Consider the following 56827-nt stretch of genomic DNA (forward strand, 5'->3'; position numbering starts at 1 on the left):
GAAGCCGAAGACTCGCTCCGCGGCGGCGTTCCAGTATCGCACCGTGCCCTTGGGATCGCAGATCAGGATCGCGTCGGGCGAGCCGCCCAGGACGCGGGAGGGCAGATCGTCAGGGAGCGCCGGCATCCAGCTCCCAGTGGGCAGCGGCGCCTTATCCGGAGCGGTTCGTCGGCGCCGGTCCGCGGTGCCGTCGGAGTAGAGGCTAGCGGCGCCGCCTTCGTTTTCCCAGCGCTCGATCGCGATCCGGAGGGGCAGTAGTGCGTCGTGGGCGCCGAGCCCGGAACCAAGCTGAGTATCCACGATGGAAGCCTACTCTTGACTCGAAAGTGTTGTCAATATTATTATGATGTTAATCATGATATCTACCGTCAGTTTCCCTCGAAAGGCAACTCTTTGGGCTGCCGCCACCGACTCTCCGGTGCCTGCAAACCGGGAAGAGCTGGCGCGCTGGTACGGGCTCATGCACCTCGCCCGGTTGCTCGACGACAAGGCCCCGAACTACCTCAAACAGAGCCTCGGCTGGTCGTATCACGCGCCCTGTGCCGGGCACGACGGCATCCAGATCGCCCTCGGAGTCACCTTCCGCCCCGGCCACGACTATCTCTTTCCGTACTACCGCGACCTCGCGACCTGTCTTGCCGCCGGGCTCTCCGCGGAGGAGATCCTGCTCAACGGGATGTCCAAGCGCGACGACGTCGCATCGGGCGGCCGACACATGTCGAACCACTTCGCGAAGCCGGCGATCCACGTCCAGAACGTCTCGTCTGCCGTTGCAAACCACGCGCAGCATGCTGCAGGCCTGGCCCGGGCGGTGAAGACTTACGGAGCGGACGCGGTGGTCTACTGTTCCCTGGGTGAGTCGTCCACTTCGGAAGGCTATTTCTACGAGGCCGTCAATGGTGCCTCGCGCGAGAAGCTTCCGGTCATCTTCGTGGTGCAAGACAACGGCTACGGTATCTCCGTGCCGAAGAGCGACCAGACCGCAAACCGCTTCGCGTCGGACAACTTCTCGGGCTTTCGCAACCTGGAGATCCTGCACTGCGACGGCACGGACCTATTCGACTCGCTGCGCGCCTTGCGCGCGGCGGTGAAGTTCGTGGCCTCGGGAGCCGGCTGCGTGATCGTGCACGCCGAGTGCGTGCGTATCCACTCGCACTCGAACTCCGACCGGCACGAGCTCTATCGCTCCACCGAGGAGCTCGCCGCGGCGGCGGCGCGCGACCCGCTCCCGCGCTTGCGTTCTGTTCTGGAGGCGAGTGGCGACTTCACCGCGCCGGAGCTCGACGCGATCGAAGCGGCGAACCGGAGGATCTACGAAGAGGCCGCGGAACGCGCCCGCCGGGCGCCCGATCCAGACCCGGAGTCGATCTTCGAGCATGTCCTGCCCGAGCCCTGGGTGCCTGCAGGTACCGGGCTCGCGGACTCGGTCATGACGCCCGACAACGTCGGCGGCCGGCCCGCGCCCGAGATGACGATGCTCCAGGCAATCAACGGGACCCTCAAAGAGCTTTTCCGCGAGAACCCCGATACCTTTCTCTGGGGTCAGGACGTCGCCTACAAGGACAAGGGCGGGATCTTCAACGTAACCAAGGGCATGCAGGCGGAGTTCGGAGCGCGCCGGGTGTTCAACGGCCCGATTGCCGAGGACTTCATCCTCGGCACCGCGGACGGGTTCTCGCGTTGGAGTGACAGGATACGTATTGTGGTCGAGGGCGCGGAGTTCGCCGACTACTTCTGGCCCGCGGCCGAGCAGATGGTCGAGATGTCGCACGAGTACTGGCGCACCAACGGCCAGTTCGTCCCCAATGTCACCGTGCGCCTCGCCTCGGGGGGCTACATCGGCGGCGGCCTCTATCATTCGCAGAACCTCGAGGGCTGGCTCACCACGCTTCCCGGCATCCGCATCGTCGTACCGGCGTTCGCGGACGACGCGGCCGGGTTGTTGCGCACCGCCGTGCGCTCGCCAGGCATTACGGTCTACCTGGAGCCGAAGTTCCTCTACAACTCGGCGGCGGCGCGAGCGCGGGTGCCTTCGGGATTCGCCGTGCCTTTCGGCAAGGCACGTCGCCGACGCGAAGGCTCGGACCTCACCATCCTCGCTTACGGCACCGCAGTCCATCTGGCGCTCGAGGCCGCCCGAACTCTGGCTGGGGAGGGTAAGAGCATCGAAGTGCTCGACCTGCGCTCGCTCGTACCGCTCGACTGGGAGGCCATCGCGGTCTCGGTGAGCAAGACCTCGCGGGCGCTCATCGTGCACGAGGACAAGGTGCACGGAGGCTTTGGCGGCGAGCTCGCGGCGCGAATCGTCTCGGAGCTTTTCCCGGCTCTCGACGCTCCGGTCGACCGCGTCGGCTCTACCTTCACGCCGGTGGGTTTCCATCGCGTGCTCGAACGCGCCATCCTGCCCGACGTCGCGCGGGTCCTGAACGCGGCCCGCAAGACCTTGGCGTACTGATCGAAGGAACATTGTGGCTGCGCAACCCGACGAAGCCGGGAGTCCACGGCACGAAGGCTGCGGTCGCACCCAACGCCAGATCATTGTTCGAGCAGAGGCGTACGCATAAGATGGTCGAGGGGACTCAGATTGAGCGAGGAGATCCGACGACGAGGTATCGCCCCTGAGGCTCTCCGAGCCGGCGCCTGGGGCGTCGCGGTCACGGGGCTGGTGGGTGCAGCCATCGTCGGCGGCTCGCGCAACCTCGCCCACTTCGACGCCGCGCTCGTCGCCTACACCTTCTCGATTCTCTTCGCCACTTTCGGGCTCACCTATCGCTACGCGATGTGGCTCGAGCGCCCGCCCACCGCGCTCTACTGGAGGCGTGGGTGGCAGGTCGTCTTTCGCCGCGGCTCGGGCGGACGCCGCCTGCGGAACCTCGGGCGCGGTCTCGGGCAGGCATTCTCCGACATCGCTCTCAACCGCTTCATCTGGGCGCGCGGCTGGCTCCGCGGCCTGACCCACATGCTGATTCTCTGGGGTTGCCTGCTCGCGGTCGCGATTACTTTTCCGCTGGTCTTCGGCTGGCTCATGTTCGAGTCGGTGCCTGGGAGTCCAGAGGTCTACCGCGTCTTCGCCTTCGGCTTTCCGACGTTTTCCTTTCCGAGCGGGTCGCTCATCGGCTTCCTCATGTTTCACGGGCTGGTCTGGGCATCCTTTCTGGTGATCGCGGGAGTCATGCTAGCCATGCGCCGCCGCATGCGCGAAGAAGGGGCTGCGGCCCTGCAGAGCTTCCACGAGGACTTCCTCCCGCTCTTCCTGCTCTTCGCGGTGAGCCTGACCGGCCTCATGCTCACCGCGAGTTACACCTGGATGCGGGGATACGCCTACGATTTTCTCGCCATCCTGCACGCCGTGACGGTGATCTTCACCTTCCTCTGGCTGCCGTTCGGCAAGTTCTTTCATGTCTTTCAGCGCCCGGCGCAGCTCGCGGTGCGTTTCTACAAGCAGGTCGGCCGCGACGAAGAGGCGGCGGTTTGCCGCCGCTGCGGTCACGGCTTCACCTCGAAGATGCACGCCGAAGACCTGATCGATGTCGAACGCCGTCTCGGTTTCGACTATGCGATCGCCGGTGCCGCCGGGCACTATCAGTGGATCTGCCCCCCCTGCCGGCGGGCGCTCCTCGCTGGCGCGCAGGGCGCCGCCTGGCGCGGCGTGCGCGGCGGTACGCTGGTCGCCCCGGGTTCGGCGCCGGCCTATGTCAATCCTGGTCTCGGCGAGGGGCCGCTCGGCCGCGACGACGCGGAGAACTTCCATGGCTAGATTGACTGCGCTCGATCCGCCGGCCGACGATCCCTTCGGCCCGCATGCGGCTTACTCGGCGGGCCCCCGGCTCGACACTGGCGTCGTACCCGATCGGATCGTCGACACCCATTGCTGCTTCTGCGGCCAGCAATGCGGCATCCGCCTGAAGGTCAAGGACGAGCAGGTCATCGGCTTCGAGCCGCGCTACGACTTCCCGTTCAATCGCGGAATGCTCTGCCCGAAAGGGATCAAGCGCTACCTGCAGGGCGCCCATCCCGATCGCCTGCTTGCGGCGCACGAGCGCGACGAGAGCTCCCCTGGAGGTTTCCGCCCGATCGCCTACGAACGCGCGATCGAACGGACGGCGGGCGAGATCCGGCGGATTCAGGAGAGTTACGGGCGCGATGCCATGGCGGTCCTTTCCGGCGCCTCGCTCACCACCGAGAAGGCCTACCTCGTGGGCAAGTTCGCCCACATGGCGCTCGGCACCTCGAACATCGACTACAACGGGCGTCTCTGCATGGTGTCGGCGGGCGCCGGGAACTCCAAGGCGTTCGGCGTCGACCGCGCCGCGAACCCCTGGTCGGACATTCTCGGCGCCGAGCTGATCTGGATCTCGGGAGCGAATGTCGCCGAATGTGCACCGATCACCACGGACTATGTCTGGCAGGCGCGCGAGCGCGGCGCGCGAGTCATCGTTGTCGATCCGCGCCTGACGCCGATCGCCCGCACCTGCGATCTTTTCCTGCCCATCAAGCCCGGGCGCGACGCCGCTCTCTTCAACGGCATCCTGCACCTGATGATCGAGCACGGTTGGGTCGACCGCGATTTCGTCGCCAGCCAGACCGTCGGTTTCGACGATCTGGCCCGGACCGTCGCCGAGTGGACACCGGCGCGGACGGCCGCGGTCACCGGCATCACCGAATCGGCGATCCGCCAGGCCGCGGAGTGGTGGGGAACGGCGCAGAGCAGCTTCCTGATGCATGCGCGCGGCATCGAGCATTCGAGCCACGGCGTGCAGAACGTTCTCGGTGCGATCAACATGGTGCTGGCCTCGGGGCGGATCGGGCGGGAATTCTGTGGCTACGCCACGATCACCGGCCAGGGCAACGGCCAGGGTGGCCGCGAGCACGGGCAGAAGTGCGATCAGCTCCCAGGGGGCCGCAAGCTCGCCGACCCGGAGGCGCGCGACTACATCGCCGGCGTCTGGGGGATGCCGGTCGAAGAGATGCCGCAGCCCGGCGTCGACGCCTACGAAATTTTCCGCCGGATCGAGCGCGGCGAGATCAAAGGCCTCCTCTCGCTCTGCTTCAATCCGGTGGTGTCGCTCCCGGACAGCGACTACGTCCGCAGGATGTTGGCGAAGCTCGACTTCTACGTGGCGATCGAATTCTTCCTGAGCGAGAGTGCTCGCCACGCCGACATCGTCCTGCCCGGGTCGCTGCAGGAGGAGGACGAGGGCACGGTGACGACCGCCGAGGGGCGGGTGATCAAGATCAACAAGGCGATCGCCTGCCCGGGCGAGGCGCGCGAAGACTGGCGAATCATCCAGGATCTGGCGCGCGCCATCGGTCGTGAGCGCGGTTTCACGTTCGCCGGGCCGCGCGCCATGTTCGAGGAGCTCCGGGTCGCGTCGAAGGGCGGCATCGCCGACTATTCCGGGATCACCTGGGAGAAAATCGAGCGCCAACAAGGCGTGTTCTGGCCTTGCCCGAGCGAGAATCACGCCGGCACGCCGCGCCTCTTCGAGCCGGGCTCGTGGAACGTCGTCGCGCAAGGCAAGGGCCCGTTCTATTTCCCCGACGGCAAAGCCCGTTTCAACACCGCGACCTATTCGCCCCCGACGGAAGATATCGACGACGAGTTCCCGATCATTCTCACCAGCGGCCGCCTCGTCAGCCAGTTCCTGTCGGGCACCCAGACGCGCAGGATCGGTCCGTTGCTCGACATGGATCCCGAGCCGTTCATCGAGCTCCATCCGCGCCTCGCCGAGAAGCTCTCGATCGGCGACGGGATGTGGGCGACGGCCGAGACGCGGCGCGGCCGCCTGACGCTCAAGGCACGAGTGGTCGCGACCATCCGGCCCGACACCATCTTCGTCCCCTATCATTGGCCCGGCAAGCGCAGCGTCAACCGCCTCACGATCTCCGCCCAGGATCCGATCTCGAAGATTCCCGAGTTCAAGGCCTGCGCGGCGCGTCTCCGTGCAGCGACGGCCGAAGAAGTGCGCGAGGCCCGCGCTTGAGCCTCGCGGGCACCCTTCCCGTCCGCGGAGCTTCCCGCTGATGCCGGTACCCGCGCAGTACAACTTCTACATCGACCCGGCCCGCTGCATCGGCTGCAACGCCTGCGTCCAGGCCTGCTCGGAGTGCGATACGCACAAGGGGCAGTCGATGATCCAGCTCGACTTCATCGACCGCTCGCTCTCGCCGCAGACGGTGCCGGTGATTTGCATGCACTGCGACCAGCCGACCTGCGCCGAAGTCTGCCCGGCCGACGCCATCAAACGCACCGAGGACGGGGTCGTGCAGACGGCTCGCAAGGCGCGGTGCATTGCGTGCAACAACTGCGTGCTCGCCTGCCCGTTCGGCGTGCCGAAGATGCACGACGAGGCCAACCTGATGATGAAGTGCGACATGTGTTACGACCGGACTTCGCAGGGCTTGAAGCCGATGTGCGCCTCGGTCTGCCCGAGCCAGGCGCTGTTCTTCGGCACCCGCGAGGAGTTCGAACGCCTGCGCCCCAACTCTCAGCCGGTCGACACATTTCGCTTCGGCGCCCAGCAGGTCACGACCAAGGTGAAGATGGTCGTGCCGAAGTCCTTCGCCGGGAACCTGCTGCAGATCACGGCACCTCTCGAGCGCGGCGCTCCGAGCGCCGCGCCGGTCGATCCCTTGCTCGCGAACTACTTCGAGGAGACTTCGCTTTGAGCCGTCGTGACCCGGACGAGCTCACGATTGCGCCGGACGGCCGGCCGATGGAGGAGCAGCCGAAGTGGCGCCGGGACTTTCCCGTCGATGTTCCCCAGGATCAGTACGTCGCGCGGCGCGAGTTCACCAAGTTCCTCGCTCTCACCAGCTTCGCCTTCGTCGCCGGTCAGGCCTGGATTCTCGCCAAGAGCTATCTCGGCAAGCGGGTCGGCCCGCGCGAGCTCGCCGTTGCCCGTCTCTCGGAGTTGCCAGTTGGCGCGACCCTGGAGTTCGACTTTCCGGGCCCGGGCGAGCCGAAGCTCCTGGTCCGCTTGAGCGAGCGCGAGCTCGTGGCGTTCGACCAACGCTGCACCCATCTCTCCTGTCCGGTCATCCCGCAAGTGGAGCAGGGTCGCTTCCACTGCCCCTGCCACTCCGGCAACTTCGACCTCGTCACCGGCCGGCCGATCTCCGGCCCGCCGCGCCGGCCGCTGCCCAAAGTGGAGCTCGAAATCCGCGGCGATCAGGTCTTCGCCGTCGGTATCACGGAGCGCACAGCGTGAACGGCCGGCGACGATTTACGCGGGCCGAGAAAGTCCCGATCCTCTCGGGCATCGTCGCGATCGTGGTGCTGATCGTCGTGCTGCAGCTCTGGCTCCTTACCGCGACGATGAACGCGTATCTCGGCGGAGATCGTGGCGCTGCACTTCCCGCCGCCGTGGCCAGCTCGGTCTGTTTCGTGCTCATCCTCGGCCTGCTGCGCTACGTCTACCGGCTCGATCGCTGATCGGCGAAGCGGCGAACGAATGACCGGGGCTGGAGTCGAGACGCTGCGCGGTCGGTTCAGCCAGGTGATCGCGACGCTCTTTCCGGGTTACTTCGCCCTGGTGATGGCGACGGGCATCGTCTCGATCGCCAGTCAGCTCCTCGGCTTTCCGGTACCGGCGCGGCTGCTCCTGGCGGCGAATCTCGTCTTCTACGCGATCCTTCTCGCACTGACTTGCGTGCGGGCCGTCCGCTTTCCCCGGCGCCTGCTCGCTGATCTCGCCGATCACTCTCGGGGCCCGGGATATTTCACCCTGGTGGCGGCGACGAACGTTCTCGGCAGCCAGTGTCTGCGTGTCGCCGGCTGGCGAGGCGCCGCAGAGGTGTGCTTCGCCGCCGGGCTTGGCCTGTGGGTGCTAGTGATGTACTCCTTCTTCCTCGCCGTCGTCGTGCGCGAAAACAAGCCGACGCTGGGTCAGGGAATCAACGGCGCCTGGTTGCTGGCGACGGTGTCGACGCAGTCGGTCGCGGTCCTCGGGGCGAGCCTGGTGGATCCGTTCGGCTGGTCCGCGCCGATCGTGCTCTTCGGCGCCCTGGTTCTGTTTCTGATCGGTTGCATGCTCTACCTGTCGATCATTACCCTCATCTTCTATCGCTTCACTTTTCTCGAGCTCGAGACCGCGACCCTCACCCCGCCCTATTGGATCAGCATGGGAGCGGTGGCGATCACCGCGCTCGCCGGCGCCACCTTGCTGCTCGCCGCCGATCGCTCTCCGCTGCTCTCCGAGCTTGCGCCGTTCCTGCGCGGCTTCACGCTCTTCTTCTGGGCGGCGGGCAGCTGGTGGATCCCGCTGCTGTTGCTGCTCGGCGCCTGGCGCCACCTCTGGCGCCGGCACGCGCTCACCTATGACCCGCAGTATTGGGCGATGGTCTTCCCACTCGGGATGTACGCCGCCGCCACCTGGCAGCTCGCCGCCGCGCTTCCCATGCCACCGCTCGCCGCGCTGGCTCGCGCCACGCTGCCGGTCGCGTTGTTCGCCTGGGCCGCCACCGCACTGGGCATGGTCCACTCCTGGTGGCGGTGGAGCCGCGAGTACCGAAGCGGGCGGCCACAGGGAAACGAGGCGGCTTGATTCTGTTTGACCCTCCCCATCAGGCCGGCAGCCTGCCAACCAGCTCTCTAGAACCGAGCGGCCCGGGCTCGGCGATTAGTGAGCGAGCGGCGTCGACCTGGTCCCAGGTGTTCCACAGCAGGATCCCGCGCACCCTGCGCTCGCGCAAGTAGTAGACCACTCCCTTGCGAAAGGGCTCGCGCCAGTCCGCTACCATCTCCCCGCGGGGGTCCATCTGCCCGACAGCTTCGTAGCCGAGCTCGAACAGGTCCGAGTAGAAGAACGGCAGGTGCGAGTAGGACGCGGGATCGCCCGCCATGGCGCGGCCCGCCGCGTGGCCCATGGTGACCGCATTGTCCTCGTGCTCGACGCGCATGCGGCCGAGCGACGGCGCGTCGAAGCGAGCGACGTCGCCGGCGGCGAAGACGTCGGGATGAGAGGTTCGCAGGCCCGCGTCCACGATGATTCCGTCATCGACTTCGAGGCCGGACTGCGTGGCCAGATCCGTGTTGGGCACGATGCCGATGCCGGCCACGACCGCGTCCACGGTGACCTTGCGCCCACTCTTGGTCTCGAGCACCTGTTGCGAGCCGCTCCGGCTCAGGCCGGTCACCCTCTCGCCCCGCAGGGCTTCTACGCCGTGTTCCGCGTAGTAGCCGACCAGGAACCGAGCCAGGTCGGCAGGGAAAAGCCGCGCACCGATCCCGTCTTCAGGGAAGAGCAGCGTCACTTTGCTCCCTTGCATGGCGAGGGCGGCTGCGACCTCGGAGCCGATGAAGCCGCCGCCGATCACCGCGAAGCTCTTACCCTGCTCGGCCATGGCGTGAAGGCGGCGGAAGTCGGCGAGAGTGCGGAAGTAGATCGTCTCCTCGCCGCCGAACGGCAGGTGTCGTGGCGTGCCGCCGGTCGCGATGAGGAGCTTCTCGAAGGTGTACTCCGCGCCGTCATTGTCGGTCACCTTCTTGCCGTGCAAGTCGAGAGCCGTTGCACGCCGGCCGAGGAGGAGGTCCACTCCATGCTCGGCGGTGTTCCTCCACACGCTCTCCAGCGGATCCCCCTTCCAGAGCCCCTTGGAGAGCGGTGGCCGGGCGTACGGCGGGTCGGTCTCTTCGCCGATGAGCCCGATGGGGCGGACGGCGTCGAGCTCGCGAATGCCGCGCACCGCGGCATCCGCCGCCATGCCGCCGCCGAGGATGAGGTACGGATAGTGTGCCATCTTCATGCTCCTTTCATCGCCTGCCGCTTACCGGCTCCGGGCGACTGCTCGCCTGACGTCGTCGTCTGTTCCTCTTTCGTTTCGCGGGAGTGCGCCAGGCTGTCCAGAGCGAGGGCGGAATGCGCGTAGGCGGCTCCGGCACGCATCTCCGCAGCCACCCAGATCGCCTCCATGATCTCCTCGGGTGCGGCGCCGTGACGTTCGGCAGCACGGGTATGGGCGCGAATGCAGTACGGGCACTGCGTAACGTGCGCGACAGCGACCGCGATCAGCTGCTTCGCTTTCACCGGCAGCGCCCCGTCTGCGAAAACGCTCTGGCTGAAGGCCCGGAAGGTATCGGCAGGCCCGGGGGCCAGTCGGCGGCGTTTCTCGGCGAGGTCGAGGGTCGAGCGAGGGTACATCTCGTGGGGTTCCGGCATGGGCTGCTCCCTTCAGGATCCTCCCGTCACCGCGGCGTTTGACGCGGCCGCGGCACGACTGCATGATGGGAGACGGCGGAATCCACCGCAATGGTCGGTTCGTACCGTGCCGGTACCCAATTGGCTCATGCGTGCCTGTTGGGGCGGCCTCCGGGAGGACGCCACGCCTGTTCCGCGCAGAGGAGCGACAATGCTGGAAGCGGAGATATTCACCTTGCTCGAGCAGACGGCCGATGCCGCGTATTCGGTCACCGAGGAGGGCGAAATCTGCTCCTGGAACAACGCCGCCGAAGAGCTCTTTGGCTATCCCGCCGGGGAGGTTCTGGGCCGCAACATCCACGAGGTGCTCGAGGCTCGCGACGCCCTGGGCACCCAAGTGCTCGCGGGCGACGGTGAGGCTGCGGTCCGCCGATGGAACCGGACGTCCCCGGGGATCCCCAACTTCGATCTCGAGGTCCGCACGCGGTCCGACCGGCGGATCTGGGTGAACGTCTCGACGATCGTGCTCGACCCTCCGCGCTCGGGGCGCCGCCTCTTCCTGCGGCTGGCACGTGATATCTCCCAGCGCCGTCGCGACGCGGAGCTCCTTCAGCGGGTGCTGGGAGCCGCCCGCCAGCTCGTGGCGGTCGCCGGCGACTCGTCCAGCCATGCGCAGATCGAGCCGCTCTCCGACCAGGAGATTCGGATCCTGAAGCTGTTCGCCGAGGGCCGCGACTCCACCGGCATCGCCCGCATGCTGAAGATTTCCGCGCATACGCTGCGCAACCACCTCCACCACATCAACCGCAAGCTCCGCACCCATAGCCGCCTCGAGGCGGTAACCCACGCGCAGCGGCGCGGGCTGATCGACTAGCTGCGGCGCCGGCCCAGCTCACAGCTGCACCGCGCTCGCCACGCTCGGTTGCCCGGGCGGCGCATCGATAAGAACTCCGTCAAGTATCGGAGAGGCCTCGCGGGTCGGGAGGGCGGGTTTCTTGCCGAGCCTCCTGAGGCTCTCCGCTACGCGCTCCGGGCGGCCCCAGTCACTCCACTCGATGTTGGCGAGTGACAGGACCAGGGCAGCTTCTGGACAGCGCTGCACTAGATCCCGCGAGAAGTCGGCATGCGGCATCCGGTGATAGGCCCGGCTGATGGCGCGATCGATCTCTGCCTTGGAGGGCTCTCCGAGCGAAGCGCCGAGCTCGCGGCAGAGAGCATAGAGCGGAAGCATCATTTCGGGCAGGAGTTGCTGGCCCAGCCGCCACAGAGTGTCGACGCGGGCGGCAAAGATCATGGTGTTCCACAGCCCCCCGCGGGCGAGGAACCGCTCGGCTCGCTCGCGGTCAGGCTTCTCCTCGAAACCAGCCACCGGCCGAAGTGGGAGCGAGTGCTGCTGAGTGGCGGGCAGGATCCAGCCGAAGTCGGTCTCGGGCCAGAGCGGCCTGGCGCCCAGCATTACCAATCTCCCTGGCTGCTCGGCCGCTTCGCGGCATGCGGCTTCGGCCAGGGCGATGAAGTCCGCCTTGGGATGGATGAAGTGATCCGACGGCATGACGACGACCGTCGCCGAGGGGTCGCGGGCAGCGACGAGCGCGGTTGGCAGGAAGATGCCCGGCGCCGTACCGCGATCGGCTGGCTGTTCGATGACCGCCCCTGGCGCTGGCTCCTCGATGCCGTCGAGGAATTGGAGATGCCCTCGGCCCACGATGGTGGTCACTTGGTCCGGCGGAGCCATGGCCCGCGCGCGGTCCCACGTATGGCCGAGCATGGAACGGCGGCCGGAGAACGCGCAGTACTGCTTCGGGCGTTCCTCACCCAGCCAGCTGCGGATGAAAGACTGCATTCGCCGCCCTTCGCCGCCCGCGAGCACGATCGGCCAGACGCTGGAACTGCTTCTCATCCTGGTCTCCTTATTCGGGCCGCCGTCGACCGCTTGGGCCCGAATCGATCCTGGTCGGACTTTGCCCCTGTGGCAATGATCTGTTTGTCCCGAGAACAAGGACGGGCGTCATGCGCGACGCACTTCGGACAATCGCGCCGGCGCACGAAGCCGGCGCTGGCGATGGGCGTGCTGCGAGTGACCGTTGGCTCCTCACACGGTACGAACGAGCCATTGCGGTTCGTGCCGAGCGCGCTCAACATGCTCTCGGAGCGCGAGCAGAGAGTGTGGCCAAGCTGCTCGTTCCGTCTTACAGGCCAGCGACTCAGTCGCAAGGAGCACCTCATGAAATCGCCCACGGTTGCAGTCGTTCTCGCGATCATTCTCGCCTTCGCAGTGGTGGGAGTGTGCGCCTTCGCAACAGCCGACACGCGGGTCGCGCCGAAGAGCGCCGTCGTTGCCGCTGGCTTCGCGGCGATTCTCGGCCTGAGGTCTTCGGTCGGCGACACCGTCGAGGGGAGGGTCGCGGTCACCCATCGTCGCGCGAAACGGGGAGCACCTCCGGCGCCGGCGGACCTGCAGCGCTATCGAAGCGTCTTGGCGATCCAGGTCTCCGTCGACGATCTCCTGGACCGGAGCAGGCGAGCCATGCAGGAAAGGACGTATCTGTGATCGCGCTGAAGCGCGCCTACGAACCGGTCACGCGCGACGATGGAGTCCGCTTCCTGGTCGAACGTCTGTGGCCCCGCGGCGTCACGAAGGAGAAGCTGAGGGTGGGTGCTTGGCTGAAGGAAGTCGCACCTACGACGGAGCTCCGGAAGTGGTTCAGCCATGATCCGGACAAGTGGTCCCGATTCCGCGCCCGCTACTTTCGCGAGCTCGACGCAGCGCCCGAGGCGTGGCGGCCACTTCTCTCCGCGGCAAGGCGCGGGACGGTGACTCTGGTCTACAGCTCTCATGACGAGCGACACAACAACGCCGTGGCGCTGAGGGACTACCTCGAGAACCGCCACGGTTCGTCGGCGAAGACGCCGCCCATGGCCACAGCTCGTACGCGGCGGATCCCGGAATGACGATGCCGTCCGGTGCGCGGGAGGGGCTGATCCCTTTCCTGAATGAAAGCAAAGCTGGCGTGCGCGACCGGAGCGATGCGTGAAGCCGACCCAACGACTGCAAGAGGTCGGGCAAAGCCTGTGGCTCGACAACATCGCTCGCGGGCTGCTGACAGATGGCACCTTGCGGCGGTACATTGCCGAGCTGTCGGTGACCGGCCTCACGTCGAACCCCACGATTTTCGATCATGCCATCAGAGATGGCGGCGCCTACGACAGCGGCATCCGCCGGAAAGCAGCTGAAGGCACGACGGGCCAGGGTTTGTTCTTCGATCTCGCCCTCGAGGACTTGACCCAGGCCGCCGAGCTCTTCCGCCCCGCTTACGACCGCACCGGGGGCGTCGATGGGTGGGTGTCGTTGGAGGTGTCGCCGCTGCTGGCCAACGATACGGCGGGGACGATCGCGGCGGCAGCGCAGCTTCACACGCGAGCCAATTGCTCCAACCTCTTCATCAAGATCCCGGGCACGCCGGAGGGTATTCCCGCGATCGAGGCGTCGATCCTCGCCGGAGTGCCGATCAATGTGACGCTCTTGTTTTCCACCGACCAGTACCTCGCGGCGGCCGAGGCCTACGTGCGAGGGCTCGAGCGGAGGCTTGCGGCCGGCCTGAATCCGCGGGTCGATTCCGTCGCGTCACTGTTCGTCAGCCGCTGGGATGTGGCGGTCAAGGACCTGGCACCCCGGGAGCTGCGCAATCGTCTGGGTATCGCCGTGGCTCGGCGCACGTACAAGGCCTACCGCGATCTTCTGGCGTCGGCCCGGTGGCGGCGATTGGCGGCCGCGGGCGCCCGAACGCAACGCCTGCTTTGGGCCAGCACGGGAACCAAGGATCCTGGTGCGCCGGATACGATGTACATTGAGGCGCTGGCCGCGCCGGAGACCATCAACACGATCCCGGACAGGACGTTGCTCGCCTTTGCCGACCACGGGCATCTGAGTGGGGAGATGCCGGCCGATGGTGGCGATGCCGAAGAGACACTCGCCTCCTTCCGGCGGATCGGGGTGGACGATACGGCCCTCGCGACCCGGCTCCAGCGCGAAGGCATTGTGTCCTTCGACCGATCGTGGCAGGAGTTGCTGGCCCGCATTGAGTCGAAAATCGCCGCGATCGAGCAGGTCGATCACTCCAGTCCGGGGCGACCATGAACGGTGGTGGAAAAAGGGCGAGGATCTCCTCGTCGCAGCGTGAGCCGGGCCTTCGCGGCTACGACCGACCGCTCTACCTGCTGCCGTTCGACCACCGGCATTCCTACTTGACCGGGATGTTCAACGCCACGCCTCCGCTGACAGCGGACGAATGTGCTGCGGTCATCGACAGCAAGCGGGTGATCTACGACGGGTTCCAGCAGGCGCTCGGCCGTGAGCTGCCGCTTGCTTCCGCCGGCATCCTGGCCGACGAGGAATTCGGCGCCGGCATCCTGCGCGACGCGGCCAGGAACGGATACGTGACTGCGTTGGCTATCGAGAAGAGCGGCTCGGACGAGTTCGAGTTCGAGTACGGCACAGAGTTCGCCGAGCACATCGAGGCGTTCGAGCCTACCTTCGCGAAGGTGCTGGTGCGCTACAACCCGGAAGGCGACGAGGCGCTCAATCAGCGGCAAACTGCCCGGCTGAGACAGATTTCCGACTACTGTCGGAGGTCGAGCCAGCTCTTCATGTTCGAGCTCCTGGTGCCAGCGACGGAGGCGCAAGACGTCGCGACCTACGATCTGCGGACGCGGCCGGGATTGATGCTTCAGGCCATCCGCAGGTTGCAGGATGCGGGTGTCGAGCCGGATGTCTGGAAGATCGAAGGGCTCGACCGCCGCGAGGACTGCGAGCGCGTCGTCGCCACCGTGCGGCGCGACGGTCGGCGCGGAGTGGGCTGCATCGTATTGGGACGCAGTGCCGATGAGAAGAAGGTAGCGGTCTGGCTCGAGACCGCCGGGTCCGTTCCGGGGTACATCGGTTTCGCGGTCGGACGGACTACCTTCTGGGAACCGGTGGCAGACTACCTGGCGCACGACACGACGCGGCCGGAGGCGGTCTTCCGCATCGCGCAACGCTACCGCGCTTGGGCGGCGATCTTCGAGCGGGCGCGGTCGGTGGCCGACTGAATCTATGCCGCGAGAAACTGCAGCAGCCTCCGCCTATCCCACTCTCGAAGGATTGCTGACTGCCGTGCGGAGCTGTCGGGCGTGCGAAGTGGATCTTCCGCTGGGCCCGCGCCCGGTGCTGAGCGCCAGCGCAACCGCACGCATCCTCGTCGTGGGCCAAGCCCCCGGTGTGCGGGTGCACTTGACGGGCATTCCGTGGGACGACGCGAGCGGGGCGCGGTTACGCGGGTGGATGGGTGTGGACGAGGACGCCTTTCATGACGAATCGAGAATCGCGATCATTCCCATCGGCTTTTGCTATCCCGGGCGCGGGAGAGGTGGTGATTTACCACCGCGCCGTGAATGCGCCGCGCTCTGGCTCGACCAGCTGCTCGCCCGCCTGCCCCGGATCGAGCTGACTCTGCTCGTCGGGCAGCATGCTCAACGCCGCTTCCTCGGTCCCCGCCGCAAACCGTCGTTGGCCGAGACGGTCAAGGCCTGGCGGGAGTACGCGCCGCAATATCTGCCGCTGCCCCACCCCTCGCCGCGCAATCAACCGTGGTTCCGGCAGCACCCCTGGTTCGAGCGGCAGCTCGTCCCGGTGTTACGCGCGCAGATCAACGCATTTTCTGCTCGCTGACGTCCGGACCGGCGAGGCATGGCAGTTGGAACCGGCAGTTCACTTCGCCGGGTCCAGGGCTCGAAGTGTAAATCTCCGCAGCAGAGTGAGAAAAGAAATGGTGGACCAAATCACTCTGAGTTCGAACACCCCAGGAAGTTCGAACACCCTGATTTTCTGGCTCCGGGAAGTCGCGGCATTGAGGCAGGCGGCGTGAGTTCGATGCCGTTGAAGGGCCTGTCTCCGGGTTCCGTACGCCGTCTCCGGAGGAGCCCGGCAGGGCGCCTCGCCGGGACCGGCGTCCCTCTCTGGTCTCCGCTGCAAGGCAGCGGAGCGGAGGGGCAGTATGCCTGGAAAGACCGCTTGGAAGTCCGCGACCCCGCAGCTCTCGTTGGTCCTCCCTGGCGCCCCGGCGTCACAGTTTCATTCTCCAGATGTTGAGACCAGGCCCCGCAAATCCAGGCGCGCCGGCAGCCTGATCCGGCAGTCGCTCTACCTCGACCAGGAGGATGCCTACGCCGCCGGCGAAGTCGGTTTCCTGGCCCGGGCCCTGGTGCAGGCGACCCTTCCGCACAGCGACCCGAAGGCCAACGAGTTCGTCCGGCGGAACGGACACTTCACCCTGTCCATCCTTGCCCCGAAGGACGTCGGGCTGCCGTACGGCCGCTATCCGCGCCTGGTCCTCGCCTACCTCACGACCGAGGCGGTGCGCCGCAAGAGCCCCGACGTCGAGCTCGGCGGCCACTTCTCGCGCTTCTGCGCTGCCCTCGGGATCCCGCCGACCACGGGACCGCGTGGGTCGTTGCCGCAGCTCCGCGACCAGCTCCAGCGTCTCTTCGCCTCGACCTTCCAGTGCATCTTCCACGACGAGAGCCAGGGGAGACACGCTGGCGATGGCTTCCTGATCGCCGAGAAGCGGGAACTCTGGTGGGACCCGCGGCTGAGGAAGGGCGAGGCTGCGTGGGGGTCCCACGTCGTTCTCTCGGACCGGTTCTATCGGGAGGCGACTGAAGCGCCGGTCCCGCTCGACTTGCGGGTCCTTCGCGCCCTCCGGTCGCCGTTCGAGATCGACATCTACGTCTGGTTGACCTGGCGCTTCTTTCGTCTGCGGAAGCCGGTCACCATCCCGTGGGCCTCTCTGGCGCTCCAGTTCGGCTGCGGCTACGCCAATCCCCGGCACTTCAAGAAGCGGTTCCTCGGCTACCTTCGGAGCGTCATCGACTACTACCCCGGCGTCAGGCTCGAGAGCTTGGCCACCGGCTTGCTGCTCAAGCCCTCGCCGACGCACATCGGGCAGCGGCCTGCAAAGGGCTGAGCGGAGCATGGTGGTCAGCACGGAAGTTAACCGTGGGTTAACAGTCGTGCGTCATGAGCGCCGTAGCTCGAAGGAACGGAACCGGCCGGATGGCGACGGACTCTTCGCCGTCGCACCGGCCCAGAGCATCCAGGCGAACGTCGCTGCCGACCTCGTGCGGCAAGGGATCCTCCAAGCGCGTCGGCGCGGGATCGTTTCCGCGAAGGATGAAGCTCGACTTCTTGCCGAGCTTGGCAGCTGGGGTAGGACGGTAGCCGCGCGATGACCGCCCGCCAGTAAGCCGCGCCGCTGGCCTTCGAGCAGGCGCTCGAATAGCGGCTCAAGTCCTCGTTGGCCACCGGCGTTGAATTCGCTCGGCGACGCCAATTGCTCGTCTTCAATCGCTTCCTCGCTCGCCTCGCCCACGTCGATGGCGACGCCGTCGCACTCGAGGGAGACTCGTCCTCGAAACCTCGTTGAGGATCTCGAGGTAGCTGCGTCGCATCTCGTAGCTCATCGATCATCCTTCAGTTGGATCGTCAAGGCGGATCGTCGACTCGTATCTCCTTCGTCTCGAGAACCTGGGCCGCCTCCCCATTTGGGTTGGACCGACCCTCCGCGCGGGTGGTGCATGTCCGCGAATTCCGGCCTACCTTTTCAACCCAGAAGGGTGGTCGTTTCGTGGTCTTCCACCAAGTCCTGCCTCGGCTGCCCTTTTCTGGGCAGGCTCCCATCGAGAAGTGGATATGAACAATGACCTTGGTTTGGCGTCCGGCCGATTGCTTCCGGGGCGCAGTCTCGTCGACTTGGATTTTCTCAGGAAGGGGAGGGTCTTTATGTTCTCTTTGCTCAAGGGGCGCTCGGTGGCCCTTATCGCGGTTGCGTTCTTCGTTTCCATACTCTACTCGTCGGCGGCTCACGCGAGCGATAGGTTCTTTCCCGCTCGCGATAATGGGGTACCAGGAAGCTACGGCGTTACGCTCCTCCGGCCAGTCGCGAGCTCAACGCCCGAGCTTCTCGTAGGCACGGTCGGCGGGAGGCTGGGGTACATCTATCGCTTCGTGTTGAACGGGTTCGAGGCTGAACTGACCGAATATCAAGCGGAACGTCTGGCCCGGCACCCATTGGTCAAGAGCGTCGTTCAAGAGACGTATCTCCGCGACCAGGTAAGCTATACCCTGCCTCATTGCTACGAGGACTTCGATACGAATACACGTACATTGCCGCCACTCCCCGGCCCGGGCAATCCCGTTCCTCAGCAGACGTTGGATTGTGCGGATCCCGCGCCTGGGGGAGACTGCATCGACAATTGGGGGGTAGATCGCGTCGACCAATACGGGCTGCCGCGCGATGAGGAGTTCAGCTATCGTCAGGCGTCTGGAAACGTCAGAGTATTCGTCGTCGACAGGGGAGTCGCTCGGGACAACCGAGAGTTCGACGATGCCTCGGGGACCTCTCGCGTCTCCCCCGGCATCGACACCAACTGTGCGACCTTCCCGAACAACTGCAATCCAGGGGATGCGCCATGCGAGAACCAGTTTGATGTCGGAAAAGGCCATGGCACGCACGTGGCCGGGATTCTCGGAGGAAGGACCTTCGGATTGGCAAGGGATGTCGAGATCGTTCCCATCAAGGCGCTCTGCCCGGGCTACACCACCACGCACTTTAAGCGCGCGCTCGATTGGATCCTGGGTGAACACTTGGCTTCAGCGGCAGAGACCGCGATAGTGAACCTCAGCGGCCTTAATGTCGCTTGCTACGCTGACCTGGGCTGCAGCTCTGGGGCTCAGCTTCGAGAGGCTGTCATCAACGTGGCGAGCCGGAACAATTTATTGCTTGTACAGTCGGCAGGTAATCAGTCATTCACACCCTTGCCCGACCCGCCCGGAGGCTTCAATGGGCTGGTTAGTGCATGTGACTACACCTTTGGCGACGAGGATCGCTACACAGTTCCCTCTGAAGCTGCGGCAATTGCCCGCATACTCGTCGCGGCAGGAAGCGACGAGATTGACGGTCTCTGGCGAAGTGAATCGGGCGATTACGGCGATCCGATCGGCTCGAACGTCGGCGAGTGTGTCGACGTCTTCTCTCCAGCCGCCCATATCGTCTCGGCCTTCTTCCCTCTGGATCCAGGCTCCTCTGACCCCGATGAAATCGTCTGTCAGCTCTCGGGGACGTCGATGGCTGCGCCCCACGTTTCTGGAGTCGCGGCGATGATTCTTCAGAACAGTCCCACTATGAATTCTGCGGCGTTGAAGGCGATGATTCTCAACTGGACGGAGCGGGACGCGTTACAGTCGAATCCAACGGATCCCAACTACATCGGAACCGGATCTCCAAATCGCCTCCTGCACTGGGATCCGAGTGCGATCTCCCGGGACGGTTTCGAAACCGGAGACATGCGTCTCTGGTCGGTTTCGCCCTAGCACCGTCATGAAAGACAGCCTCGACCTCGAGCGCCTCCTGGTTCCACTGGCAATCGCCGCCACTTTCAGCGTGGCGGCGTCGTTTTCGCTCCCCGCTGTCGCCTTCGCCGCTTCTTTCCGAGGTCTGGGGGTATTGCCAGGAGGGGAATACCCTTACAGCAAGGCCTTGGATATTTCGGCGGACGGCTCCGTCGTCGTCGGAGAGAGTCTGTCAGCCAATGGCCTCGAGGCCTTCCGCTGGAGCGCCTCGACGGGAATGGTGGGCTTGGGCAATCTCGGCGGCGTGGAATCCTTCAGTAGCGCTCTTGGCGTTTCGGCGGACGGCCTGGTGGTGGTCGGCGGAAGCTCATCGCCGCAGTCGGGCTCTCGGAGCGAGGCCTTTCGTTGGACAGCAGCCACCGGGATGGTTGGCCTTGGCGCTCTGCCGGGTGGAGAGGAATACTCGAGTGCTGCCTCCGGGGTCTCGGGCGACGGGTCGGTCGCGACGGGAAGCAGCACTTCCGACCTGTCCCCGACCTGGGGCGAAGCCTTCCGCTGGACCGAGGTGACGGGGCTCGTGGGGCTGGGCGTGCTACCTGGAAGCGAGATTCCAACCACCGTTCCGGAACGGATTTCGGCCGATGGGACGGTCGTAGTCGGCTGGGCCTTTACCGAGAACGGTCGCGAGGCGTTCCGGTGGTCGGAGGCTGATGGGCTGGTCGGCCTGGGCGACCTGCCGGCTGGCAATTTCGACAGTTGGGCAAGGGGAGTCTCGGCGGAGGGGTCGGTGATCGTGGGCTCCGCACTCAACCCGGGTCCGACGTCTTTTCTCTGGGCGGCAGCGACGGGCTTGGTGGACCTGGGAAGGCCGCCTGGGGGGAATAGCAGCTCGGCTTGGGGTGTGTCCGCCGACGGCTTGGTAGTCGTGGGTGATGCGGGTGTGGCTGGCGAACGTGTTCCGGCCATCTGGGACGAGAGCCACGGTATGCGAAACCTCGTAGATGTTCTCGTCGATCTTGGTCTGGCCTCGGACATGGCGGGCTGGGACCTGGAACTGGCGAAAGCGGTCTCGGCCGACGGACTGACGGTCGTCGGCTGGGGGTACAACGCCTCCGGAGGGCAGGAGGCCTGGATCGCGAACCTCGGGCAGCCGAGCCTGGTCGAGATCCCGACCGTGTCGAGAGCGGCGCTCATTGTCTTCGGTGCGCTTCTAGCGACTGTCGCGCTCGTTACACTCCGCTTGCGCTGAAGTCGCGCAGTGGAGGCATTGCGGCTCCCTTGCGAAGAATCGTCGAAGTCCGCGTTGTCGGCCTTGCCGGGTGTGGCCTAGGCGGACGCCCCGAAATCTCGAACGGCACGGGGACCGGATGAGTTGGCGCGAGAGCTACGCGCGCAGCCAGTAGGTTTTCGAACACCGCCCATCTCGTTGAAGCGGCGAGGGTTACCGCTTGGTGTGGCTTGAGGCGTGTCGTTTGGTACAAAGCGTAAGTGCTTAGCGCAGAGTGATTTGAGAATGGTGGACCAAATCACTCTGAGTTCGAACACCCCAGGAAGTTCGAACACCCTGATTTTCTGGCTCCGGGAGGTCGCGGCAATGAGGCAGGCGGCATGACGCCGATGGCGTCGAAAGGCCTGTCTCCGGGTTCCGCACGCTCACCTCAGAAGCGCCCTGAATGGCGCCCTGTGGGGACCGGCGTCCCTCGCTGGGTTCCGCTGCAAGGCAGCGGAGCGGAGGGGCCCTATGTCTTGGAAGACCGCTTGGAAGTCCGCGACCCCGCATCTCTCGTTGGTCCTCCCTGGCGCCCCGGCGTCACAGTTTCATTCTCCAGATGTTGAGATCGGGTCCCGCAAGTCCAGGCGCTCGGGCAGCCTGATCCGGCAGGCGCTCTACCTCGACCAGGAGGACGCCTACGCTGCCGGTGAGGTCGGTTTCCTGGCCCGGGCCCTGGTGCAGGCGACCCTTCCGCACAGCGACCCGAAGGCCAACGAGTTCGTCCGGCGGAACGGACACTTCACCCTGTCCATCCTCGCGCCCAAGGAAGTCGGACTGCCGTACGGCCGGTATCCGCGCCTGGTCCTCGCCTACCTCACGACCGAGGCGGTGCGCCGCAAGAGTCCGGACATCGAGCTCGGTAGCCACTTCTCGCACTTCTGTGCCTCCCTCGGGATCCCGCCGACCACGGGACCGCGGGGGTCCTTGCCGCAGCTCCGCGACCAACTCCAGCGTCTCTTCGCCTCGACCTTTCAGTGCATCTTCGACGACGAGAGCCAGGGGAGACACGCTGGCGACGGCTTCTTGATCGCCGAGAAGCGAGAGCTCTGGTGGGACCCGCGGCCGAGGAAGGCCGCCGCGGCCTGGGGGTCTCACGTTGTTCTGTCGGATCGGTTCTTCCGGGAGGCGACCGAAGCGCCGGTCCCGCTTGACTTGCGGGTCCTGCGCGCTCTGCGGTCGCCGTTCGAGATCGACATCTATGTCTGGCTGACCTGGCGCTTCTTCCGCCTGAGGAAGCCGGTCACCATCCCTTGGGCCTCGCTGGCGCTCCAGTTCGGCTGCGGCTACGCCAACCTCCGGCACTTCAAGAAGCGGTTCCTCGGGTACCTACAGAGCGTCATCGACTACTACCCGGAGGTGAGGCTGGAGAGTATGGCGACAGGGCTCGTGCTGAAACCTTCGCCGAGTCACGTCGACAGCCGGCCGGCGCGGCGCTGACCGCCGCGGCGCCTGCAAGATGAGTGGGCGTCTGCTGTCACAGATTCACTCGCGCGCGGCCGGCAGCCCGTACTCTTTGATCTTGCGATAGAGCGTGGCCGCGCCGATGCCGAGCTGCTGCGCGGTGCGGGTGCGGTTGCCGTCATTGGCCCGCAGAACCGCCGCGACGAATTCGCGCTCCATCTCCTGCAGGGTCCGCACGCTGCCCGCGGCGGGCACCCCCGGGAGCGCCAGGCCGACCTCCTCCGGCAGGTCGTCGACGTCGATCCGGTGGCTGCGCGCGAGGACGACCGCCCGCTCGACGGCATTCTCGAGCTCGCGGACGTTGCCGGGCCAGTCGTAGCGCACCAGCTGCTGCGCCGCCGCGGGAGTGAACCCGCTCACCTTGCGGCCGAGGCGCGTGCCGGCGTCGACGAGGAAGGTGCGGGCGAGCGGCAGAATGTCGTCGCGGCGCTCGCGCAGCGGCGGCACGCGGATCTCGATCACCCGCAGCCGGTAGTAGAGGTCCTGCCGGAAGCGGGCGGCGTGCACCTCGGCGGCGAGATCGCGATTCGTCGCCGCGACGACCCGCGCGTCGACCTTGCGGTTCTTGTTCTCGCCGACCCGCCGCACCTCGTGCTCCTGGAGCGCGCGCAGGAGTTTCACCTGCATCGCCGGCGGCACCTCGCCGATCTCGTCGAGGAAGAGCGTCCCGCCCTGCGCCGCTTCGAACAGCCCCGGCCGATCCTGGGCGGCACCGGTGAAGGCGCCGCGCGCGTGGCCGAACAGCTCGCTCTCGAGCAGGCTCTCCGGTACGGCGCCGCAGTTGATGGCGACGAACGGTCCGGCGGTACGGGTCGAGGAGTCGTGGATCAGGCGCGCCACCCGCTCCTTGCCGACGCCGCTCTCGCCCGTGACGATGACCGTCGAATCGACCTGGCCGACGCGGCGGGCGAGGTCGACGACTCGACGCATCGCTTCGCTCGCGATCACCATTCCGTCCGGTTCGACCTGTTTCGCCGTACGAGCGCCGAGCTCCTGGCGGCGGGTGCGGAGCTTGCGTTCGACCTTGCGTAGCTCGCTCGTGAGCCGCCCGGCCGTCTCCGTGAGGCAGTCCTCCGCGTAGTAGGGGAGCTCGGCGGCGATCTCGTCGCCCCACTCTTCGCGCGGCCGGGCGAGGACCCGGCAGACGGCGTCCCCCTTGCCGCGGCAGCGGGTCTCGAGCGCGAAAACCTCGCGACCCCAGACGCGGGATAGGTAGCCGCTGGCAAAGCCCGTGAGCGTCCAGCAGACCGGGTGATCGGCTTGGCCGACGTGAACGAGGTGCTGCTCGGCCTCGTAGGAGTCGAGCCAGATCGAGTCGCCGAGTGGCTTCGGTCCTGGCGCGGGGTCGCCCTCTGGCGCCACCGCCACGACCAGACCCTGCAGGGTATGGAGCCGGCCCCCGGCATGCCGCCACTCGTCCTCGTCGTCCCAGGGGAAGGCGGTCCGCAGCGTTTCGGCCGTCCGCCACCCGTGGGCGAAACCGAAACGGGTGAGCACCGCGTGCGCGGCGGCAGCGCCCAGAGTGTCGATGAGGAGCTTGCGCAGCAGGCCGAGCGCGACGGCGTCGAGCAACAGGGCGCGCTCGCCGGCGAAGTGAAGAGGGCCGCCGTCCGGTTCGAAAGTGAGCAGTTCTCTGAGGTCGAGATCACGCGCGCGCATGGGAGGCCTCCCTTTCACTTCGAGAGAGCACTCTATCCACTTGAGATCACGAAAGATGGACGCGGCGCCGACCCCGGCGGAGACGAAGCCGCCGGTCTCGCCTATCATCGCGCGATGGACGCCTGCTCCGCTCTCCCCGGGTTCCCGTCGTGACCAGCGCCCGCGCCGACCGCCTCGTCGTGCCGGTCGATCCCGCTCGCGACCACGTGCTGGGCGGCGTCGACGCCCAGATCACTCTGGTCGAGTACGGCAGCTACGCATGCGAGCACTGCCACGCGGCGCACGAGGTGGTGACGCGCGTGCGCGAGCGGCTGGGCCAGAGGCTGCGCTATGTCTACCGCCACCTGCCGCTCACCGAGCGCCAGCTGGCGACGCGCGCCGCCGAAACGGCCGAGTACGCCGCCGCCACCGCGGTGAACTTCTGGGCCGCGCACGACGCGCTCATGAGCGGTCCGCCCCTCGCCTCGGAGCGCGAGCTCGCGCGCATCGCCGGCGGGCTCGGCGTTCCCCCCGCGGCCGAGCGCGACGCCGGCGCTGTGGCCGCGGCGGACGCCCGCGTGCGCGAAGACGCCCGGAGCGGAATTGACAGCGGCGCCCGCGCCACGCCGACCTTCTTCATCGACGGCCGCCGCTACGAGGGGGCCTGGGACGAGAGCGCTCTGACCGAGGCGCTACTGCGCCCGGTCGGGCACCGGATCCAGGTCGCGTCGCTCGATTTCGCCCGCTGGGCGCCGTCGACCGGCGTGCTGCTGCTGCTCGCCATGCTGGTCGCCCTGGCGCTGAGCAATTCGGCGGCCGGTCCAGGCTTCCTCGGGCGCTGGGAGACGCCGCTCGGCATCCTGCTCGGCGGGCGCTCGTTCGCCCTCTCCGTGCTGGATTGGGTCAACCACGGTCTGCTCACCGTTTTCTTCCTCGTGGTGGGGCTCGAGATCAAGCGCGAGCTGACGGTGGGCCGGCTCGCGTCGCGCCGCGCCGCGGTGCTGCCGATCGCCGCCGCGCTCGGCGGCATGACGCTGCCGGCGCTCATCTACCTCGCGCTCGTCCCGAGCGGACCGCTCGCGGTGGGCTGGGGCCTGACGATCGCCACGGACACCGCGTTCGCGGTCGCGCTGATCGCGGTTCTGGGCGCCCGCGTCTCGCTGGACCTGCGGGTCTTTCTCACCGCCGCAGTCATCGTGGACGATCTGGTCGCGATCGCGCTGGTGGCGCTCCTCTACACGGAGACGATCGCGCTCGGCTATCTGGCGGCGGCGGCCGTCGTCACCGGCCTTCTGGTGAAGCTCAACCGGTGGAGTGTCTACCGCGCGCTGCCGTACGCGGCGCTCGGTGTCGTGCTCTGGTTTTGCCTGCACGAAGCCGGCGTGCACGCGACACTCGCGGGCGTGATCCTGGCCTTGGTGACGCCGACGCGGCCGCCGGCCAACCTCTCGGCGCTGATGGCCCAGGCCCAGGCCGCCATCCAGGCGGAGTCGCCAGCCGGAGGAGGGAGAGCGCGGCGCAGCCCTTCCGAGCACCTGCTCCGCGAGATGGACGCGATCCACGATCGCATCGAGTCGCCCGCCAGCAAGCTCCTGCGCTCGATCGAGCCCTGGTCCAGCTACGCCGTGCTGCCGCTCTTCGCGCTCGCCAACGCGGGCTTCGTCTGGTCCTCTGGCATCCTCGACGGCCACGGGCGGATGGTGCTCGCGATCGTGTTGGGGCTCGCGGTCGGAAAACCGGTCGGGATCTTCGCCGGCGCGTGGCTTGCCGTCCGCTCCGGGATCGCCACCAAGCCCGCGACCTACGGCTGGCGCCAGCTCGCCGGAGCGGGAGCCCTGGCGGGGATCGGCTTCACGATGTCGCTCTTCATCGCCGGCCAGGCCTTTCCGGACCCGGCCGACTTCGCCGCGGCGAAGGTCGCGATCTACCTCGCCTCGCTGATCTCGGGCGCGGCGGGGCTGACGATCCTCTGGCGGCGCGGAGGAACGCCCTCATCGGAGACGGAACGGCAATGAACGACCCCGAAGCCGCAGCGCCCATTCGATCGGCGAGACGCGCGGCTTCATGAAGGCCATCCTCGACGGCCCCACCGACCGCATCCTCGGATTCACCATGCTCGGTCACGGTGCCGGCGAGGTGATCGCGGTCGTCCAGACCGCGATGTTGGCCGGGCTGCCCTACACGGCGCTCCGCGACGCCATCCTGACCCATCCGACGATGGCGGAAGGGCTCAACGTCCTCTTCGCGACCGCGCCGGCGGAGCTCGCGTGAATCCGCGCTCCGGCCGGCGTCCTGCTCTCTACTAGCTCAGGCCGATCTGCTGGAGGAACCCCACCAGGTCGTACATGAGGTTTTCCTCGACGATCTGACCGTCATTCCACCTGGCGACCGTGTAGAAGTCCACCTCGAACGACTTGCCGGTCGGTGGGATCTCCTTGCCGCCGACGAACATCGGCCCCTTCATCGTGCCGCGGAAGCGGGCGATCGAACAGGTCCAGTCGCCGGATGCGAAGAACACGCGATACGGCCGGTTGTCGAGCTTCTGATCGGGGAACGTCTTCCAGAACCGGATCGACTCGGCCGTATGGTCCTCGATCCCCACCGTCGGATCGGGTTGTCCCGGCCAGCGCACGATCACGTCGGGTTTGTGGCGTGCACGGAAGATCTCCACGTCCTGAGCGTTCCAAGCGTCGTCCAGCGTCTGCATGAGCTCCATGTTGCGCGCTTCCACGGCCGTCGGCATGTAATCCTCCTGTAAGTGTGGCAGATCGCCTTCTTGCTGACGTCGAAGGAATGCCTCCGCCCGCCAAGGATCAGCGTAGACCGCCTCGTAGCACCGGTCAATCGTCTGGTCGCCGCCGGTCACGGACGAAGGAGGTCAGCCTTGCCGGCTGCGACTCTCATTATGATTGTCTAGTCTATCGAATTGAGTTGATCAGGCGGTGCCAAGAGACGCAGACCGCTGATTTGGTTGACTAGTCAACTATGGCACGGTCCGTGCTCTATCTCCTGGCAACCCCGGCAGCGAATGAAAGACCGGGCTCAACGAAAAGGAGAGACGAACATGACGACCCAGACCTGGCAGATCGACAGCGCCCACTCGGGCATCCACTTCGCCGTCCGGCATCTGGTGATCGCCAAGGTGCGTGGGCAGTTCAGCCGCTGGACCGGCGCGCTCACCGTCCCGGAGGGCGACTTCTCGCAGGCCACCGTCGAGGTGACGATCGACGCCACCTCGATCGAGACCGGCGTCGCCGACCGCGACGCGCACTTGAAGTCGGCCGACTTCTTCGATGTCGAGAAGTTTCCGGAGCTCACCTTCCGCAGTCGTCGAATCGAGCCCAAGGGGAGCGACCGCTTCGCCCTGGTCGGCGACCTGACGATCCGCGGCGTCTCCCGCGAAGTGGCGCTCGATGTCGAGAGCGCCGGTCAGACGAAAGACCCGTGGGGCAACGTCCGCGTCGGCTTCGAGGGCAAGACCGCCGTCGACCGCAAGGAGTTCGGTCTGACCTGGAACCAGGTGCTCGAGGCCGGCGGCGTCATGGTCGGCGACAAGGTCGAGATCGAGATCGAGGTCGAGGCGGTGCGCCAGGACGCGACCGTCGCGGCCTGAGAAGGCCCGAACCGGTTCGCTTCACGACAACGAAATCCGTCGACAAGGGAGAACGGCAATGAACAGCAAACTCGAGAAGTACGGATCGCTCGTCGCCCGCTTCGCGGTCGCCGCGATCTTCGTTTACGGCGGCTGGGGCAAGCTCAACGGGCTCGACGGCACCGCCGCCTACATCGCGTCGAAGGGTCTTCCAGCGGCGGAGCTGGGCGCGCTCTTCGCCGCCCTGCTCGAGCTCGTGGGCGGCCTCGCGATCGCTCTGGGCATCGGCACGCGCTGGGCCGCGCTCGCGCTGGCGATCTTCCTGGTGCCGGCCACCTGGCTCTTCCACAACCCGATCGGTCTGGACGCCGCCGCGGCGCAGATGCAGATGATCCACGTCTACAAGAACCTGGCGATCGCCGGCGGCCTGCTCGCCTTCACCGCCTTCGGCGCGGGACCCCTCGCGCTCGAGGCGAGGACGCGGCGCCCCTGGCAGCCAGGGCAGCTCGGTTTCCGGTCGATCTCACGGTCGGGCGTACAGTCCTGAAGGTGATGCCGGACTCAGGGGAGAACGCAATGGCACCGGAAGCCGAGACCGCGACCACCGGGGGCACTACCGGCGTCCGGCATGCCGCAGCCGCCCGCCGTTTCGAGTGGGCCGAGGAGGGCGAAACGGCGACCCTCACCTACTCCCTCGGCGGCGGCTCGGTCGTCTTCCTCCACACCGGGACCCCGTTGAGGATCCGAGGCCGCGGTATTGCCGCGAAGCTGGTGGCGAGCGGCCTTGCCTTCGCACGCGAGCACGGGCTGACCGTCGTGCCCCTCTGTCCGTACGTTGCGAGCTACATTCGCCGTCACCCCGAAACACTCGAGTTGGTGCGGCCGGACTGGCGAGAACGGCTCGCCGGGCCCGACCCGAACGAGAGGAGGTCCGTGTGAAGCGAATCCAGACATATCCCGCAGCGGGAATCACTGTCACCTTCGATCCCAACGTCTGCGAGCACTCGGGTGTCTGTTTGAAAGCTCTTCCGGCGGTCTTCGATGTCCGCCGTCGCCGCTGGGTCGCCGCCGATGCAGCGAGCCCCGCCGAGGTCGCCGCGGCCATCGACCGCTGCCCGTCGGGAGCGCTGCGCTACGTGCTCGAGCCGGCAACGGAGTCGAAGCCGGCTGTCGAGCTGCCTGAGCCATCGGACAACGACCCGAACGGCTGATTGCTGATCTCAACCGCAGGTACGACCCAGGAAGGGGCAAAGATGAGTGTGACGACTCGCGACATCTTCGGTGCTGCGCCGGCCATCGAGCCGGCGACACCCGGCAGCTACGGCGAGGCGCCGAGCGGCTTCCGCCTGCCGGCGGAAACGTCGGTCGGGGCGGTCACTCTCCAGGTCGCCGACCTCGAGCGATCGCTCGACTTCTACCGCGAAACCCTGGGCCTCGCCCTGCTCGAGCACGATGGCGGTGTGGCCAGGCTCGGAGCGGGCGCTCGTCCGCTCGTCGAGCTGCGCGAACGCCACGGCGCCCGGCCCGCGGGACGCGGCCGGCTGGGACTGTTCCACTTCGCGATCTTGTTGCCGGACCGGCCGGCGCTCGGTCGTTTCGTCCAGCATCTCGCCGACCTCGGCGTCCATGCTGGCGCGGGCGACCACCTGGTCAGCGAAGCGTTCTACCTCTCCGATCCGGACGGGCTCGGCATCGAGGTCTACGCCGACCGTCCGCGCGAGAGCTGGCGCCGCAATGGGCGCGAGCTCCTGATGGCGACCGATCCGGTCGACGTTGCCGGGGTCGTGGCTGCGGGCGGGTACGCCACCTGGACCGGAATGCCGGAAGGCACGACGATGGGGCACGTCCACCTCCACGTCGGCGATTTGGAGCGTGCTTCGCGCTTCTACTCGGAGGCGCTTGGGCTCGACCGTACCGTCTGGAGCTACCCCGGCGCCCTCTTTCTCGCGGCGGGGGGCTACCACCATCACCTCGGTACCAACCTCTGGGCTGGATCGGCGGCTCGGCCGCCAGAAGCCGATCAGGCGCAGCTCCTCGAATGGAGGCTCGAGCTGCCGGACGCCGGATCCCTCCGGAGCGTCGCCGCCAGTCTTGCCTCCGCGGGATTCCCGGCGGAGGTCGCGCCCGAAGGAACCGCGGCCCGAACCTGGGACCCGTGGGGGACGCCCCTCACCCTCGTCGTTCGAAAGGATCAGAGATCATGAAGACCTACCGCATCGGCTACTTCGTCGGGAGTCTCTCGAGCACGTCGATCAACCGCCGGCTGGCGGTGGCGCTCGCGCGGCTCGCGCCGCCCGAGCTCGAGCTCGTGGAGATTCCGATCCGCGACCTGCCGCTCTACAGCCCCGACTACGACGCCGACTACCCTCCGGTCGCCCGCGACTTCAAGGCGGCGATCTCGGCGGTCGACGGCGTGCTGTTCGTGACGCCCGAGTACAACCGGTCGATTCCGGGAGCGCTCAAGAACGCTATCGACTGGGCGAGCCGGCCCTATGGGCAGAACGCGTTCACTCGCAAGCCGAGCGCGGTGATCGGCGCCTCGCCGGGCCGTCTCGGGACGGCCGTCGGCCAGCAGCACCTGCGCAGCATCCTCGGATTCTGCAATTCGCCCCAGATGAACTCGCCCGAGGCGTACGTCCAATTCACCCCCGAGCTGATCACGGCCGCCGGCGAGGTCACCGACGAGGCGATGGAGGAGTTCCTGCGGCGCTTCCTCGGCGAGCTGCGCGACTTCGTCATCCGCGTGCTCACCGTGTTGCCGCGAGCAAGCTGACGGAACGGTCCGTTTCGAGAGGAGGAGTCATGAGCCAGCCCCGCACCCGCATCGAGATCTGGTCCGACATCGCCTGCCCCTGGTGCTACATCGGCGAGCGGCGGTTCTTCCGCGCTCTCGACGCGCGGGCGGACCGCGAGGCCTTTGAGGTCGTCTTCCGGCCGTTCGAGCTCGACCCGGAAGCCCCGGTTCCGGGTGAGCCGCTTCGGGATCGCCTCGCAAGCCGCTACGGCGCCCGCTCGGAAGCCATGATGCGGCAAGCGGGAGGCGCCGCCGCCGGGGAGGCCATCGCGGCCGACTGGGAGCGTGCTCTCACGGCCCGCACCCGGACCGCGCATCGCCTGCTGGTTCTCGCCGCTCGAGAGCACGGCGAGAAGACGCAGCGCCGGCTCGCCGAGCTGTTGTTCGCCGCGCAGTTCGAGCACGGCGGCGACGTTTCCTCCGTCGACGAGCTGACGCGACTCGCTGTTGCGGCCGGGATGGACGAGGCACGCGTTCGCAACCTGCTCGCATCGAACGAGGGGGAGGCGGAGGTCGAGGCCAAGATCGAGCGCGCGGGAAGGCTCGGCATCCATTCGGTGCCGACCTTCGTTCTCGGCGACCGATACGCGGTCGCGGGGGCGCAGTCGACCGCGACCTTCGCCGAGCTGCTCGACGAACTGGTTCGCGAGGCCGCCGCGGCGACAGCGGCTGGGGTCGGAGCGGAGGAGGGAGCCGACTGTGCCAGTGGGGCTTGTATCGCTACCCGGCGAACCGCTGAGATCAGGTGAGTGCAAGACTGTCGATCTCGCGCTCGAAGGCGGAGACCGTACGCGAGCCGGGTGCGACTTTTTCAGTCACGCAACAGAGAGGGAGGGGACCCATGAAGCTCGAGAACCAAGTCATCATCGTCACCGGCGGGGCCAGCGGCATCGGCCTCGAGGCGAGCCAGGCGCTCGCCCGCGAAGGCGCGCGACTCGTCGTCGCCGACTTCAATCTCGACGGCGCGGAGCGGGTCGCGTCCGGGCTCCGCTCGACGGGAGCGCAGGCCTTCGCCTTCCGCGTCGACGTTTCCAAGGCCGCGGAGGTCGAGGCGATGGTCGACTTCGCGGTCGAGAAGTTCGGCACCCTCAACGGGATCTTCAACAACGCCGGGATCGGCCTGGTCAAGCCGTTTCTCGAGATGGATCCGGCGACCTACCTCAAGGTGATCGAGGTCGACCAGCACAGCGTCTATTACGGGATGTACTTCGCGGCGCGGAAGATGGTCGCCCTCGGGGCGAAGGGGACGTTCGTCAACACGGCGTCGATCTACGGCACCACGGCGTCGGTCGGGAGCTTCAACTACAACGCGGCCAAGGCCGCGGTGATCATGATGACGAAATCGGCCGCGCTCGAGCTGGCCCCGCTCGGCATCCGGGTCGTCGCGGTGGCGCCCGGATTCATCGACACCCCGATCCTCGGTAGGGATCCGGAACTGAAAGAGGCGCTGGCGCGCCAGCATCTCCACGGCGAGCTGATCCCGCCGGAGAAGATCGCGAGCGTGGTGGCCTTCCTGTTCACCGACGCCGCCTCGGCGATCAACGGCAGCACGATTCCCGTCGAGGACGGCTTTCAGATATTCAAGAACAGCTGATGAAGCCCCATCTCGAGCTCGGCGTCGACACGTTCGGCGACGTGACCTACGGCGCCGACGGGAAGCTCCTGACGCAACCGCAGGTCCTGAGGAACCTGGTGGCCGAGGGCGTGCTCGCCGACGAGCTCGGGCTCGACTTCTTCGGCGTCGGTGAGCACCACCGCGAGGACTTCGCGGTGTCGGCGCCGGAGGTGGTGCTGGCGGCGATCGCCGGGAAGACGAGTCGAATCCGGCTCGGCTCGGCGGTCACGGTGTTGAGCTCCGACGATCCGGTGCGTGTCTACGAGCGTTTCGCGACGCTCGACGCCATCTCGAACGGCAGGGCGGAGATCCTGGTCGGCCGGGGCTCGTTCACCGAGTCTTTCCCACTCTTCGGCTTCCCTCTCGAGCGCTACGAGGAGCTGTTCGAGGAGCGCCTCGACCTGCTCGCGAAGCTGCTCACCGAGCGGCCGGTGACCTGGTCCGGCCGGACGCGCACGGCGCTCGCGAATCAGCGCGTCTTTCCGCCCACCGCTTCCGGCGCCCTCCGCACCTGGGTCGGCGTCGGCGGCACGCCGGAATCGGTCCTGCGCGCCGCGCGACACGGCTTTCCGATGATGCTCGCCATCATCGGCGGGAATCCGCTCTCTTTCGCGCCGCTCGTCGACCTCTACCGGCGCGTGCTCGCCGAGGCGCGCCGGCCCGTCGATCTGCCGGTGGGCGCCCATTCCCCCGGCTACGTCGCGGCATCCGACGCTCAGGCCCGCGAAGAGGCCTGGCCGCACTACTCGGCGATGATGACGCGCATCGGCCGCGAGCGGGGCTGGCGCCCCATGGCCCGCGGCGAGTACGAGCAGGCCGCGGGCCCCGACGGCGCGCTCTTCATCGGCGCACCTGAGACGGTGGCGGCCAAGATCGCGAGAGTCGCCCGCGCTCTCGACCTGTCGCGCTTCGACCTCAAGTACAGCCTCGGCACCCTGCCGCATGGAAACCTGATGGAGAGTTTGCGTCTGTACGCCAACGAAGTCGCGCCACGGGTGCGGAGAGCCCTCGAAGAATGACCGTGCGAGGGGCGGAGTCTCTGTCGCTCCTCGCCGCTCAGCCGCCGATCCGGAGTACCGGTTTGATGACTTCGCCGGACTTCGAATCGGCGAGCGCGCTCTCGATGTCGGTAAAGGGGTAGGTGCGGATCAGCTTGTCGAAGGGGAAGCGCCCTTGTTCGAAAAGTTGGACGAGAGCCGGAATGAGCTGACCCGAGCGGCCGCCACCGCCGAGGACGCCGATCACCCGCTTGCCCCACAGGGTCGAGAGGTGGTCGAGGGAGAAGCGGGCCCCAGCCGGAGCCCCGCCGATCAGCACCAGAGTGCCCAGCATGCCGACGGTCTCGGCGAGAGTCTCGATCACGGAAATCACGCCCGTACAGTCGAATGCGAAGTCGACGGTTGATCCGGTGATCTCGCGCACGCTGGCGGCGAGGTCGGCGCGCTTCGAGTTGATGACGTGGGTGGCGCCGAACTCCTTCGCGAGCTCCAGGCGGGAATCGTGCACGTCGGCGGCGAGGATCCGCGTCGCGCCGGTGTTCGTCGCCGCCGCGATTGCCGCCAGCCCGACCGCGCCCACGCCGCAGATCAGAATCGAGTCGCCCAGCCGGGGGCGCGCTTCGTTGAGTACCGCCCCGGCACCAGTGGCGAGACCGCAGGCCAGCGGACCCAGGAGCTCGAGCGGCACGCTCGCGTCGACGCGCACCAGAGCGTCGGCGCCGACGATGGAATGGGTGGCGAACGACGACTGGCCGAAGAAGTGCCCGTTCATCGGCCGGCCGTCGAGCCGCGAGTAGGCGGAGGTGCCCGCGAGCTCGCCCTTGAATCGGCGCCCGGAGACCAGCGCTTCGCCGGTGCGCAGGCAATAGCGCGGCTGGCCCGCGAGGCAGTTGCGGCACTCGCCGCAGGAGGGCCAGCCGAGGATCACCTTGTCGCCCACGGCCACTTGGCTGACCCCGTCGCCGAGTCGTTCGACGACCCCCGACCCCTCGTGACCGAGGACCGAGGGGAAGGGCATCGGCATGTCGCCCGCCCGGGTGATCGCGTCGGTGTGGCAGACGCCCGAGGCGACGATACGCACCAGCACTTCTCCGCGGCCGGGAGGCCCGAGCTCGAGCTCCTGCATCGTGAACGGAGCGTCTTTCTCTTCGACGACGAGTGCCTGGATTCTCAAGTCGGTCTCCTTGGCAGCGCGCGCTCCGGCGGCGCGCTGGACCGGGCCCTTCGATGGTAGCGCCGCGATCCGCGGCTGCCCCGCAGCACGACCTAACTCGGGCGGGGCAGCACGGTGTAGACACGTTCGATGAAGCCGTGGAACTCCGTCATGAACTGGCGCAGGAAGCTCTCCGTCGACGGATCGGTCACTTCACCATCGTCGGTGATCAGCCCTTTCGTGAACTGCAGGTAGGCCTCCATCGAATTCATCAGCGGCGCGTTGCAGAACGCGAGGATGCTGCGCAGGTGCGACTGCGCGATGGCCGTGCCGATCTTCCCGGTCGACGTGCCGATGATCGCCGTCGGCTTGCGGGCGAAGACGTTCTGCCCGTAGGGGCGGCTCCCCCAGTCGATGGCGTTTTTCAACCCGCCGGGGATGGAGCGGTTGTACTCCGGGGTCACGAAGAGCACCGCGTCGGCGGCCGCGACCGCTTCCTTGAAGGCCCTCGCCGCCGGCGGGTAGTCGCTGTCGTAGTCGTAGCTGTACAACGGCAGGTCGCCGAAAAGGACCTCGTCGAGCACGAGCCCCGGTGGCGCCAGCCGAGCCAGCGCTCGAGCCAGCCTGCGGTTGATGGAGGCCTTGGCGAGGCTCCCCACCAGGTAGCCAACCTTGTACGTCGCTATCACCGTCCTCTCCTTCTGTGGGATCGATTCATACTAGATCAAGGCAGGCCGCGGTGGTTCACGCGCTCGCGAGCCACTGGCTCGATCCCGCCCTTCCGATGGCGGGACGGAGGAACGACGAGAACGTCGCAGCGCACGGCGCGCAGGACCTCGCCGGCGACCGCGCCGAGAAACGCGTACGCAAGGCCGGAGCGGCCGCGCGTCCCAAGGACGAGAAGGTCCGTCTCCGCCTTCCTGACTGCTTTGGCTATGACCAGTCTCGGCGAGTCACGTTGAATGTGCATCCTCCATGTGGGCGCTTGGTTCACCGGAACATTCGCGCCAGCGAGAGCGGCGGAGAGCAGCTCGCCGATCTTCACGGCAGCCTTTCGCCGGTAGGTTCCGCGATACTTGTCCGCCCCTTCCTCGGAGAGGCTGGGATAGATCAGGCCATAGTAGGGAGCGTCGTATGCGTGGATGACGGTCACCGGCGACCGCGGACTGGAGATCACCTTGAGGAGCTGCTCAAGAGCTGCCATAGCTGCGTCATCGAGATTCAAAGCGATGGCCGGCCGTCCGTAAGGAGCTCTGGGAGGTAGCCGGACTACGAGCACCGGAAGCTGCGTTCGCCGGACGACCCGCTCGGCAGTGGACCCGAGAAACATGTCGCGCAGGGTGCGGCCGCCCCCGCGCCCCATGGCGATCAACTCGGCCTTCGTTTCCGCGCTGTGCGAGGCGATCTTCGCCGCCGCAGTCCCCGCCGTGACGACGGGCACGACAGAAACGTCCCTGGGCAGCGACCTCGCGAAGCTCCGGGCTTCCTCGGCGAGAACCTTCATCGCGTCAAGCTCGGCACGGCGCCGAGTCGTTACCGGCAGAGTGTCGGGGACGACATGCAGGAGCGTGAGTCGAGCTTTCCGAGCCAGCGGAAGCAATGCCACGCGCCCCAGGACACGATCCGAAGCCGGCGAGAGGTCGATGGGGACCAGGAGAGATCGGAAGCCGCTCCGATTGTCGCTGCTGTGGGTCATCGTGGAGACTCCTTTCCTGTGGCGCGAGCCCATCGGCGCGAACGCATCCTCATGCGTCCGGGGGTACGCTGAGTGGAGGTGGTGTGTCAGATACGCCAGCGTTGCGCCGGCGGAACAGCGCGACTCGGGCGAGCAGCAGCGTCGTCACGGGAACCGTGATCGTGAGCAGGAGGACAATCAGTCCCGGGTGCAGCACGAGTCGCCTCTCCAGCATCGAGAAGTAGATCATGCTGGCGAGAATCACGCTCCAGGTGCCGAGAGTGTAGGCGAGAGCGGGCGGGTGCATGCGCGTGAAGAAGTCCTGCAAGCGGCAAAAACCGAGGGCCGACACGAGGACGAACACGCCACTCAGCGCGACCAGAACGGCGACGACCGCTTCCAGCCAGAAGGGTACAGCGCCGTTCACTCGATCACCTCGCCGCGCAGAATGAACTTTGCCATCGCCGAGGAGCTCACGAAGCTGAAGAGGGCGATCAGCAAGGCGCCCTCGAAGTACCTGTCACTGCCATGACGAAGGCCGAGAACCAGCATGAAGAGCATCCCGTGGAGGTAGAGGAGGTCGAGCGCGAGAACGCGATCCTGGGCGCGCGGTCCGCTGATCAGCCGCACGACCACCAGGACCGATGCCACCGCGTAGCAGCCAAGCGCGAAGAGGATGGCATAGGAGAGCAGCGGGCTCATTCGAAGATCTCCCTGAGCGGCACCTCGTAGCGCGCCTTGAAGCGGGCGACGAAGGCCCCCACCTCGTCGACGTCCCACACGTGCAGCATGAGCGCGCTGCGATCGAGTGCAATCTCGGACCAAACCGTGCCCGGCACCACCGTCGTCACCATGGCCAGGGCAGCGAGGCCGAGCGGATCGCGCAGCTCGAGCGGAATGACGACGAAGCGTGGGGCCGGCCGGCGCCATCGCCGGAAGAGGACGCCCCACGCCACTTGAAAGCTCGACGCCACCACATCGCGAGCGACCGTCAGGATGAAGCGCGCGACGACCAACGGTCGGTGGACGCGCACCGCCATCAGGTGCAGGTTTGCGGTCAGCAGCGGCACCACAAGGGCGAGCGCGATGCCAATCAGGATGTGACCGGCGCTCATTGAGCGTGCAAGCGCCAGCCACAGGGCCAGCAGCGCCGCCGACAACCACGGCGCGGGCACCATTCTCGCGAGAAGGGTCACGGGGCTTTCTCCCCGTCGACGCTCGACCGCCCCAGTCCCGGTACGGGCGCTGTCGACATGACCGCATGGATGTAGGCCTTCGGTGAATGGAGAGACTCGGCGGCGGCGCGCGTGTAGCGCAGGACCCGCTCGGCATTCACCGTGAGCCAGGCGCAAACGAGTATGAGCGCAAGGACGGGCGCACCTTCAGCGACCCTCAGGCGGGTCGGGAGACTGCTGGGCGTCGACCAGAAGCGTCGAATGCCTGCCCTCGACAGGGAGATTGTCGCGAACAGGCCCGAGAGGAGCAGCAATCCGAAGAGCCACCAGGCGAGTGGCGTCGCTGCCGAGTCGTGCGCAGCAGCGAGCCCATTGGGTCTCAAGAGCGCCGCCATCAGCGCCCATTTCGCGACGAAACCCGACAGCGGCGGCAGCCCCGCGACGAGCAAGACGCAGGCGATGAAGGCCAGTCCGAGCAGCGCCAGGGACGCCGGTATCGCTCGGCCGACGAGTGGCGTCTCATCGTCGTCGAGGTTCGTGTCCTCACCAGGCTCCAGGCCCACCTCGACCAGTGGCAGGCGTTCGCCGGTGCCCGTGCGCTCGAGGAGATCGACGAGGAGAAACAGCGCCGCCACGGCGAGCGTGGAGCTCAATAGATAGAAGAGCGCGGCTGACGTCACGCCAGCACCCCCCACTCCGATTGCCGCAAGGAGCGTCCCCGACGACACGATGATCGAGAAGCCCGCGATCCGCGCCAGTCGCAGCGAGGCCATGAGGCCGAGGACGCCGAAGACGACGGTCGCGAGCCCGCCGTAGAGAAAGACGCTTGCCCCGAAGTGCGCCGATGGGCCTGCGTCCGCCGAAAAGAGCAGCGTCCATAAGCGCAGCAGAGTGTAGATGCCGACCTTGGTCATCAACGTAAAGACCGCCGCGACCGGTGCGCTCGCCGCCGCGTAGGCCGGCACCAGCCACGAGTTGAGCGGCCAGATGGCCGCCTTGGTGAGGAACGCCACGGCGAGGATTCCCGCGCCCGCGTGCAGCAGCCCGCGATCGACCTCCGCGACGAGCGGCAGCTTGGCGGCGATGTCCGCCATCGAGAGCGTGCCCATGACGCCGTACAGCATGGCGAGGCCGACCAGGAAGAGCGACGATGCCAGCAGGTTGACCGCGATGTAGTGCAGCCCGGAGCGCACCCGCGGCCAGCCCGACCCGTGCAGTTGCAGACCGTAGGAGGCGGCGAGAGCCACCTCGAAGAAAACGAAGAGGTTGAACAGGTCGCCGGTGAGAAATGCCCCGTTCAGGCCCATGAGCTGAATCTGGAAGAGCGGATGAAAGTAGACGCCTGCCCGGCTCCATGCGGCCGTCGAATAGACGGCCGCGCCGAGGCTCACCACGGAGGCGAGAACCAGCATGAGCGCCGACAGCCGATCAGCCACCAGCACGATGCCGAACGGTGCCTCCCAGTTCGCAGTCAGGTAGACGCCTATCGCTCCAGGTACGCCGTCGGCGTCGACCTGTCTGAGGATTGCAAGTGAGACGAGAAGGCTCGCGAGCGTCGTGCCGACGTTGACGATCGACTTGAACCGCGGCCGCCGATCACCGAGAAGCAGCAGAATCGCGGCTGCCAGCAGAGGCAGCACGATGGGAACCACGAGGAGGTGCGGCAGAGCCGAGCTCATGACTGGCCCATGGTGCCGTCGACATGGTCGGTGCCGCTCAGGCCGCGCGATGCGAGCAGCACCACGAGAAAAAGCGCCGTGGTCGCGAAACCGATAACGATGGCAGTAAGCACGAGAGCTTGCGGCATCGGATCCGTATAGTGCGCGAGGTCGGCCGGGACTCCCGGCGCGATGATCGGCGGCCGGTCAATGACGAGGCTGCCCATGCTGAAAATGAAGAGGTTCACCGAGTACGACAGCAGGGCGAGCCCCAGGATCAGCTGGAACGTTCGAGGGCGCAGCACGAGCCACACCCCGGCCCCGCCGAGCACGCCGATGACGAGAGCCAGCAGGGCTTCCATTCAGGTCGCGCCCGTGGTCTGCGACGACTCGCTTCCCGGCGCCGGCTTGCGATGGGAACGGATGGACTGGTGCGCGAGCGCCGTGAGGATGAGCAGAGTCGCCCCGACGACCACTGCGAACACTCCGACATCGAAGAGCGTCGCGCTTGGCAGGTGTACCGCGCCGACGACCGGCAGCGGGACATGAGCGGTGAGGGTCGTGAGGAAGGGATAGCCGAGCGCCATCGCGCCGAGCCCGGCGACCACTGCGAGCTGCAGCCCGACTCCGATCCACCGCGCGGGGCGGATGCGCGTTCGAGCCTCGACCCACTGCGTCCCGGCGACGAGGTATTGCATGATGAGGGCGACCGCGACGACGAGGCCAGCGACGAAACCGCCGCCGGGCTCGTTGTGCCCGCGTAGCAGCAGATGCATGGCGACAACCACGGCGACAGGCAGGAGTAGCCGCGCGATGACCGCCGGCACCATCATGTAGCCGCGCGCTGCGTCCTGAGCGGTCCGCGGCTTCACCAGGTCGGTGACGACGTCGGGCGGCAAAGCCCTCTGCTGGCGCGGTTGCTCGATGCTCTCCTGTGGTGGACGAAAGCGGCGCAAGAGCGCGTACACGGTCAGCGCCACGGCGCCGAGCACGGTGATCTCGCCAAGTGTGTCGAAGGCGCGAAAATCGACCAGCATCACGTTGACGACGTTGGTGCCGCCCCCTTCGGGCAGAGCGCGGCGCAGAAAGAAGGGTGAGATGCTCTGCGGCGCGGGCCGGGTGAGCATCGCGTAGGAAAGCGCCGCGAGGCCGCCCCCAGCGCCGGTCGCGAGCGCCAGGTCGCGCACGCGCCGCGCCTTGTCGCGTGTCGCTTCATGGCGCGGGGCCCCTTCCAGACGCATCGGAAGCCATCGCAGCCCGAGCAGGAAGAGCACGGACGTCACCACCTCGACGACGAGCTGCGTGAGTGCGAGATCGGGCGCCGAGAACCACAGGAAGGTGAGGCAGGTGACGAGACCGGCACCGCCCATCAGGATGAGCGCCACGAGGCGATGGTACTTCGCCTTCACCGCGGCTCCGACGGCGCAAACGATGCCGATGACCCACAGCACCACGAACGCCGGCGACGCCGGCAACCGGTCGCGATCTCCCCACACGAAGGGCTCGCCTCGCAACGCCAGCAGCGCGAGCAGGAGAGCGACAGCCACGATGGCGAACATCTGGGGCTGAAGGCGCCGCGTGCCGACGATGCGCAGAGCGGAGCGGGACAGTCGAGTGATCCCGATCAAGGTGCTCTCGAAAAGCCGCCTGGCGTTGAGTCGCTCGGTGCCAGGCGGATTTTCAAACCGTCCGCGTCGCTGATGCCGGCGCAGCCAGAGGTAGCCGACGGTGCCGCCGGCGATCGCCACGAGGCTCATGAGGAACGGCGCGTTGAAGCCGTGCCAGAGGGCCAGGCTGTAGACGGGCAGCACGCCGCCGACCACCGGACGGGCTGCCACCGCCAGGAATGGGCCGATGGACCACGCCGGCGCGACGCCCACCACGAGGCACGCGAGCACGAGCGCTTCGACGGGGATCCGCATCCACTGCGGCGGCTCCTCCGGCTGGCGGGGCAGATCCGTCGAGGGTGGGCCGAAGAAGATGTCGTAGCCGAAGCGCAGCGAGTACACGACGGCGAAGACTCCAGCGAGCGTGGCCGCCATCGGCAGGCCGATCTCGATCCACTTGTGTGTCGAGATGAACACGGTCTCGGCGAAGAACATCTCCTTCGAGAGAAAGCCGTTCAGCAGCGGCACGCCTGCCATGGCAGCGCTCGCCACCAGCGCCAGCGTGCCGGTGATCGGCATCGCGCGCAGGAGTCCGTTGAGGCGCCGAATGTCGCGGGTGCCCGTTTCGTGATCGACGATTCCCGCCGCCATGAACAGGGAGGCCTTGAACGCCGCGTGGTTCATGATGTGGAACACGCCGGCAACCGCGGCGAGCGAGCTGTTGAGGCCGAAAAGCAGCGTGATGAGCCCGAGGTGGCTGATCGTCGAGTACGCCAGCACGCGCTTGAGGTCGTGCTGGAACATCGCGATGTACGCGCCAAGCAGGAGCGTCGTCGCGCCTGCGCCGCCGACCAGCCAGAACCACAGGTCCGTCCCCGACAGCACCGGCCAGAACCGCGCGAGAAGAAAGACACCCGCCTTCACCATGGTCGCCGAGTGCAGGTAGGCAGATACGGGAGTCGGCGCCGCCATCGCCCGCGGCAGCCAGAAGTGAAACGGGAACTGCGCGCTCTTGGTAAACGCTCCGAGCAGGACCAGCACGAGCGCCACTGGATAGAGGCCGTGGGCGCGGATGAGGCCGCCCGAAGCGAGGACCGTGTCGAGGTCGTAGCTGCCGACAATTTGCCCGAGGACTACGACACCACCCAGCAGCGCGAGTCCGCCTGCGCCGGTCACGGTCAGAGCCATGAATGCGCCCCGTCGCGCTTCCACCCGGTGATACCAGTAGCCAATGAGCAGGAACGAGAGCAGGCTCGTCAGCTCCCAGAAGAGGACGAGCTGGACGAGGTTTCCGGAAAGGACGACCCCGAGCATCGCGCCCATGAACGCGAGGAACGACGCATAGAAGCGGGCCACCGGGTCTTCTGGTGACATGTAATAGCGCGCGTAAAGCGCGACGAGCGCGCCGATGACCGTGACGAGCACCGCGAACATCCAGGCGAAGCCGTCGAGCCGAAGGACCAGATCGAGTCCGAGCGAGGGCACCCACGGGAGCTCCTGGCGGATCACGCCCCCGTCGCGCACCTCGGGGAACAGGCTGATGATCCAGATTGCCGCGGCCGCTGACACGAGCCCCGCCCAACTGGCGAGCATGGTTCGCGCCCTCGTCGGCAGGAGCGCGGTGATCAGGCTGCCGAAGAACGGCAGAAGCAGCAGAACGAAGAGCGACATGCCAAGTCAGTTTATCGGCAGCGCGGCCTCGGACCAAGGGCGCGGAGGACGCAAGAGACCAGGCGCGACTCGCCATCATCGCGAACGAAAGGACCGCGAAAGCGTTTACGGCGGAGGCGAAGCTCGAAGGCTCGGCGAGATTCTAGCGGGAGAAGTCGCCGGCCGCCTCGGGCTGATAGAGCACTTCCTCGACTCGGAGGCGCCGCGTGCCCCCGGGCACTGCCCACTGGATTTCGTCCCCGACCCGATAGCCGAGCAGGGCGGCGCCGATCGGCGCGATGACGGAGATCCTCCCCTGGGAGAAGTCGGCGTCCTGGGGGTAGGCCAGAGTGTAGTCGAGCGTCTCGTTCTGATCGAGGTCGAGGAGCCGGGCCCTGGAATTCATCGTGATCACGTCCGGCGGGATTTCGGCGGCCGGGACGACGGTCGCGCGCTGGAGCTCGATGACCAGCTCACGCACGTCCTCGCGATCGCGGTCGGCCGTCGGACGCATGAGGATCGCCTCCAGGCGCTTACGGTCTTCGGCAGTTATGAAGATGGTGCGCTCACTCACGGGAGAACCTCCTGGGGCGACGGTCGCCGGTCCATTCCATTCTACCGCTCTTCCAGGCGACGAGAGCGGTGTCGAAGGGACGATCGTCAGCCTCGCCGGGCCGCCTCGATGGCGGCGAAGGCGCGCTTCGTCGCGGTGCCCCCCGCCGCTGGCGCCTCGATGAGCACGCGCAGGGTGATCTGCCAGTTGAGGCCCCAGCGGTCCTTGCACCAGCCGCACGCTCGTTTCCGCGAAGGATGAAGCACGACTTGTTGCCGAGCTTGGCGGCCAGGGTCGGGCGGCTGGCGCGCGATAGCTGCTCGTGAGGTCCGTGACGCCGAGCAACAGCGCTACTTGTCAGTGAGGAACTGATCCACGAATTGGCGTGGCCGTAGCACCCGGACGGTTCGCCAACCGTCGTGATCGAGAAGGTCCTTGTCGCCCGACACGATGGCGGCGACTCCTGCGGCACTAGCGGAAGCGAAGAACTTGTCGTCGTCCGGATCGGCGGAGACCGGTGCCGGCAGGGCCGGCGCCTCGATGATCTCGGCTTCGACCGTCAGGAGAGCGAGGATCGGTTCGAGATCCACGCCGCCGTAATGGGCGCTGAGAGCTTGCCCGACGCGCTGGTACTCGTCGAGGATGGCAGCGGAAAGAACCAACTGAAGCCGACCATCGCGCCACGCCTCGAGGATCCGTCCGGGGACACCGCCGAAGAAGACGCCCGAGACGAAGACGTTCGTGTCGAGGACGATCCTCACCGAGCGGCGCGGACCTTCGCGACGGCGCGCTTCACGTCCGCCGGCTTCATGCCCGCCTTGCGTGCAGCACCGCGAGCCGTTCGCACGAGCTCGTCGAACTCCGCCATCGCCGGCGGCGCGATCGTCTTGAAAATCACGACGTCGCGATCTCCGACAACCACGAACTGTGTCCCTTCTTTGAGCCCGAGACGCAGACGAATCTCCTCCGGGATGACAACTTGTCCCTTGGAGGAGAGCTTGGTTGTTGCGAGTGACTCCATGGCGCCTCCGATCTTACGGGTAAGATTCTAGACAGGCGCAAGGAGTGGGTCAAGCGGTGAAGGCCCGCGGTCGGGCGACCAGAGGAGATTCGAACTCTCTCAACCCATTGAAGCTCAGAGAGTTAACTCGGCAGGCAGTACCGCCGGATCCAGAGCTCGAAGCGTAAGTCTTTACTGCAGAGTGAGATCAGAAATGGTGGAGCGGAAGGGATTCGAACCCTCGACCCCCACGATGCGAACGTGGTGCTCTCCCAGCTGAGCTACCGCCCCATTTTCAAACCCGCGCGTCGCGCGTCGTGCAGAAAAGAGAGTCTATCCGGGGTGGGCACCGTGGTTCAAGCGGCGGGCTTCCGGCGCGGATTCGCGGCTAACGCCGCTTTAGGGCGGACGTGGCCGCTTCGACGTCGAGGCGCTCCATCGCGTCGTGCGGCGTCGAGGCCGCGGCCTGGGTGAGGAGCTTCCCGGCCTCCTTCTTGCCCTTCTCGCCGTCGAGCTTCAGCAGGCCGCTGGCGAGCTCGACACGGCCGATCACACTTGCCGGGTCGAGCTTCAGCGCGCGCCGGTAGAGGGCGAGGCCAGTGGCCGCGTCGGCTCCCTGCGTCCGGCCGATCAGCCGGCCGACGTGGTCGATCACCTCGGCGTGAAAGGACCCCAGGGCGATGTGGGCATCGGCGTGCCGGGGCGAGAGCGCGATTGTCCGCTCGAGCGCCGACTTGACCTTGCCGCCGAGCCCCTGCGCCAGCGCCTTGACGACGCTGATCCCCTGGCCGTAGCGCCCGAGCGCGTAGCCGTGCCAGTACCAGGCGTTCGGGTTCTCCGGTTCAGCACGCTGCTGCGCCTCGGCGCGTGCGGCGGCTTCGAGGTAGAGCGCCAGCTTCGTGTCCTCGTTCCGCTCGAGGTAGTGGGCGTAGATGCACTGCGCCTTGTTGGCCGCCGTCCTGCCGGCACCGCCGGCTTTCAGGCCGGCGTCAACGGCCTTTCGGAACTCGCCGGCGTGGAAGTGCGCCCAGGCCGCGACAACCCTGTCGTCCTCCGGCCACGGCTCGCCGTCGCCGGCGTGGAGGCGCGCCCACTGCTTCCGGAGCTGGCCGGGGTCGTAGGTGTAGTCGGTCCTGTCGTACGGGAAGGCGGCCCACTTCGCCATCGTCGACTCCCTCGCGGCGCGGCGGCGCGCTCGCGGCGCTCAGTGTACGGCGAGCGGACGCCCATCGTCGAGACGGCCAGTGCCCCCTGGATCGTGCGGAGGGGAACGCTCCGCACCTCGTCAGGGGACGGTCGCCGACCAGGCCTGCGGCGTGGCGCTTTCGAAGCCGTCGGCGAAGAGCGGCAGCGCCGAGGCGAAGCGGCGCATGCGCACATCCAGGAAGGTCGTCGGCATGATGTAGACGTTCTTGTCCCAGGCGACGACGAAATCGCCGCCGCCGAGCATCGCCACCTGCGGGGTCGTCTGCTGCTGCGTGGTGTAGGCGTTGGCCTGGAACTGCGCCCCCAGGCCGCTGCCGTCGGCGAAGAAGGCGCGCCCCTGGGCGCTCGTCTGGCTATTGTCCGAGCCCGGCGAGCCGGCGCTCAACCAGCTGACGACGAAATTCCCCGAAGCGTCCTTGGCGATCCGCGGCTGCTGCTGCGAGCTGGTGGTGTAGGAGTTCACCAGGAACTCTGCGCCCACCGCCGCGCCCGCTGCGTCGAACCGGCGCCCGAAAACGCCGGAGTCGTCGCCGCTGCCGGCGCCGTTCCAGACGACCGTGAAAGAGCCTTCGCGGCTGCGGTCGACATCGGGGTTGATCTGGCCGGCGGTCGTGTAGCTGTTGACCTGGAAATCGGGGCTGGCCGGGATGCCGGCGGAGTCGAGGAGCCGCGCGCGGACGTCGTAGTTGCCGGAGGCTTCGCGGTCCCAGGCGACGATGTAGCCCTGCTCGCCTGCGGAATAGGCGATGCGCGGGTTGCGGTCCGCGGCGGTTCCGGAGCTCACCAGCTGTTCGGCAGCCGCCGCGCCGCCCGTGTTGTCGAAGCGCCGCGACTTCACATCGAAGTCGTAGGAGCCGGTCGTGTCCTCCGCCCAGACGACGACGAAGTTGCCGGCGGCGTCCGCGGCGACGTCCCCCCAGAGCAGCACGTCGGTGTCGGCGTCCACGTCCGCCGCCGCTGTCGGCACGTTGCTGGCGGAGTAGAAGCGCTTCTTGACACGCCACGTTCCCGACTCGTTCGACCGCCAGACGACCATGAAACTGCCGGTGTCGGCGACCGCGACGCTCGGATACGCGCCGGGACTGGCGACGGTGAAGGCGCCGCCGATCGCCGAACCGTCGGCAGCGAAGCGCTGACCCTGAATCCCGCTGTCGGTCCAGACGACGACGAACTCACCGTCGGCGTTCGCCGCCACCGCCGGGCGAGACGAGCCCGCGGGATCGACGATCACGTCGCCGGCGTCGATCGGCGTCGGCGTCTGGGCGAAGGCGGTGCTGGCCAGCAAAGCACTGAAGACGGTGATCGCACGTCGCATGGCGCGTCCCCTCCGTGGTCTTTGGGGGAATCCCGTTTGGATCCGGAGCGGCCTCTGCGCGATCCGCCCCCCGTCCCCCTCGCGCAGGCCGGTCGTCGGATCTGCCCAACCGATGCGGGCCCCGAGGTGCCGGTAGTAAGAGTCTACGGACGAGGCGGGCGCAGGTTGCGGGCGCCCTCTCCGCCTGAGCCTTCGCTCTCGAGTCGTTATCAGCCCGGGATGCACTGCGCCCGCGGGCGGATCAGACGCAGTTGCCGTTGCCGTCGCAGGTTGCGCCGCCGTTCTGCGCGCAAGGGGTGCCGGCGGGCTCGAAGTCGAACGTCGGGACTCCCCCGGAACAAGACTCCGCGGTGCATTGGTTGCCGTCGTCGGGGATGTCGCTATTGTCGGGCACGTCGCCCGGCTCACCGCTGCCGTCGCAGACGTTCACCTGGCAGTCGCCGAACGTCTGAGCCGAGGTCTCCGTGCCGGCAGGGGTGTAACCGGTACCGCAGGTCAGTGCGGTACAGGTCCGGAACGCGCAATCGGTATCGGCTCCGGGGCAGTTGGCGGGCTTCAGGCATTGGGCGCAGATCCCGTTCGAGCAAATCGCGCTCTGGCAGTCGCCGTCGACGAGGCAGTTCTCGAAGTCTTCGCAGCCGCCGCAAGTGCGGCCGCCGCAGTCGATGTCGGTCTCGCATCCGTCTTCGAGGCCGTTGGAACAGGTGTCGGCGTCCGGCGGCTGCACCGCCGACCAGGGGCAGCTCGAGGCGGACTCGAAACCGTCCAGGAAGACGGTGGACGTCCCCAGCCAGGCCTGGAAGGAGGCGAAGGAGGTGGAGCTCTGCGCCGGGATGGCCGCGGCCATCGTGAGAAGTGCGACGGAGACGGCAAAACGAACCGCGAGTTCACGCGACCGGTCGACCATGGATTCCTCCTGCTGAAGAACTTGCGGGATGGTAACACCGAGTGGCGCGCGACGGGTGAGGACGACGACTCTCGGCTAGTCGGGATAGAGCCGTGCGAGGATCGCGCGCGCGGCCGCAGTCACAGGTGCGGTGAGCCGTGCCGCCAGCGGCGCGCTCCCGGTCTCGGCTCGGCGATCGGCCCAGAGCCGGTCGAGCTCCAGACGCCGCAGTGAGCTCGTGCAGGGCGACGAGACGGTCGGTGCTGGCGCGGATATCGGTGTCGAGGCGCGCGGCGAGCGCCTGCATGGCCGCCTGCTTCGGAGTCGCGGCGCCGTCGCGCCCGATCCCGAGCGTCAGCGCGAGGTCGCGAACCCTGCCGGCGAGGCCGGTGGTCGTCACGAGCTCGCGGTCGACCGCGGCGCGGAGCGCCACCTCCTGCACCCAGCAGCGCGCGAAAGCGTCGAGTGCCATCACGCCGCGGACGATCGCGTGCCGGGCCATGTGGGCCCGCCAGGTCGCGAGCTCCTCTGCCTCCGCCTCGAGCTCCTGCCGAATCGAGCACGGTATCCCGACTCGTCGACGATCACCGCCAGGACGGCCGGGCCGCCTGCCGCGGCCAGCAGGTCGAGGAACAACCCTTGATTTTCCGTCTCGGGGGTCGCCGTCAGCGCGAACAGGGGGGTGATCTCCGTCACGCCGCCGGCGAAGTCGGAAGCGCCGAGGCTGGGCCGAGAACGGCGCCCAGCAACGAGCGCACGGCGTTGGCGCCGAGGAATGTGCTCTACCATCCGGCGCGGTACTCGAAAGCGAGGCCGCGCAGGTAGATGCTGGCGAGCGCGCCGAGCGCGAAGGCGATTGCGCCGACGTGCAGCACGCGACCGAGGCGCGCGGTCGTCAAAGTGGAGCAGGCTCGCGCCCAGTCCGCGTCGCCCAAGCTCGATCCTCTTCGCTCCACGCCAATCCCGCAGATCCTGCCGAGACGGCCGGCAATTCCCGCTCGACGGCCCGGATCAGCACCGTCTCGCGGGCGGCAGCCTCGTTCACGTCTCGAGTCTGCCACTTCTCCGGCGGTACTGGTGGCGTCGTCTGCGGCTTGCTCCGCGGGCAGCGACGCGGTACAAAGCGGCGGAGATGACCGACTACGCCTGGACGCCCCCAGCCGACGCCCGCCGCCGGTTCCGGGTCGGGGAGCTCCTGACCCGGCTCGGCGGCAAGAAGAGCGAGGTCCGCGATGAGATCGACGGCATCGACTGGATCGGTCGCCGTATCGCGACTGCGGGCGCCGACCCCGCCCGGTTCTGGCCGGAAGTCGTCGACCATCTCGACATTCCGTTCACGGCTCCGTTTCGCGAGGTCGTCGATCTCTCGCGGGGCCCGCAGTGGGCCGACTGGTTCGTCGGTGGCGAACTGAACCTCGCTGCCGCCTGCATCGACCGGCCGGCTCGGGGGAGCGGGGCGGATCGCGCGGCGATCGTCGCGGTGCGCGAAGACGGTGTCGTCGCTGCACTCTCGCGCCGCGAGCTCGCGGCGGAGGTCGCGCGTTGTGCCGCGGCGCTCGCCCGCGCCGGCATCGTCGCCGGCGATCGCGTCGCCGCCTTCATGCCGACCTCGGCGGAGGTGGCGATCCAGATGTTCGCCACGATCCGTCTCGGCGCGATATTCGTCCCGGTCTTTTCCGGCTTCGGCGCCGAAGCGCTCGCTGAGCGGCTGCGCGACTGCGAGGCGAAGCTCCTCTTCACTGCCGATACGAGCTTCCGCCGCGGCGAGCCGGTGCCGATTCTGCCGGCCGCGCGCCGCGCGGCAGGCGCGTCGCCGTCGGTCGGGCAGATCGTCGTCGTCGAGCGTTCTGGAGCGGCTGCCCTGGGCGAGCGCGAGATCTCCTGGCAGGAGTTTCTCGGGCCGAAGGTCGAGCCCCGAGCGGCGCTGTCGTTCCCGGCGATGCATCCGGCGCTGCTGCTCTACACCTCCGGCACAACCGGCCGTCCCAAGGGCACCGTCCACTCGCACGCCGGAACGCTGGTCAATACCGCGAAGGAACACGGCTACGCCTTCGACCTGCGCGCCGACGACGTCTTCTTCTGGCTCACCGACATCGGCTGGATGATGGGGCCCTGGCTGCTCATCGGCGGCCTCTTCCACGGCGCCACCGTGGTGCTCTTCGAAGGCGCGATCGACTGGCCGACACCCGAACGTCTATGGGAAATCTGCGCCGCGCACGGGGTGTCGATCCTCGGCGTCTCGCCTACGGCGGTGCGCCTGCTGCGCAAGCTCGATGCGGCACCGCGCGGCCACGACCTCTCGCGCCTGCGGATTCTCGGCTCGACCGGCGAAGCGTGGGACGAGGCTTCGTGGCACTGGTTCTTCCGCGAGGCCGGCGGCGAGCGCTGCCCGGTGATCAACATCTCCGGCGGCACCGACCTCATGGGATGCTGGTTGTCGCCGACGCCACTGCATCCGTTGAAACCGGCGAGTCTCGGTGGCCCGGGCCTCGGCATGTCGGTCGATGTCTGGAACGAAGCGGGCGAGAGCGTCCGCGGCGAGGTCGGCTATCTCGTCGCCACCCGGCCGGCGCCGTCGATGACCCGCGGGCTTTGGAAGGACCCGGCTCGCTATCTCGAAAGCTACTGGTCGAAGTGGCCTGGAATCTGGAACCATGGCGACTGGGCGACCGTCGACGGCGACGGGCAGTGGTTTCTGCGCGGGCGCGCCGACGACACGCTGAAGATCGCCGGCAAACGCCTGGGTCCGTCGGAGGTCGAGGGCGCGTTGATCGCCACCGGCATGGTGAGCGAAGCGGCGGCGATCGGCATCCCGGACGAGCTCAAAGGAGAGGCGATCGCCGCCTTCGTCGTCCTCCGGCCGGGCGTCGAGCCGACCGAAGAGTTGCGAACCGCGCTCGCCGCCGCGGTGGCCGATCAGTTGGGAAAGGTCGCCCGGCCGAGGGAAGTGCGCTTCGTCGGCGATCTGCCGAAGACCCGCAGTGCCAAGATTCTGCGCCGCGTCGTGCGCGCCGTCCGGCTCGGCGAGACCGGCCTCGGCGATCTCTCGACTCTCGCCAATCCCGAAGCGATCGACGCGGTGCGACAGGCGTTCTGAAGCGTCGGCTCGCGGGTGAGCCGTCGGTCTAGACCAACTCGCCGAGCGCGCCGGCGGCGGCGGCCAGTCCGGATTCGAGCTCCTCATCCGGCACGGCGAAGGAGAGTCGCAGGAAGCCCTCCTGCAGGAAGGCCGCGCCGGCGGCGGTGAGAACCCCGGCGCGTTCGACGAGGTAGGAGGCCACCTCCTCGGAGCTCGAGAGCGTCCTGCCGTCGGGGGTCCTCTTGCCGAACGTGCCGCTCACGTCCCAGAACGAATAGAAGGTCGCCGGGGTCGGCCAGACCTCGACGTGCGGCAGGCGAGGAGCCCAGGCGGCGACCCGATTGCGTTTGGCTTCCAGGTCGCGCCGCAGCTCGCCGTCGTAGCGACCGCGCAGGGCCGCGAGAGCAACGTGCTGAGCCGGGGTCGAAGGCCCCGAGGTGTAGTGGCTTTGCAGATTGATCATCGCCTTGGCGACGTCGGTCGGCGCCACCGACCAACCGATCCGCAGTCCCCCGGCGCGACGGAAGTTCTTCGACAGACCATCGACCTGGATCAGCCACGGGTGCGTCTCTTCGTCGATCCGCGGCTCGGCGTAGATCGCGCCGTCGAAGAGCAGTTGCCAGTAGAGTCGGTCGAGCACGAAGTAGATGCGGCGCTCGACGCAGACCGCGAGGAGCTCTTCGACCTCGCGCGCGTCGTAGAGCTGTGCCGTCGGATTGCACGGGTTGTTGAGCAGGAAGAGTCGGGAATGCGGCCGCAGGTCGAGATTGCGCCGCAGGTCGTCGGCGGTGACCTTGAGGTGCGCGGTGGTGCTGCGCGGCACGACCATGATCGGTACCGCATAGGCCGCCGCGGCGAGCGGCTGGTAGCTCACCCACGGCGCGGCATCGAACAGCACGCAGTCGGCCGGGTCGCAGGTCGCCAGGAAGATGTTGAACAGGCTTTGCTTCGCCCCCGAGGTGATCACCACGTTCTCGATGCCGTAGTGATTCTCGAGCCCGAGCCAGACCAGCACCTGGCGCCGCAGATCGATCAGTCCGGCGGGGTCACCGTACATCGTCAGCCCGTCGCGGTAGGCATGCTCGCCCGCTTCGCGCAGCTCGACCGGCAGCGCGCCCTTGGTTTCGCCGAGGCCGAAGTCGTGCACCGGCAGCCCTGCTGCGCGGCGCTCCTCCGCCTGGTGTTTGAGCTCGAGGGTGAGCGACGGCCGGAACTTGACCAGTTTGGCGGAGAGCCGATCGGTGGGGTTCAAGGTCCCTCGGTTCTCAGCTTGCCACCGGCAGCGCGAGCAGGCGCTTTTCCTCGGGCGTGCGCTCGCGCACGCCTTCGAAGAAGAAGTGGTCTTCTCCCAACGCCGGCTCGAGCTGGTCGAACCAGGTCGCGCGAGGGTTGAACCTGGCGAAGAACGGCCGGCCGACCCAGAGCGGGTTGCGCGCCTGGAGGAGATCGAGGACGAAGACCTTCTCGCTCCCGACCGTCTGCACGCCGAGCACCCGGACCTTGCCGGGCATCGCCGACATCGACGGCCCGCGCACCGTGCGGGCGAGGCCGCTCACCTGCTGGTAGGCGTCGCGATAGATCTGATAGGCGCGCGCCAAGGGCACCTCGAAATAGTTCTTCGGGCCCGTGTCGCGCTCGACGAACATGTAGTACGGCACCAGGCCGAGGCGGACCCCCGTGCGCCACATTTCGGACCAGATCGCAGAGTCGTCGTTGACGGCTCGCACCAGCGGCGCCTGCATGCGGATCTCCGCGCCGGTGGAGCGGATGCGCGCGATCGCCTCGCGCACCAGCTCGGTCGAGAGCTCGCGCGGATGGCTGAAGTGAGCCATCAGCGCGAGGTGTCTCCCCGAGGCGACGACCTGGGAGAAGAAACGCAGCAGGTCGTCGGCGTCGTCGTCGGTCACGAAGCGCTGCGGCCAGTAGGCGAGCGCCTTCGAGCCGATGCGGATCGACTGCACGTGCGCGTATTCCGGCCGGAGCAGCGGCTCGAGGTGGGCGCGAAGCGCTGCCGACTTCATGATCATCGGATCGCCGCCGGTGACCAGGACATCCGTCACTTCGGTGTGCTCGGCGAGGTAGGCGGTGAGGTCGCTGGAAGTGCGCGCCTCGAACTTGAGCCCGGGCATTCCGACGAACTGTGGCCAGCGGAAGCAGTAGGTGCAGTAGGCGTGGCAGGTCTGGCCCTGGGCGGGGAAGTAGAGCACTGTCTCGCGATACTTGTGCTGGAGGCCTTCGAGGGGCCGCCCGTGAAGTCGCGGTACGTTGTGCGTCTTCTGCCCTGCCGGATGCGGGTTCATCCGCAGGCGGATCTCGTTCGCCGCCGTCTTGAGCTCGGCGGCCAGATCCCGATCGATCAGGCCGGATAGCTTGCGAAACTCGCCGGGAGTGAGCATCTCGGCCTGCGGGAAGGTGAGCTGAAAGATCGGATCATCCGGTGCGGCGGCCCAATCGATCAAGTCGAGAACATAGCTGTTCGTCCGGAACGGCAGCACGTGCGAAAGTACTTCGACGCCGCGACGAGCTTCCGCCGGGAGTGCTCCGAAGCGTGGATCGTTGGCGATTTGCCGCGCGCTGATGGCGCGGTAGCGTCCGGTGATCTCGACATCTGCGAGCATGGGTTCGCTCTCCATTCGTCCGCCGGCCCGACGGGGATGGCGAGGACGCTCCTTCGAGCGATCGCATCCCGTCGAGGCACAGAGTTCGTACGAAGTGTCGGTCGCCGACGAAGATCGGCATGGCGCGACGAGGGTGAGAAAGAGCCTGCGGCCACTCGTCTGACCGACGTGCCCGCGCCACTCGCGCGGGCCCAGAGCGCTTGTTGGCGCCTTTGGAAGGTAACAGATCGGGTTTGTCCGGCGCAACCCTCGCTGCAGGCTAGCGCAGGGCGGCGAGCAGAACGCCGGCGGCGATCGCCGAGCCGATGACGCCGGCGACGTTGGGCGCCATGGCGTGCATGATGACGAAGTTGGTCGGATCCTCCTCGGCGGCGACCATCTGGGCCACTCGCGCCGAATCGGGCACCGCCGAAACCCCGGCGCAGCCGATGATCGGGTTGATCTTGTCGTCCGAGAAGACGTTCATCAGCTTGGCGAAGAGCACGCCGCCGGCGGTGGCGAGCGCGAACGAGGCGGCGCCGAGGACGAAGATCTTGATCGAGGTCGGCGTGAGGAATCGCGAAGCGTCGGTCGAGGCGCCGACCGTAAGTCCGAGGAGAATCGTGATCGCGTCGAGGAAGGCGTTGCGCGCCGTCTGCGCGAGCCGCTCCGTCACCCCGGACTCCTTGAGCAGGTTGCCGAAGAAGAGCATGCCCAGGAGGGTGATCGAACCGGGAGCGATGAAGGCGGTGAGCAGGAAGGCGACGACGGGAAAGAGGATGCGCATCCTCTTCGACACCGGGCGGTTCGGCTTCATGCGGATCCGGCGCTCGGCGCGCGTCGTGAGCAGGCGGATGATCGGCGGCTGGATCACCGGCACCAGCGCCATGTAGGAGTAGGCGGCGATGGCGATCGCGCCGAGGTACTCGGGCGCCAGCTTCGAGGCGAGGAAGATCGCCGTCGGCCCGTCGGCGCCGCCGATGATCCCGATCGCCGCCGCGTGGGGCGTATCGAAGCCGAGAAGGAGCGCGCCCCAGAGGGCGCCGAAGATGCCGATCTGCGCCGCCGCGCCGAGGAGGATCAGGCGCGGATTCGAGAGCATGCAGGAGAAGTCGGTCATCGCGCCGATACCGAGGAAGATGAGCGGCGGATACCAGCCGAGCGTCACTCCCTGGTAGAGGAAGGCGAGGACGCTCCCCTGTTCGTAGATGCCGATCCCCATTCCGGCGGCGTAGGGGATGTTGCCGATCAGGATGCCGAAGCCGATGGGCACCAGCAGCAGCGGCTCGTAGTCCTTGCGAATGGCGAGATAGAGAAAGAGCAGGCCGACCGCGAGCATGCCCAGATTGCCCCAGGAGAGATTGCCCACGGCGCCGGCGGCGAGAAAGTCCTCGAGCGTCTGCATGTCATTCGTAGTGGAGGAGAGCCTGCCCCTCCTGCACGGCGTCGCCGGGCGCCACCAGGATCTGGGCCACCCGGCCGACCCCCGGGGCGACGATCGAGGTCTTCATCTTCATCGCCTCGAGCACGAACAGGACCTTGTTCAACTCGATCGCTTCGCCGTTGCGGCAGTGCACTTCGAGCACGGTGCCAGCGACCGGGGAGGCGACAGACCGGCGGTCCGCGGTCGACGCGGATGGCACCGTCGCCGCAGGCTGGCCCGGGTGGGAGGCGGCAGGCGCGCTGGCGCGGGTCGCGGCGGCCCGGCCCGGCGCGAGCGGGGCGATCGGCAGCGCCGAGGAGGGCGGGAAGCCCTCGCCGGGGTCGAGCACTTCGACGTCGACTTCGTAGGCGACACCGTGGACGGTGATCTTGAGCTTCATGGATTCACTCCGCAGGAGGTCGAATGGAGGCGAGCGCGGTCAGCCGCCGCGCGGCCGGGAAGACATCACGTGAGAACCCTGGAGAACAGCGCGACCGGTGACCGACCAGGCCGAAGCGGCGCCCTCGCCGGGCAGCATGCGGCGCACGCCGCGAATCCGGTGGCGGCCGGCGACGAGGGTCGCGGCGGCCGCGGCGAGCAGGACGAGCGTGGTCGAGTCGATCGTCGGCGCCGCCAGCAGGGCCTCCGCTTCTCCCCGTTTTTCGGCTGACTGCCAGCGCTCGTCGAGACGGCGCATGAGCGTGATCGCGCCGGTCACCAGCAGCAGGCCGAGAAAGACGACTCCCATGCCGATCAGGGAGATCTCGAGTCCGAAGCTCAGGGTATCGGTGTCCATGGGCGTGGTCGTCACATCGGAATCAGGCCGTGCTTCTTCTGCGGGCGAAGCTCCCGCTTGGAACGCAGGACCTCGAGTGCGCTCGCGACGTAGACCCGGGTCTCCGCCGGCTCGATGATGTCGTCGAGCATGCCGCGCGCCGCGGCGACCCGCGGGTCGGCGAAGCTCTCGCGGTAGGCCGCCGCGCGGCGCGCAAGCTCGGCGGCGGGATCCTCCGCCGCTTCGATCTCCTTGCGCGCCAGCACCCGCACCGCGCCCTCGGCGCCCATGACGGCGATCTCGGCGCCCGGCCAGGCGCAGGAGCGGTCGGCGCCCATCGCCTTGGCGCACATCGCGAGATAAGCCCCGCCATAGGCCTTGCGGACGATGACCGTCACCTTGGGCACGGTCGCCGCGGCGTAGGCGAAGAGCATCTTGGCGCCGTGCCGGATGATGCCGCCCAACTCCTGGCGGACGCCGGGCAGGAACCCGGGGACGTCGACGAAAGTGACCAGCGGGATGTTGAAGGCGTTGCAGAAGCGGATGAAGCGCGCCGCCTTGTCGGAGGCGTCGATGTCGAGTGCGCCGGCACGCACCATGGGCTGGTTGCCGAGGACGCCGACGGTGCGTCCGGCGACGCGGCCGAAGCCGATCAACAGATTGGCGGCGTACGCTGCCTGGATCTCGAGAAAGTCGCCGCGATCGACCGTGCGCCGTACGATCTCGCGCATGTCGTAGGGCTCGCGCGGGTCGGCCGGAACGATCGCCGAGAAGCCGTCGTCGGGATAAAGCGCCTCCTCGTGGAGCTCGGCGATGAAAGGCGGATCCTCGGTGTTGTTGGCGGGCAGGAAGTCGAGCAGGCGGCGGGCGATCGCCACCGCGTCGGCGTCGTCTGCGGCGACGAAGTGGACGACCCCCGAGTAGTGGGCGTGGCTTTCGACGCCGCCGAGCTCCTCGGCAGTGACCTCCTCGCCGGTGACCTCACGGATGACCGACGGGCCGGTGATGTACATCTGGCCGACACTCGCCACCTGGATGATGAAATCGGTGAGCGCTGGCGAGTAGGCGGCGCCGCCGGCGCAGGGGCCGGCGATGATCGACAGTTGCGGCACGACGCCGGAGAGCAGGACATTGCGGTAGAAGATCTGGCCGTAACCGTCGAGGGCGGCGACGCCTTCCTGGATGCGCGCGCCGGCGCCGTCGTTGAAGACCAGCACGGGGTGGCCGGAGCGCAGCGCCGCGTCCATGAGCTCGGCGATCTTGCCCGCCCCGGATTCGCCGATCGAGCCGCCGACGACGGTGAAGTCCTGACTGGCGGCATAGACCGGCCGGCCGCCGACGCTGCCGACGCCGGTCACCACGCCTTCGGCCGGCAGTTCCTTGCCGGCGAGATCGGGATGGGTGGAGCGGTGGCGCACCCAGAGATTCCACTCCTGGAAGGTGTCGGGGTCGTAGAGCAGGGCGAGGCGCTCGCGCGCCGTCAGCTTGCCAGCGGCGCGCTGTTTGGCGAGCCGCTCGGGGCCTCCCCCCTGCTGGAGGCGGGCGCGTTCGAGACGCAGGCGCTCGATTGCCGGGTCTGCCATGGTTCCTCCGGCCACGCTCCGTGCAGCAGGGGCGAGGCCGGATTCAGGGTAGCAGCCTTCGCCGCCCCGCCTGCTGCTTCTCGGGGTAGGGAAGGCGATCCGGCGGAGAGGGGGTGTCGGCCAGCGCCCGGTTCGGGCGCCGCGACTTGCCGAGTGCGACGTTTTCCTGCACGATCGGCCCTCGCCATCGTCGACGGGCCCGCCCAGGGGGGCGTCCCGGCGTCCTGGCGCCCCGGTGCTCCGCCGATCCCGCCGCTCCCGGCGCTCGCGGCGAGGGCCGCGCCGTGCAAGGGAGGCAAGAGATGAAACTCGCGCTGGTTGCCTGCTCCATGGTCGCCGCCGGGCTCGCCGCGACTCTCCCGGTCGCCGCCCAGGAAGCTCCGCCTGCGTTCGGCGAGCGCGTCGAGGTCGAGGTGGTGAACGTCGACGTCGTCGTCACCGATGCCGCGGGCAAGCGGGTCACGAACCTCACCCGGGAGGACTTCCGCCTGGAGGTCGACGGCAAGCCGATGCCGATCGACTACTTCGCGCCTCCGGGCGCGCAGCCGCTGACCAAGCCGCGGAGCGCCTCCGAGCCCGAGGTCGAGACGGTCGATC

59 protein-coding genes and 1 tRNA gene are annotated in these 56827 nt (G+C 67.5%); 30 read left to right on the plus strand and 30 right to left on the minus strand.

The genetic code is table 11. The features are described 5' to 3' along the window. On the minus strand, positions 1-126 hold a 126-nt coding region (locus KBI44_06900; protein MBP9144194.1), incomplete at its 3' end, for a PAS domain-containing protein. A 229-nt stretch (positions 127-355) separates the two neighbouring features. Here KBI44_06900 and KBI44_06905 point away from each other — a divergent pair. The 7 genes from KBI44_06905 (at position 356) to KBI44_06935 (ending at position 8546) form a co-directional block, all read left to right on the plus strand. Beyond that, the gene (locus tag KBI44_06905) at positions 356-2455 is read left to right on the plus strand and encodes a 2-oxoisovalerate dehydrogenase (protein ID MBP9144195.1); all 2100 of its coding nucleotides are present in this window, start codon (positions 356-358) and stop codon (positions 2453-2455) included. A gap of 129 nt (positions 2456-2584) precedes the next feature. After that, the gene (locus KBI44_06910; GenBank protein MBP9144196.1) at positions 2585-3757 is read left to right on the plus strand and encodes an MFS transporter; all 1173 of its coding nucleotides are present in this window, start codon (positions 2585-2587) and stop codon (positions 3755-3757) included. Next, positions 3750-5984 (plus strand): molybdopterin oxidoreductase family protein, encoded by a 2235-nt coding sequence (locus KBI44_06915; GenBank protein ID MBP9144197.1) that lies wholly within the window; start codon positions 3750-3752, stop codon positions 5982-5984. Before KBI44_06910 ends, KBI44_06915 begins: the two co-directional genes overlap by 8 nt. 40 nt (positions 5985-6024) lie before the next feature. Further along, entirely contained in the window at positions 6025-6669 is a 645-nt protein-coding gene (locus KBI44_06920; protein ID MBP9144198.1) for a 4Fe-4S binding protein, read from the plus strand. Next, complete coding sequence (locus KBI44_06925) at positions 6666-7211, plus strand: Rieske (2Fe-2S) protein (protein MBP9144199.1); 546 nt, start codon at positions 6666-6668, stop codon at positions 7209-7211. The genes KBI44_06920 and KBI44_06925 overlap by 4 nt, the downstream gene beginning before the upstream one ends. After that, a complete protein-coding gene (locus KBI44_06930; GenBank protein ID MBP9144200.1) occupies positions 7208-7435 on the plus strand; it encodes a hypothetical protein in 228 nt (75 codons plus the stop codon). The genes KBI44_06925 and KBI44_06930 overlap by 4 nt, the downstream gene beginning before the upstream one ends. A gap of 19 nt (positions 7436-7454) precedes the next feature. Then, complete coding sequence (locus tag KBI44_06935) at positions 7455-8546, plus strand: tellurite resistance/C4-dicarboxylate transporter family protein (GenBank protein MBP9144201.1); 1092 nt, start codon at positions 7455-7457, stop codon at positions 8544-8546. Between the two features lie 19 nt (positions 8547-8565). On the opposite strand, the gene KBI44_06940 is transcribed toward KBI44_06935, so the two are convergent. Together KBI44_06940 and KBI44_06945 are read right to left on the minus strand one after the other, a co-directional pair. Beyond that, positions 8566-9741, minus strand: a complete 1176-nt coding sequence (locus KBI44_06940) for an FAD-dependent oxidoreductase (protein MBP9144202.1) — start codon at positions 9739-9741, stop codon at positions 8566-8568. Between the two features lie 2 nt (positions 9742-9743). Further along, a complete protein-coding gene (locus KBI44_06945) occupies positions 9744-10142 on the minus strand; it encodes a carboxymuconolactone decarboxylase family protein (protein ID MBP9144203.1) in 399 nt (132 codons plus the stop codon). A 208-nt stretch (positions 10143-10350) separates the two neighbouring features. On the opposite strand from KBI44_06945, the gene KBI44_06950 reads away from it, so the two are divergent. After that, entirely contained in the window at positions 10351-11013 is a 663-nt protein-coding gene (locus KBI44_06950; GenBank protein MBP9144204.1) for a PAS domain S-box protein, read from the plus strand. Between the two features lie 18 nt (positions 11014-11031). On the opposite strand, the gene KBI44_06955 is transcribed toward KBI44_06950, so the two are convergent. Beyond that, entirely contained in the window at positions 11032-12009 is a 978-nt protein-coding gene (locus tag KBI44_06955) for an NTP transferase domain-containing protein (GenBank protein MBP9144205.1), read from the minus strand. Positions 12010-12149: 140 nt separating this feature from the next. On the opposite strand from KBI44_06955, the gene KBI44_06960 reads away from it, so the two are divergent. From KBI44_06960 to KBI44_06995, 8 genes are all read left to right on the plus strand, one after another. After that, a complete protein-coding gene (locus KBI44_06960) occupies positions 12150-13091 on the plus strand; it encodes a DUF488 domain-containing protein (protein ID MBP9144206.1) in 942 nt (313 codons plus the stop codon). Between the two features lie 79 nt (positions 13092-13170). After that, positions 13171-14277: a transaldolase gene (gene tal, locus KBI44_06965; protein MBP9144207.1), complete on the plus strand. Its 1107-nt coding sequence runs from the start codon at positions 13171-13173 to the stop codon at positions 14275-14277. Continuing rightward, entirely contained in the window at positions 14274-15227 is a 954-nt protein-coding gene (locus KBI44_06970; protein MBP9144208.1) for a DUF2090 domain-containing protein, read from the plus strand. The genes tal and KBI44_06970 overlap by 4 nt, the downstream gene beginning before the upstream one ends. A 4-nt stretch (positions 15228-15231) precedes the next feature. Next, positions 15232-15846: a uracil-DNA glycosylase family protein gene (locus tag KBI44_06975; GenBank protein MBP9144209.1), complete on the plus strand. Its 615-nt coding sequence runs from the start codon at positions 15232-15234 to the stop codon at positions 15844-15846. A 325-nt stretch (positions 15847-16171) separates the two neighbouring features. After that, positions 16172-17140 (plus strand): pirin, encoded by a 969-nt coding sequence (locus tag KBI44_06980; GenBank protein MBP9144210.1) that lies wholly within the window; start codon positions 16172-16174, stop codon positions 17138-17140. 725 nt (positions 17141-17865) lie between these two features. Next, on the plus strand, positions 17866-19545 hold the full coding sequence (locus KBI44_06985) for a S8 family serine peptidase (GenBank protein MBP9144211.1): 1680 nt from the start codon (positions 17866-17868) through the stop codon (positions 19543-19545). A 7-nt stretch (positions 19546-19552) separates the two neighbouring features. Then, entirely contained in the window at positions 19553-20773 is a 1221-nt protein-coding gene (locus tag KBI44_06990; GenBank protein MBP9144212.1) for a PEP-CTERM sorting domain-containing protein, read from the plus strand. Positions 20774-21265: 492 nt separating this feature from the next. Next, the gene (locus KBI44_06995) at positions 21266-22234 is read left to right on the plus strand and encodes a pirin (protein ID MBP9144213.1); all 969 of its coding nucleotides are present in this window, start codon (positions 21266-21268) and stop codon (positions 22232-22234) included. A gap of 45 nt (positions 22235-22279) precedes the next feature. Here the strand turns inward: KBI44_06995 and KBI44_07000 are convergent, their stop codons facing one another. Beyond that, positions 22280-23917 (minus strand): sigma-54-dependent Fis family transcriptional regulator, encoded by a 1638-nt coding sequence (locus KBI44_07000; GenBank protein MBP9144214.1) that lies wholly within the window; start codon positions 23915-23917, stop codon positions 22280-22282. Positions 23918-24066: 149 nt separating this feature from the next. Here KBI44_07000 and nhaA point away from each other — a divergent pair, with 149 nt between their 5' ends. Beyond that, the gene (gene nhaA / locus KBI44_07005; protein MBP9144215.1) at positions 24067-25911 is read left to right on the plus strand and encodes a Na+/H+ antiporter NhaA; all 1845 of its coding nucleotides are present in this window, start codon (positions 24067-24069) and stop codon (positions 25909-25911) included. A 49-nt stretch (positions 25912-25960) separates the two neighbouring features. Beyond that, positions 25961-26167, plus strand: a complete 207-nt coding sequence (locus tag KBI44_07010) for a hypothetical protein (protein MBP9144216.1) — start codon at positions 25961-25963, stop codon at positions 26165-26167. Positions 26168-26198: 31 nt separating this feature from the next. Here the strand turns inward: KBI44_07010 and KBI44_07015 are convergent, their stop codons facing one another. Beyond that, on the minus strand, positions 26199-26639 hold the full coding sequence (locus tag KBI44_07015; GenBank protein MBP9144217.1) for an ester cyclase: 441 nt from the start codon (positions 26637-26639) through the stop codon (positions 26199-26201). Between the two features lie 321 nt (positions 26640-26960). Between KBI44_07015 and KBI44_07020 the strand changes: the two genes are divergently transcribed. The 9 genes from KBI44_07020 (at position 26961) to KBI44_07060 (ending at position 32916) form a co-directional block, all read left to right on the plus strand. Next, complete coding sequence (locus tag KBI44_07020; protein ID MBP9144218.1) at positions 26961-27509, plus strand: YceI family protein; 549 nt, start codon at positions 26961-26963, stop codon at positions 27507-27509. Positions 27510-27567: 58 nt separating this feature from the next. Continuing rightward, complete coding sequence (locus KBI44_07025; protein MBP9144219.1) at positions 27568-28035, plus strand: DoxX family protein; 468 nt, start codon at positions 27568-27570, stop codon at positions 28033-28035. A 29-nt stretch (positions 28036-28064) separates the two neighbouring features. Next, positions 28065-28427, plus strand: coding sequence for an N-acetyltransferase (locus KBI44_07030; GenBank protein MBP9144220.1), 363 nt, complete (start codon positions 28065-28067; stop codon positions 28425-28427). Continuing rightward, positions 28424-28699, plus strand: a complete 276-nt coding sequence (locus KBI44_07035) for a (4Fe-4S)-binding protein (GenBank protein ID MBP9144221.1) — start codon at positions 28424-28426, stop codon at positions 28697-28699. Before KBI44_07030 ends, KBI44_07035 begins: the two co-directional genes overlap by 4 nt. Before the next feature lie 42 nt (positions 28700-28741). After that, positions 28742-29692 carry a VOC family protein gene (locus tag KBI44_07040; GenBank protein MBP9144222.1) on the plus strand — a complete coding sequence of 317 codons (951 nt, stop codon included), beginning with the start codon at positions 28742-28744 and terminating at the stop codon, positions 29690-29692. After that, positions 29689-30261 (plus strand): NAD(P)H-dependent oxidoreductase, encoded by a 573-nt coding sequence (locus KBI44_07045; protein ID MBP9144223.1) that lies wholly within the window; start codon positions 29689-29691, stop codon positions 30259-30261. Before KBI44_07040 ends, KBI44_07045 begins: the two co-directional genes overlap by 4 nt. Positions 30262-30290: 29 nt before the next feature. Then, entirely contained in the window at positions 30291-31031 is a 741-nt protein-coding gene (locus tag KBI44_07050) for a DsbA family oxidoreductase (GenBank protein MBP9144224.1), read from the plus strand. 92 nt (positions 31032-31123) lie between these two features. Further along, a complete protein-coding gene (locus KBI44_07055) occupies positions 31124-31876 on the plus strand; it encodes an SDR family oxidoreductase (GenBank protein MBP9144225.1) in 753 nt (250 codons plus the stop codon). Continuing rightward, entirely contained in the window at positions 31876-32916 is a 1041-nt protein-coding gene (locus KBI44_07060; GenBank protein ID MBP9144226.1) for an LLM class flavin-dependent oxidoreductase, read from the plus strand. The genes KBI44_07055 and KBI44_07060 overlap by 1 nt, the downstream gene beginning before the upstream one ends. A gap of 37 nt (positions 32917-32953) precedes the next feature. Here the strand turns inward: KBI44_07060 and KBI44_07065 are convergent, their stop codons facing one another. From KBI44_07065 to KBI44_07145, 17 genes are all read right to left on the minus strand, one after another. Continuing rightward, on the minus strand, positions 32954-34069 hold the full coding sequence (locus KBI44_07065; GenBank protein MBP9144227.1) for an NAD(P)-dependent alcohol dehydrogenase: 1116 nt from the start codon (positions 34067-34069) through the stop codon (positions 32954-32956). A 92-nt stretch (positions 34070-34161) separates the two neighbouring features. Next, a complete protein-coding gene (locus KBI44_07070; protein ID MBP9144228.1) occupies positions 34162-34734 on the minus strand; it encodes an NAD(P)H-dependent oxidoreductase in 573 nt (190 codons plus the stop codon). Between the two features lie 38 nt (positions 34735-34772). Further along, entirely contained in the window at positions 34773-35744 is a 972-nt protein-coding gene (locus KBI44_07075) for a universal stress protein (protein MBP9144229.1), read from the minus strand. A gap of 49 nt (positions 35745-35793) precedes the next feature. Beyond that, positions 35794-36150, minus strand: a complete 357-nt coding sequence (locus KBI44_07080; protein ID MBP9144230.1) for a Na+/H+ antiporter subunit G — start codon at positions 36148-36150, stop codon at positions 35794-35796. Continuing rightward, entirely contained in the window at positions 36147-36425 is a 279-nt protein-coding gene (locus tag KBI44_07085) for a K+/H+ antiporter subunit F (GenBank protein ID MBP9144231.1), read from the minus strand. The genes KBI44_07080 and KBI44_07085 overlap by 4 nt, the downstream gene beginning before the upstream one ends. Next, on the minus strand, positions 36422-36901 hold the full coding sequence (locus tag KBI44_07090) for a Na+/H+ antiporter subunit E (GenBank protein MBP9144232.1): 480 nt from the start codon (positions 36899-36901) through the stop codon (positions 36422-36424). The genes KBI44_07085 and KBI44_07090 overlap by 4 nt, the downstream gene beginning before the upstream one ends. Before the next feature lie 14 nt (positions 36902-36915). Further along, positions 36916-38577, minus strand: coding sequence for a monovalent cation/H+ antiporter subunit D (locus KBI44_07095; GenBank protein MBP9144233.1), 1662 nt, complete (start codon positions 38575-38577; stop codon positions 36916-36918). Then, entirely contained in the window at positions 38574-38918 is a 345-nt protein-coding gene (locus KBI44_07100; GenBank protein ID MBP9144234.1) for a Na+/H+ antiporter subunit C, read from the minus strand. Before KBI44_07100 ends, KBI44_07095 begins: the two co-directional genes overlap by 4 nt. Beyond that, positions 38919-41834 (minus strand): monovalent cation/H+ antiporter subunit A, encoded by a 2916-nt coding sequence (locus KBI44_07105; GenBank protein MBP9144235.1) that lies wholly within the window; start codon positions 41832-41834, stop codon positions 38919-38921. 142 nt (positions 41835-41976) lie between these two features. After that, positions 41977-42387 carry a nucleoside diphosphate kinase regulator gene (gene rnk, locus KBI44_07110; protein MBP9144236.1) on the minus strand — a complete coding sequence of 137 codons (411 nt, stop codon included), beginning with the start codon at positions 42385-42387 and terminating at the stop codon, positions 41977-41979. A gap of 86 nt (positions 42388-42473) precedes the next feature. After that, complete coding sequence (locus KBI44_07115) at positions 42474-42680, minus strand: VOC family protein (GenBank protein ID MBP9144237.1); 207 nt, start codon at positions 42678-42680, stop codon at positions 42474-42476. Positions 42681-42716: 36 nt separating this feature from the next. After that, the gene (locus KBI44_07120) at positions 42717-43127 is read right to left on the minus strand and encodes a putative toxin-antitoxin system toxin component, PIN family (protein ID MBP9144238.1); all 411 of its coding nucleotides are present in this window, start codon (positions 43125-43127) and stop codon (positions 42717-42719) included. Then, positions 43124-43387 (minus strand): AbrB/MazE/SpoVT family DNA-binding domain-containing protein, encoded by a 264-nt coding sequence (locus KBI44_07125; GenBank protein MBP9144239.1) that lies wholly within the window; start codon positions 43385-43387, stop codon positions 43124-43126. The genes KBI44_07120 and KBI44_07125 overlap by 4 nt, the downstream gene beginning before the upstream one ends. 194 nt (positions 43388-43581) lie before the next feature. After that, positions 43582-43657, minus strand: a tRNA-Ala gene (locus KBI44_07130). A gap of 97 nt (positions 43658-43754) precedes the next feature. Next, positions 43755-44531: a hypothetical protein gene (locus tag KBI44_07135; GenBank protein ID MBP9144240.1), complete on the minus strand. Its 777-nt coding sequence runs from the start codon at positions 44529-44531 to the stop codon at positions 43755-43757. Between the two features lie 120 nt (positions 44532-44651). After that, positions 44652-45887: a hypothetical protein gene (locus KBI44_07140; protein MBP9144241.1), complete on the minus strand. Its 1236-nt coding sequence runs from the start codon at positions 45885-45887 to the stop codon at positions 44652-44654. 241 nt (positions 45888-46128) lie between these two features. Then, complete coding sequence (locus KBI44_07145) at positions 46129-46794, minus strand: hypothetical protein (GenBank protein ID MBP9144242.1); 666 nt, start codon at positions 46792-46794, stop codon at positions 46129-46131. Positions 46795-46924: 130 nt separating this feature from the next. Here KBI44_07145 and KBI44_07150 point away from each other — a divergent pair, with 130 nt between their 5' ends. After that, the gene (locus KBI44_07150; protein MBP9144243.1) at positions 46925-47416 is read left to right on the plus strand and encodes a hypothetical protein; all 492 of its coding nucleotides are present in this window, start codon (positions 46925-46927) and stop codon (positions 47414-47416) included. 139 nt (positions 47417-47555) lie between these two features. Here KBI44_07150 and KBI44_07155 read toward each other — a convergent pair whose 3' ends face one another. Further along, a complete protein-coding gene (locus KBI44_07155; GenBank protein MBP9144244.1) occupies positions 47556-47708 on the minus strand; it encodes a hypothetical protein in 153 nt (50 codons plus the stop codon). A gap of 197 nt (positions 47709-47905) precedes the next feature. Here KBI44_07155 and KBI44_07160 point away from each other — a divergent pair, with 197 nt between their 5' ends. Continuing rightward, positions 47906-49870, plus strand: a complete 1965-nt coding sequence (locus KBI44_07160; GenBank protein MBP9144245.1) for an AMP-binding protein — start codon at positions 47906-47908, stop codon at positions 49868-49870. 28 nt (positions 49871-49898) lie between these two features. Here the strand turns inward: KBI44_07160 and KBI44_07165 are convergent, their stop codons facing one another. The 6 genes from KBI44_07165 to KBI44_07190 all read right to left on the minus strand — a co-directional run bounded on the left by KBI44_07165 (position 49899) and on the right by KBI44_07190 (position 56230). After that, positions 49899-51104, minus strand: coding sequence for an aminotransferase class I/II-fold pyridoxal phosphate-dependent enzyme (locus KBI44_07165; GenBank protein MBP9144246.1), 1206 nt, complete (start codon positions 51102-51104; stop codon positions 49899-49901). Positions 51105-51117: 13 nt separating this feature from the next. After that, a complete protein-coding gene (locus KBI44_07170; protein MBP9144247.1) occupies positions 51118-52470 on the minus strand; it encodes a lysine 2,3-aminomutase in 1353 nt (450 codons plus the stop codon). Positions 52471-52729: 259 nt separating this feature from the next. Further along, positions 52730-53854, minus strand: coding sequence for a sodium ion-translocating decarboxylase subunit beta (locus KBI44_07175; GenBank protein MBP9144248.1), 1125 nt, complete (start codon positions 53852-53854; stop codon positions 52730-52732). Position 53855: 1 nt separating this feature from the next. After that, entirely contained in the window at positions 53856-54272 is a 417-nt protein-coding gene (locus tag KBI44_07180; protein ID MBP9144249.1) for an acetyl-CoA carboxylase biotin carboxyl carrier protein subunit, read from the minus strand. Positions 54273-54311: 39 nt separating this feature from the next. Next, positions 54312-54683, minus strand: a complete 372-nt coding sequence (locus tag KBI44_07185) for an OadG family protein (protein ID MBP9144250.1) — start codon at positions 54681-54683, stop codon at positions 54312-54314. Continuing rightward, the gene (locus KBI44_07190) at positions 54680-56230 is read right to left on the minus strand and encodes an acyl-CoA carboxylase subunit beta (GenBank protein MBP9144251.1); all 1551 of its coding nucleotides are present in this window, start codon (positions 56228-56230) and stop codon (positions 54680-54682) included. Before KBI44_07190 ends, KBI44_07185 begins: the two co-directional genes overlap by 4 nt. Before the next feature lie 302 nt (positions 56231-56532). Here KBI44_07190 and KBI44_07195 point away from each other — a divergent pair. Next, positions 56533-56827 (plus strand): hypothetical protein (locus KBI44_07195; GenBank protein ID MBP9144252.1); only part of this gene is annotated, 295 nt, incomplete at its 3' end.

This window comes from Thermoanaerobaculia bacterium, from assembly GCA_018057705.1.
GTDB lineage: Bacteria > Acidobacteriota > Thermoanaerobaculia > Multivoradales > JAGPDF01 > JAGPDF01.

Coding starts and splice junctions, on each gene's coding strand:
- KBI44_06905 (MBP9144195.1), top strand. CDS start 356: ATGATATCTACCGTCAGTTTCCCTCGAAAGGCAACTCTTTGGGCTGCC.
- KBI44_06915 (MBP9144197.1), top strand. CDS start 3,750: ATGGCTAGATTGACTGCGCTCGATCCGCCGGCCGACGATCCCTTCGGC.
- KBI44_06920 (MBP9144198.1), top strand. CDS start 6,025: ATGCCGGTACCCGCGCAGTACAACTTCTACATCGACCCGGCCCGCTGC.
- KBI44_06935 (MBP9144201.1), top strand. CDS start 7,455: ATGACCGGGGCTGGAGTCGAGACGCTGCGCGGTCGGTTCAGCCAGGTG.
- KBI44_06940 (MBP9144202.1), bottom strand. CDS start 9,741: ATGGCACACTATCCGTACCTCATCCTCGGCGGCGGCATGGCGGCGGAT.
- KBI44_06945 (MBP9144203.1), bottom strand. CDS start 10,142: ATGTACCCTCGCTCGACCCTCGACCTCGCCGAGAAACGCCGCCGACTG.
- KBI44_06950 (MBP9144204.1), top strand. CDS start 10,351: ATGCTGGAAGCGGAGATATTCACCTTGCTCGAGCAGACGGCCGATGCC.
- KBI44_06960 (MBP9144206.1), top strand. CDS start 12,150: ATGCGCGACGCACTTCGGACAATCGCGCCGGCGCACGAAGCCGGCGCT.
- KBI44_06970 (MBP9144208.1), top strand. CDS start 14,274: ATGAACGGTGGTGGAAAAAGGGCGAGGATCTCCTCGTCGCAGCGTGAG.
- KBI44_06975 (MBP9144209.1), top strand. CDS start 15,232: ATGCCGCGAGAAACTGCAGCAGCCTCCGCCTATCCCACTCTCGAAGGA.
- KBI44_06980 (MBP9144210.1), top strand. CDS start 16,172: ATGCCTGGAAAGACCGCTTGGAAGTCCGCGACCCCGCAGCTCTCGTTG.
- KBI44_06985 (MBP9144211.1), top strand. CDS start 17,866: ATGAACAATGACCTTGGTTTGGCGTCCGGCCGATTGCTTCCGGGGCGC.
- KBI44_06990 (MBP9144212.1), top strand. CDS start 19,553: ATGAAAGACAGCCTCGACCTCGAGCGCCTCCTGGTTCCACTGGCAATC.
- KBI44_06995 (MBP9144213.1), top strand. CDS start 21,266: ATGTCTTGGAAGACCGCTTGGAAGTCCGCGACCCCGCATCTCTCGTTG.
- KBI44_07000 (MBP9144214.1), bottom strand. CDS start 23,917: ATGCGCGCGCGTGATCTCGACCTCAGAGAACTGCTCACTTTCGAACCG.
- KBI44_07010 (MBP9144216.1), top strand. CDS start 25,961: ATGAAGGCCATCCTCGACGGCCCCACCGACCGCATCCTCGGATTCACC.
- KBI44_07015 (MBP9144217.1), bottom strand. CDS start 26,639: ATGCCGACGGCCGTGGAAGCGCGCAACATGGAGCTCATGCAGACGCTG.
- KBI44_07020 (MBP9144218.1), top strand. CDS start 26,961: ATGACGACCCAGACCTGGCAGATCGACAGCGCCCACTCGGGCATCCAC.
- KBI44_07025 (MBP9144219.1), top strand. CDS start 27,568: ATGAACAGCAAACTCGAGAAGTACGGATCGCTCGTCGCCCGCTTCGCG.
- KBI44_07030 (MBP9144220.1), top strand. CDS start 28,065: ATGGCACCGGAAGCCGAGACCGCGACCACCGGGGGCACTACCGGCGTC.
- KBI44_07040 (MBP9144222.1), top strand. CDS start 28,742: ATGAGTGTGACGACTCGCGACATCTTCGGTGCTGCGCCGGCCATCGAG.
- KBI44_07045 (MBP9144223.1), top strand. CDS start 29,689: ATGAAGACCTACCGCATCGGCTACTTCGTCGGGAGTCTCTCGAGCACG.
- KBI44_07050 (MBP9144224.1), top strand. CDS start 30,291: ATGAGCCAGCCCCGCACCCGCATCGAGATCTGGTCCGACATCGCCTGC.
- KBI44_07055 (MBP9144225.1), top strand. CDS start 31,124: ATGAAGCTCGAGAACCAAGTCATCATCGTCACCGGCGGGGCCAGCGGC.
- KBI44_07060 (MBP9144226.1), top strand. CDS start 31,876: ATGAAGCCCCATCTCGAGCTCGGCGTCGACACGTTCGGCGACGTGACC.
- KBI44_07075 (MBP9144229.1), bottom strand. CDS start 35,744: ATGACCCACAGCAGCGACAATCGGAGCGGCTTCCGATCTCTCCTGGTC.
- KBI44_07085 (MBP9144231.1), bottom strand. CDS start 36,425: ATGAGCCCGCTGCTCTCCTATGCCATCCTCTTCGCGCTTGGCTGCTAC.
- KBI44_07090 (MBP9144232.1), bottom strand. CDS start 36,901: ATGGTGCCCGCGCCGTGGTTGTCGGCGGCGCTGCTGGCCCTGTGGCTG.
- KBI44_07095 (MBP9144233.1), bottom strand. CDS start 38,577: ATGAGCTCGGCTCTGCCGCACCTCCTCGTGGTTCCCATCGTGCTGCCT.
- KBI44_07100 (MBP9144234.1), bottom strand. CDS start 38,918: ATGGAAGCCCTGCTGGCTCTCGTCATCGGCGTGCTCGGCGGGGCCGGG.
- KBI44_07105 (MBP9144235.1), bottom strand. CDS start 41,834: ATGTCGCTCTTCGTTCTGCTGCTTCTGCCGTTCTTCGGCAGCCTGATC.
- KBI44_07125 (MBP9144239.1), bottom strand. CDS start 43,387: ATGGAGTCACTCGCAACAACCAAGCTCTCCTCCAAGGGACAAGTTGTC.
- KBI44_07135 (MBP9144240.1), bottom strand. CDS start 44,531: ATGGCGAAGTGGGCCGCCTTCCCGTACGACAGGACCGACTACACCTAC.
- KBI44_07140 (MBP9144241.1), bottom strand. CDS start 45,887: ATGCGACGTGCGATCACCGTCTTCAGTGCTTTGCTGGCCAGCACCGCC.
- KBI44_07145 (MBP9144242.1), bottom strand. CDS start 46,794: ATGGTCGACCGGTCGCGTGAACTCGCGGTTCGTTTTGCCGTCTCCGTC.
- KBI44_07160 (MBP9144245.1), top strand. CDS start 47,906: ATGACCGACTACGCCTGGACGCCCCCAGCCGACGCCCGCCGCCGGTTC.
- KBI44_07170 (MBP9144247.1), bottom strand. CDS start 52,470: ATGCTCGCAGATGTCGAGATCACCGGACGCTACCGCGCCATCAGCGCG.
- KBI44_07175 (MBP9144248.1), bottom strand. CDS start 53,854: ATGCAGACGCTCGAGGACTTTCTCGCCGCCGGCGCCGTGGGCAATCTC.
- KBI44_07180 (MBP9144249.1), bottom strand. CDS start 54,272: ATGAAGCTCAAGATCACCGTCCACGGTGTCGCCTACGAAGTCGACGTC.
- KBI44_07190 (MBP9144251.1), bottom strand. CDS start 56,230: ATGGCAGACCCGGCAATCGAGCGCCTGCGTCTCGAACGCGCCCGCCTC.